Below are 55613 nucleotides of genomic sequence, written 5' to 3' on the forward strand. Positions count from 1 at the left end.
AAATCCGATCCCGCACTGGCAAAGTTTTGGGGGCTTAGCGGCTACCGCATGTATGCCGCAGATATGCTCTGGGCTGGCTTGGCGACGCACGTCATCGAAAGCCCCCAAGCATTCATCGATGATGTTATTGCCGTAGGCGTCGATGCCGCTGCAGAAAAGCACGCGATTAAACCGGAAGGTAAACCAGAGCTAGCAGAGCTCATTGATGACATAGATGAAGTCTTTGCCTTGGATACATGGGCCGAAATCAAGCAAGCGCTTCCGGCCCATACGCAGCTGGCAGAGGACTTTGCAAAACTTACTGAAAAGGCTAGCCCTTCATCTTTGGTTGCGGCTACTGAACTTTTCGCTGCGGAAGCCAAAGCGAAAGACGTCCGTGAGGCCCTGCGCATGGAGCTGGCTTTGGGCAAGCACATGTTGCGCCGGCCAGATTTTGTCGAAGGTGTGCGTGCGGTCCTAGTAGATAAAACTCATGATGCTGCGTTCCCCGCAGCGGGAGAGGCCGCCGAATTCCGCGAGGTTATCGCCAACGCCTAAATGCTGGCACGAATGCTTTACCAACTGGCGACGCCGCGGTTAGCGGCGTAAGCGGCACGGGCGCGTTCGGCGTCGCAGCCTGCAGGAAGGTCGACAGCCAGCACTGCCTCGGCAACCTCCAGAGTAGGGGCAGGTAACGTCAGCGTAGGCGAGCTCGCTAGGAGGATACCGGTCTTTTCACCCAGCGGTACGGTCAGCAAAGTCCATGCGCCGAGGATGGGCATCGCAATCTGCGGAAGAAAGGCGTCCTTCGCCCACTCCATTGGTAGGCAAGGCCGGACAAGATCTGGGACGCAGTTATCGCGCCCGAAGCGTTGCAAGTTGAAGGAAGCGCGTGCAGAATGCGTGCCCGCATAGTCCGGATCAGCCCACGCCCACGTGAACTCATCGGAGTCGACCGTTGCGATGAGATGAGCATCGACGGGCGTCGAACCGGTCGAGGTAGAAAGCATCGCGGTGGCCGTTGCGGCATCAAACTGCACGGCGGCATCAGGAAAGCGCGACTCCAGGTAGAACTGGTGCTCAACGGCGGTGAAATGGGCGTCGGCAAGCACGTGCTCTGGCAGTACACCCGAATGGGCCTTGCGGATGCCAACGATGCGCTGGCCACCCGGTGCATCCTTGGCGCTCAAATGCACGCTGGTGCCATCGCTGAGCGTGATTGTCTCCGCTGTGGCGCCGCCCTTGGCGTTACCCGGCGCGGAATCAGCTTCGAGCCGGCGCGCTTGCGCGAGGTTCAGCAAGGCCAAGCGCTCGTCGATGCCGCCGCTGAAACGCTCAAGTCCTAAGGAGATAGTGCTGGCCGTATCGTGCGGAAGACTGTTGAACGCAATGGCCACCACTGCCTCGTGATCGCCCTGCGGTACCCGGGCGACCGGGGCGTTGCCCACGAGGAAGCGCGCGATATTAAGCAGTGAGTACTCGAAAGGTTGCGGTTCGTGGAACTCCGCGATGGGCGCTTGACGCGCACCTTCCGCGCACCAGGTGAGAATGCCATCCTTGATGGTGGCAAGGCGCATGCCTGGAAAATCGCGTATTCCCTGCGCAGTGTTGAAGCGAACCTGGACCTTTTGGTCCAATTCGGTAGTCCCATCAGCGCTCGGGGAAGGCTGGAAGTTGAACTCCATCGCTTCAACCTCGCCCAGCTGCTTTGTAAATTCCGCATCGATACCTGCTTGCACGAAGGCACCGGCGGAGTAAATTTCTTCCAGATTTTTAGGCAGTGGCAACGGCGGCAATGGCATGGGGCGTGAAACTTCCTCAGCGTCGGTAGGGATTATCTATCGCTTCTTCATAAGCGGCAACGAGTGCCTTTGTGGATTCTAACCATGAATAGCGCTCTGCTTCGGTACGCGCGGCCTGACCCATGCGGGCGCGTCGCGCGGGATCTGTCAATAGACCAATCGCAGCTGCGGCCCATTCATCGTCAGAAGCATCGCGATCGATGAGGTGACCGGTTTCGCCCTCGTCGATGACGAAAGGGATGCCGCCGGCGTTTGTACCGATGACAGGCACTCCGGCAGCAAAGGATTCAAGGGCAACCAAGCCTAAAGTTTCCGTCGCTGAGGGGAAGAGGAAAACGTCACCGGAAGCGAATGCCTGCGCCAGCTTTTCGCCGGACAAATAACCGGTAAAGACAGTGACTTCAGGGTCGAAGGACTTCTTGAGCTGCTCCAGATAGGGGCCAGCGCCCACGATGGCCAAGCGTGCCGCGGGTACTTCCTGGCGCACGAGTTTTGTTACGTTGGCGAGCCGCTCCAGGTCCTTTTCTTTGGAAATGCGGCCGATATAGGTAAGAAGCGGGGCGTCGGGGTTGCCTGCGCTGAGGCGCTCACGCATGACTGGTGTGGATTTTTTCGGGTGATAGGTCTGAGTGTCTACGGCCTTGGGCCACAACTTCACGTTGTGCATCCCAATCGTGCGGGCCTTATCCACCATGGGGGCAGACGTGCACAGGTTCACCGCGGCCTGGTTGTGTAGGTAGGTGATCGCATGCTCTGTCAGCGGGCGTGTCCACCCGATGCCGAGAGCGTCAACATATTCCGGGACGTTGGTGTGAAAGCTTGCCACCAGCGGGACCGCATCGCGCCGGGCAGCGAAGACGCCTAGTGCGGCAGTCCAAATGGGGTTGACGGCATGAATTACGTCTGGGTCCCATTCGCGGATTTCCCTGAAGAATCCCCAAGTTGGAAGACCGAATTTGATCTCCGGGTAGACCGGTAAGGAAAGGCTGGGGATCGGGGAAACCTCAAAGCCTGCAAAACTTTTCGGAGGATTGCCCGGGGCGAAAATTTTGACTTCGTGCCCTAGAACAGCAAGCTGCTCTAGGGTCTTGGTCAGGCGGGTGACTACTCCGTCGATCTTCGGGAGAAAGACCTCGGTAACGATTGCGATGCGCACGGTTTAAAAGTGGGGTTAGTGAGCGGCCTTGTCGAGGAATTCCTCCGGAATTCCAACCTGTTGCTGCTTCGTCCACAGCGACTGCGCTGGAATCTTGGAGCGATCCACGCGGTCCGCGTAGCGCCTTGCTACCTCCTCGATCTCGTGGAGGAGCCCCTCGCTCAAGGTAGTTGGCTCAAGGCCAAGTTCCAAGAAGGTGTTGTTGGAAACGTGCAGCTCGTTTTCTGCCGATTCCTTGCGCGGGTTCGGCACCATGGCGAGCTTCGCACCGGAAAGCTCGGCGACGAGTTCTGCAAGGTCGCGCACGCGATGGGTTTCTGTCATCTGGTTGATGATCTTTACGCGTTCGCCCTTGGCCGGCGGATTCTCCAGAGCCAATTCGATGCAGCGGACCATGTCGCGGATGTGGATGAAAGCGCGGGTCTGGCCACCGGTGCCGTGGACAGTCAGCGGGTAACCGATACCTGCCTGGATGAGGAAGCGGTTGAGCACCGTGCCATAGTCGCCGTCGTAGTCGAAGCGGTTGATGAGGCGCTCGTCTTTAAGTGTTTGCTCGGTGTGAGTACCCCAGATGATGCCCTGGTGTAGGTCGGTGACGCGCAGCTCATCGTTCTTGACGTAGTAGGCAAAAAGGTGCTGATCCAGCACCTTGGTCATGTGGTAGACCGAGCCTGGGTTGGAAGGGTAGAGGATGGACTGCTCGATTGGCTCCTGGCCCTCCACCTTGACCTGTACGTCGAGGTAGCCTTCCGGGATTTCCATGCCCGCGGTGCCGTAGCCGTAGACGCCCATGGTGCCGAGGTGAGCCACGTGGATGTCGAGGCCGGATTCCACGATGGCGGCCAGCAGGTTATGGGTGGCGTTGATGTTGTTATCCACCGTGTAACGCTTGGTACGCGAATTCTTCATGGAATAAGGAGCAGCGCGCTGCTCAGCAAAGTGCACTACTGCATCCGGTTGTTCAGTTACCAGGAAGTCGAGCAAAGCGTCGTAGTCCTGAGCAACGTCCAAGTTGTGGAAAGCGATGGTCTTGCCGGAGACCTCATGCCATGCCGCGATGCGTTCCTCAATCGAGACGATGGGGGTTAACGAACTCGCGCCGAGTTCCTCGTCGATAGCGCGGCGTGAGAGATTATCCACGATGATGACGTCATGGCTCTGGTCGGACAAATAAAGGGATGCTGGCCATCCACAGAAACCGTCGCCGCCCAGAATCGCAATCTTCACTGTGAACACTCCAAACTTACTCGAGGGATGCATGCGAACATGCGCTGACAGGAAGGTCTATCTTTGCCCGGAGGAGCGAGGCCTGTGGGCGGAAAATACGACTTATACGACAGTACCCCGGTACCGGCAGGTGTCGCCGCCGGTCCGGGGGGAATTTTCAGTGAACTGCAGGAAAGCGCAGTGCTTGAGAAATCGATTAGGAAATCTTTTTCAGCGCTGCAAGGCATTCGCTGACGATTTGCTTCTTTTCTTCAATGCTCAAAGCATGGCCTTCCTTTTCTGCGGCATTGATTTCCATCAGGGCAAGGCGTGCGGCCGCGCCATGGGCAGTCAAAATGACGCGCATTTCTCTTTCGGAAAAGTCGGCCATTCGCGTGCTGAAGGACTTCAGGATGTCTTCGGCACAAGACTCGTAGCGTTGACGCTCTTCGGCAGTGTGGCTAAGCCCTTCGAGACTCTCGCCGATGGCCACCAAGGTAGCTATCGAATGCAGGTTTTCGTCCTCGGATTCCAGAATATCCGAGACTAGGTGCTCAAAGAACTCGTTGATGTCAGCCTCGGGATAGAGCTCGTCGATATTTTCCGAGAAGGACTCAAGGACGCTTGCGGTGAAAAACAAAAGCGCATCGGAAGCAGAGGTGAAGTAGTTGTGGAAGGTACGTGGGGAGACCCCGGCGACCTCCGCAATGCGCGCCACGGTGAGTTTTTCCGCTCCTTCAGCGAGCACCAGGCGTGCGGCAGAATCTGCGATGGCGTGGCGCGTGGCCCGTTTTTTTGCTTCCCGCAAGCTCGCCATTTTTATGCTCCTTTTCCGGTGGACTTTGCTTCTACCTTATCGCGCTGGAATTGTTGGAGTTCTTCACGCTGTGCGCTCAGGGCTTCTCCTTCTACATCGAGGTTGGGCAGAATCTTCTCCAGCCACTTCGGCATCCACCACGCCTTGTCATCGAGCAGGAACATGGTGGCCGGAATCAGCATCATGCGCACGACGAAGGCATCCATGAAGACGCCGACTGCCAGCGCGAAGCCCATGGTCTTAATGAAGGGGAGGTCGATGAGCATGAAGGCCGCGAACACGGAGATCATGATCAACGCCGCCGCGGTCACGGTGCGAGCGCCATGCTTGAATCCGTTGGAGGTGGCGTTGCCGGCCGTCTTGCCGTGGACAAATCCCTCACGCATGCGGGTAACCAGGAAGACCTGGTAGTCCATCGCCAAGCCAAAGGTCAGGCCGATGAGCATGATCGGCAGGAAGGAAAGAAGTGGCTGTGGGTCATCGATGATGCCGAACATGCCTTCCTGGAAGATAGCGACGGTGATGCCGAACGTGGCGGCCATTGATAGGCCGAAGCCGGCCGCGGCAATCAGCGGTACCCAGATGGAGCGGAATACCAATAGCAGCACCAGGAAGGCGAGGCCCAGGACGATGGCGATGTAGGGGACCAGGACGTCGGAAAGCTTCTGCGAAATGTCATCGAAGATTGGGGTAATGCCGGTGATGCCGTAGCTACCGCCGGTGTTTTCGCTGAACTCGCCCTGGTAATCACGCAGACGCTCCAAGGTCTGGGTGGTTTCCTCATCGGTCGCGCCGGTGGACGGGGTGATCATGATCTGCGCGGCATCTTGGGAGTCGGTGGTTGCCACGATCTGGGCATTGACGACGCCTTCGGTGTCATTGAATTCCTGCAGAATCTGCTGGAATGCAGGCAGGCGGTCTTGCTCGGCGACGTTCGCGACGTCGACGAAAGCGATCATCGGAGCATTGCGTCCCGGGCCGAATGCCTCCTCGGTCATCTCGTAGGCATCGCGCTGGGGGGTGCCTAGCTTGGAGGTGCCATCTGTCGGCATCGCAAGGCGCAAGTTGGCAGCCGGAAGTGCGAGGATGCCCAGCAGCACAACGCCGGCAACCAGGTGCAGGAATGGATGCGCACGCACGCGGCGTACCCACTTTAGGCCCATCGTTGGCTTTTCATCTTCTGGATCCGGAACCTTAGGGCCGGGAACGCGGCCTGCGAAGATCTTGGTGCCCAACAGGCCGAGGAGGGCCGGTAGGAAGGAAAGTGCTACGCAGACCGCGATGACCACGGTGGCTGCGGCTGCGATGGCCATGGTGGAAAGGAACGGAATGCCGATGATAGTCAGCGCGGTGAGGGCGATGACCACGGTGATGCCGGCGAAAATGACGGAGGAACCGGCAGTTCCCAGCGCCATGCCCATTGCATGCGCGCGGGTAGCCTTGTCCATCTTCTTAAGTTCTGCGGCCAGCTCCTTGGGGTTCAAGTCATTGAGACCAGAGGAGGTAATCAGCTCGTTGCGGAAGCGGGCCACGATGAACAGCGCGTAGTCGATGCCCACGGCCAGGCCGATCATGGAGGCCAGCATCGGCGTCATGTCGGAGACAGAGTCGGTGAAGACTGTGGCGAGCTGGACGCCCAGGATTCCCACGCCCACGCCGACGACGGCAGAGATGAGCGGCATACCTGCGGCCACGAAGGAACCGAAGGTGATGAGCAGGACGATGGCGGCAACGATGAGGCCGATGACCTCAGAGACCATGTTCATCTCGGTGGCGCCGTTGAAGGCATTGCCGCCGTACTTCACGGTGAGGTCACCGTCATCGTACTTCTTGAGAACGTCGGTGACCGCGGTCATCTCTTCGGCAGGGATCTCAGTGACGGACGCGGCATCGAAGTTGATGGAGATCGTACCGGTGCGCTTGTCCTCGCTGAGAGGGGAGAGTGCGGCAAGGTTGGAATCGATCTGCTCCTGCGGCATGCCCTGCGCGGCCATTTTCTCGGTCATCTGCTTCTGCATTCCCATGGAAGCCATGACCGGGTTGACGATTGCGTCGGGGTCCTTCAGCGCGTCGGTTCCTTGCAGCTCCTTGATCATGGAATCGACTTCGCCCATGACCGCCTTATCCGTGAGCTTTTTGCCCTCCGGAGCCTGCAGTGTGATGGTGGCGCTGGGGGCACTCATTGCATCTGTCTCCGTGCCGAAGCGCTCCATCATCTGCTCTTGGGTGACGGTGGAGTCCATGTCTGGCATGGAAAAAGTGGGGCTTGGAGACTTCGCGAAGGCACCAGCGAGGCCGCCCATCGCGACGAGCAGTGCCAGCCAGAACGCGAGGAACGGCCAGACTTTTCGATATGACCAGCTACCCAAACGGTAGAGGAATTTTGACATGTGCAGATCCTTTATGAAATTTGCAGTCTTTCAGAAACGTTGCATAGCTTAGGCAAGTTTGCATGGGGTGTGCAAATTGATGGTTGCTGGCGGTTAATCCTTTCGAAATTTGGGGCCGCCGCCGCGCACTGTAGACTTGCGCGCATGCTCCACGCCGTCATCTATGCTTTCGGAGACTCCGTCAACGCGCTGCTCATCGGCATCCTCGTTGCCATCGGAATCATCCTGCCACGCGGTAAATACCGCAAGGTGGCGCCGCTAATCGTGGCGGGGGATTGGCTCGGCGTGCTCGTGGCCTCCCTGGCCGTGCTCTTTATCTTCGTTGGAATCCGCGAACAGATCGTTGCCGCGCTGGAGTCGCCAATAACCGGCATCGTCCTCATCGCAGTAGGCGTGCTCATCGGTTTCGGCGCCTGGCGTTCCAAAGGCGAATCCAACCCGATGGTGGAAAAACTCCTCGTGCCGCTGCGCGAGCCCTCGCTCAAGACCGCAGCTATCGGTTTCGTCATGGGCGTGGTACAGTCGCTGACCTCCGTGCCCTTCTACGGCGGCCTTCTGCACCTCGCCGCCGGCGAGTTCTCCGACGCCACCCGCTACCTGGGCACTTTGTGGTACGCCACGCTGGCGCTCTCGCTGCCCACGCTGTGCGGATTCTTCATCGCCCTCGTGCGCGCGCAGCCGCACAGCGCCGCTGGCAAGCTTTTTACCGCAGCCCGCGAAAACTCCGCGCGCGTAGCCGAAATCAGCGGCTACGTCGTGGCAGTCTTCCTCGTCATCATGGGTGTGCTGAGTCTCTAGCGGCCCCTAGTCGTAGTAGACGTCCTCGAGGGAAACGGCGGCATCGGAAAGCGCCTGTGCCTTGGATAGATCAACGTAGCGTCCGGCGTGAGGGATAAAGGAATGCGATTGCTCGTCGCTGAGTCCGCGGCGAACCTTCGCCGGGATGCCGGCGGCGAGGGACTTCGCTGGGATCTCCTGTCCCTCCAGCACAACCGCGCCGGCAGCGATGAGTGAGCCAGGGCCCACCACCGAACGCGACAGCAGCGAGGCCTTCATTCCAACCAGCGTGCCAGCGCCCACGTGCGTGCCGTGCAGCATCGCCATGTGGCCAACCGTGACGTCATCCTCCAAAACGCACGCAACGTCGGCTTCCTCGTGGATGACGGAATTGTCCTGGATGTTGACGTGGGCGCCTAGGCGAATGGCGCCCACGTCCGCGCGCAGGACGCAGCCGTAGAAGACCGAGGAATCGGGGCCGATTTCGACGTCGCCAATGATGGTGGCGTTAGGAGCAATCCAGGCGCTGCGGTGAATGCGTGGGTACACACCGTTGAAAGGCAAGATGAGCATGATTAATTCTCCTCCACGATGATGGCAAGCGCGTCAGTTAATTCGAATTCGCCGGGGCCGGTGATAGCGGTGGTGATTTGTTCGCGCAGCCCCGGATCCAGAGGGATGGCCCAGCCCTTGCGCGGATCGTGCACGGGCAGTTCGCGCTTTGCGGAAACCTTAAAGTACACAGCGGCCTCCGCAGAACGCAGCGTTGCGGCCTCGCCCGACTCGGCGATTGTGCGGATGACCTCGGCGCCTACGGGGTCGGTGACCACGATGATGAGGGACTCGGCTGTGGATACGCTGAGCTTGGCGACGTCGACAAGCGGGGCGTTTCCATCCACCTGCGCCAGGCGTGGTGCGCTGGAGCCTAGCTTCGATGTGAGAGCGGAAAGCGCGTTGAAAAGACCCATGTGCAAAAGCATAGTTCTTCGGTGTTGCAGATGGACAAGCGTAAACTTGCGGCCATGATTGACGCCCTAGACACCGCGCTCGTCATCGAAGGTGGCGGCATGCGCAACTCCTACACCGCCCCTTGCATCGTCAAACTCATCCAGGAACAAGTGCAATTTGGCTGGGTTGGTGGTGTATCTGCAGGTGCTTCGCATACCGTGAATTACCTTTCCCAGGACGCCATCCGTGCCGAGGATTCCTTCGTGGATTTCGCCAACAACCCCAGCTTTGGCGGCGTGGGCTCGCTCATGCGCGGCCGCGGCTACTTCAACGCGGAATACATCTATGAGCGCTCTGCGGATAAGGACCTGCCGTTTAATTGGCAGGCGTACAAGGACAATCCTGCCATCATGAACCTGGCCGCCACCCGCGTGGATACGGGCGAGTCGGTGTACTGGTCTCAGAAGGATATTGAAAAACCGTCGGACTTGTTCGCGCGCGTGCGAGCGTCCTCGACGCTGCCGCTGATTATGCCGATGCGGGTTATCGACGGCGTGCCTTATGTGGACGGTGCGCTGGGTGAATCCGGCGGCATCACGATTGCGCAGGCAGAGCTCGCGGGTTTCAAGAAGTTCCTCTTCATCGGCTCTAAGCCTCGCGGCTACGTGCGGCCCAAGGCTGCGCGCCCGATGATGATTCGCCGCGTATTCCGGAAGAATCCAGCGGTGGCTGATGCCTTAATCACACGCCCGCCAAAGTACAACGCATCGAAGGACCGCTTGCTGGAGCTGGAGCGGGAGGGCCGGGCTTGCCTATTCTTCCCGGAGGATATGCAGGTTGCCTCGACTGAGCGCTCTGTGGCGAAGCTGCGCGCCAACTACGCGGCTGGGCGGGCCCAGACCTATGCGGAATGGCCAGGCTGGAAGGAGTTCTTGGAGGGCTAAAACGTCCACTTTTGTGGATAACAGGGGCAAGTTAGTTGACGCTACCAACGAGTTATCCACAGATTTGAAATTGCCTCTTGAGAGCGCTTGTGCTGCGCCCTTAGTGTGAGAGTCATGACGCTTCTTGCACAGTTTCTTCGCGCTCAGGCCCAAGGCACGGCACTACTTTCCGACGCCGCCGGCTTATCCGAACGCGAACTCCTTGAGCTCGGCGCTAGCGAGGTGCAAGCGCGGAGTTTGCGGGAATTGGCGCAGGTGTACTTCGGGGAGACGAAGTTCAAGAAAATGCAGCGGCGAGCGCGCTCTTCGCGGCACGGCTTGGCCACGCTGCAGCTTATTGAGAAGTACGCCCGAATGCTGCGCAATCAACGTGACGCGTGGCGGTTGCGGGAGGAGCTGTGCACGATGACCAGCTCGGATTCAGCATTGAGGCGGCGGGCGCGAAAGTTGGTGAAGGAGTTGTCCAAGCCGCGCGCGCCGCGGGAAGGAATCCGCCTGACACGGCGCAGGGGTAAGCCGTGGACGTTGGCGCTTACTGGGCCTTCGGACATCATTGCGCAGTTGCATGCGGCGATTGATCCGCAGCGTCCGGTGGAATCGGTCCGGGAGGCCTTCTTCAACGGGGTGGCCGAGCCCATCGCTTCGACCAATGTGATTGTGACGCTGGATGAGCTCGACCAAATCGTGGACGGCGGCGGGGAAGAGATCACGCTGCGGCTGACCAATGGCGCAACGATTAGAGGCGCTGACCTGGTACATAAGACGCTAAGCGAGCGTGGTTACGTCACGCTTGTGCATCCGCATGAAGGGCCGGTGAATCTGTACCGGACTTCGCGCTTTGCCAACGAAAAGCAGCGCCTAATGGCGGCGGCGGAGAATCCTACCTGCCCGTGGGGAGACTGCAACTATCCGGCGGACCTTGCGCAGATTCATCACCTTGAGGCGTGGCGCAACGGCGGCGAAACGAATATGCGCAACCTTTCTACCTGCTGTCCCTATCACAACGGTGTCAACGACGACTCGCCGCCGGGTTCTGCGCCGGACATGTGCCCGAGCCGAGGGAGGTTGGCACGAATTCACGGAAAGGTGCGGTGGCTGCCGCCGTGGGCACAGTAGCCGCGCAAGATATCTGAACGGAGTAGGCCGAGGGGTTTCTCGGCCCATTTTGCATGCTTTGTTTTAAATGCTTGCCACAGTGTTGCAGCCACGAGCACGATGGTGTTTCCCGCCTACCACGGAATCCAACCGAGAATGGTTAGCTCGCCTGAGGCTGCCCATGGCGAAGTAATTCGGTGGGGGATTAATCAGCGACGAGCGGTTCAATTGTCAGCTCTGGGTGTTCCTTCTCCACGAAGGCGAGCTTCCACTTGTCGCCGAAGAGAGCGATGAGTTCACCGTCGGTGCGGGTGAAAATTTCCACGCCACGCTGGCGGCCGAGCTCCGGCGCGGACTCGGCGTCGGTGCGGCGGGCGACGGAGTAGGGGATGGGCTCGGTGACCGTCTCCACGTTGTACTCGACCTCCATGCGGGCCTGCATGACCTCGAACTGCATGGGACCCACCGCAGCCATGACAGGTGCGGCGTCGCCACGGGTTTCGTTGCGCAGGATCTGGACGACGCCCTCGGCCGCCAGCTGGTCGAGTCCCTTACGGAACGCCTTGTAATCACCCAAAGACTTCGCGCGCAAAATGCGGAAGGCCTCCGGGGCGAACTGCGGCATCGGCTTGAACTGCACCTTCTTGCCAGAGTAGATGGTATCGCCAGGTGCCAGGGAACCGGCGTTGACGAGGCCCACGATGTCGCCCGGGTAGGCGGTGTCGATGGTGTCGCGCGTGCGGCCGAAGACAGTCAGCGCGTACTTCGTGGAGAAGCTGCGGCCGGATTGGGCGTGGGTGACCTGCATGCCGCGGTCGAACTCGCCGGAGACCACGCGCATGAATGCCAAGTTATCGCGGTGCTTGCGGTCCATGCCCGCCTGCACTTTGAAGATGACGCCGGAGAAGTCATCGGTGACCTCGCGGACCTCGTCGATGGCTGCGTTGGCGCCGCCGGACGCCTCGATTGCCTTCGGATCGGAATCGCGCGAGCGCGGGGCCGGGGCGATGGCGCAGAGGGTATCGAGAATCTGGTGCACGCCGAAGTTCAACATTGCGGAGGCAAAGATCAGCGGGGAAGTAACGCACTGCTCGAATAGCTCCTGGTCATGCAGCGCGCCGTCGGCAGCCAGTAGCTCTGCTTCCTCGACGGCGGTCTCCCAGGCATCACCTTCCTTGGCCTCAGCGCCGCTCGGATCGTAATGCTCCTCCGGTGCGATGGTCGAGCCACCCGCAGTACGGATGAAGTGGATGTAGTTATCCGCTTCGCCGTCTTCATTGATGTGCGCCAAGCCACGGAAGTCACCAGCGATGCCGACCGGCCAGTACAGCGGGGTGGGCTGTAGCTGAATCTCGTTGACGATCTCGTCCACGAGCTCCAGCGGCTCGCGGCCGACGCGGTCCCACTTGTTGATAACCGTAACAATCGGCAAACCGCGGGCCTTGCACACGCGGAAGAGCTTGAGGGTCTGTGGCTCCAGGCCCTTCGCGGCGTCGATAAGCATGACCGCGGCATCAACCGCAGTAAGAACGCGATAGGTATCCTCCGAGAAGTCCGCGTGGCCCGGGGTATCGACCAGGTTGATCATGTAAGGCTCACCCGTATGGCCCTCCGGGGCGTACTCGAACTGGAGGGCAGAAGAAGCCACGGAGATACCGCGGTCCTTTTCCATCTCCATCCAGTCAGAGACCGTGGCTTTACGGTTGCCCTTGCCGTGCACGGCACCTGCTTCATTAATGATGTGCGCATGCAACGCCAGCGCCTCCGTAAGGGTGGACTTACCGGCGTCCGGGTGGGCGATGACGGCAAATGTACGACGGCGGGTGGCTTCGGAGGCAATACTCATGCGCGTAAGTTTAGCGGTCTTGACCTAAAGTGCTGGAATCGCGCCGCAGCGACTAATTCCAGTCCACGCCAAGTTGCTCGCCCAAGTCATCGAAGATGCGGCGAGCAACGGTTGCCTTCTTGGCCATCGGTCGACGCATGCCCGGCTTGCGCTTGCTGTTGTAATACTGGCCAGACTCGAAGTGCATGCCCGGCGTGCCAGTGAGGTAATAAGCAAGGCTCTCGCCGCCGGCCTGGGCTTTTCCAAAGTACTTGGAGATGGCACCGGTGTAGAACTTGCTCGTGCGGGTTTGCGATGACCGCGCAAAGTTGGTTGCCAAGACGCCGGGGTGGAAGGCCACGGAAGTCATCCCATGATCGTGGAGATACTGCGTAAGCAAAATATCGCCCAGCTTGGCGTTGCCGTAGGCACGCTCTGCGGTGAACTTCTGGAAGGTATTTGGATCGCCCGGATCGAATGCAGACATCAAGAAATTAGCCACCGAAGCGGTTTGCACGATGGTGGCATCCGTTTTGCGCAGCTTCTCCCGCAGCAAGGAAGTCAGCAGGAAAGGCGCCACCACGTTAACCTGCCACGTGCGTTCAAATCCATCTGCCGTGGTGAAGGGGCCATCGAAGATCCCGCCTGCATTGTTTCCCAACGCGTGAATCTCCTCGAGCTCACCTAATTCTTCTGCCAAGCGGCGCACCTGGCCCAAAGACTCAAAGTCCGCCAGGTGGAAGGAAGCCCCCACGCTTTCTGCCACAGCCTTGGTCTTTTCGGGATTACGGCCAACCAGCACCAGGCGATCCTGCGGGCGTTGGGCGTGGAGCACGCGGGCTGCTGCAGCGCCGATGCCGTCAGAGGCACCAGTGATGACGATGGTTTGTGGGTCGTGGCTCATGAATTAAAGCTTAGGGGTTATGAGCTTTTTCTGGTGGGTTACTTGCGGGAATGAATCTCATTCTGCGCGAATTGAATGCCGCGGGAAACGATGAGCCCCACGGCGTCGGCAGCCGTGGCAATTGCGGCGTCGAAACCAGTACCGGAATCCACCGGCCCCAGGACATAATCCGGAATGGATGTGCCCTTCGGTGGGCGGGCAATACCGATGCGAATGCGAGGGTACTCGCGGGTTCCCAAGCGTTCGCTCAAGGACTTCAACCCGTTGTGGCCGTTTTCATTGCCGCCTACCTTGATGCGAATCTTATGCGCTGGCAAATCGAGCTCATCATGAATCACGATGATGCGCTCCGCTGGAATCTGTAATTCCTCTGCGAAGGGAGCGATCGGGTCACCAGACAAGTTCATAAAAGTTGCGCAACGGGCAACGACTACGGCAATATCGCCCACCATTACCTGCGCCGCGGACAATTTATGGCCCTTAACCGGCTGCAGGATATCTCCGGAATCGGCTAAAAGGTCATCGACTGCCATGTAGCCCACGTTGTGGCGCGTCGCGGCGTACTGCGCGCCGGGGTTGCCAAGGCCCACCACGAGCCATTGGCCAGAAAGGTCGGAAACTTCCAGCAGGGGAGCCTGCTTCTGGCGTGCTGTGTTCCGGTGAAGCCCCTCCTTCACCGTACTTGCTTTAGAACCCGCCGAAGAGCGAAGCTGCTGCAAAAATTCCTTGATGGTTGCGCCGAGGGAAGACATAAAACACACCTTAATGTGGGGAGTAAAGAATAGCTTGCGCGCATCCTTTGCATAGTCTGGGCGAGATGAGCACACTACTTGAAAGCTTAAAGACCAGAGTACTTCCCGCCCCCATGGCCGGGGGACCCACGACCCCGCGCAGCGTTCTGGCGGCATCGGCAGCCGGCTCCTTTGGTGCTTTGGCATTGGGCACTGCTTCCCTCGAAGCGGCGCGGGAACAGATTGTGGCCTGCGAGGGCGAGCATTTCGGGGTCAATCTTTTCTGCCCGCAGAAGCCGCTGGGTGAAGACTCGATGGCGGCGGTGCGCGCTATGGCGGAATCAGAAGGCGTGGAGGTTCCTAGCGTCGACTATTCCAACGGATGGGAGGACAAGCTCCAGCTAGCGCTAGATGGCGGCGCGGCGGTGCTGTGGTCCATGTTCGGTACCTTTAGTCCTGGCGAGATTGGCCGTATCCACGCTGCGGGAGCGGAGGCTTGGACCACGGTTACCTCGCCGGAAGAAGCTATCGCTGCTGCAAAAGCTGGGGTAGACGCGTTGTGTGTGCAGGGGCCTGAGGCCGGCGGGCACCGCGGGGTCTGGGATGCCGAAGCGGATCCGGATTGGCGCCCGCTGCCGGAGCTGGTGGCGGCAGTTTACGCCGCGCTTGGCGACGCCCCTCTTCCGCTGATTGTCGCAGGTGGGCTGCGTACATCCGAAGACGTTGCACAAGCCCTTTCATGGCCAGGCGTTGAAGCAGCCAGCTGTGGTTCGGCCTTCTTGCTGGCCGAGGAGGCTGGAACCAGCACCTTTAATCGCGAGCTTCTCGCAGGCGGCGGCAAGAGCGTATCCACTCGCGCGTTTTCCGGCCGCTTTGCCCGTGGGCTGGAAACTGAGTTCACTCGGGCCCACCCAAAAATGCCCCCGATGTACCCCTTCTTGAATCCGATCTTGAAACCACGCCGCCAAGAAAAGGATGCTGCAGTGGCCTATTGCCTGGTGGGGGAGCAGGTGGAGAAAATAAACGGGGGTAGTGTGGCGGAAATCCTGCGGTGTCTATGACAAAACGGGCAACACTAGGCGTTAATATTTACGGTTGAATGTTGGTTTACCCCCATGACGAGTAAAGGAAAAGAACACGTGACTGCGAACGCACAGGTTGGACACGCTGACTGGAACGAGCGCCTTGAGCTTGCTCAGGAAATGATCCCGCTGATCCACCAACTGCACCGCACCAACAACGTTGTTGCCACCATCTACGGCCGCAACTTGAATGGCGTAACGGACATCGACATCATGAAGGCGCACCGCTACGCACGCCGTATTGCAAAGCGCGAACTTTCCACCGCAGAGACCCTTCCTATCCTGAAGGAACTGTGCGACATGAACCTGGGCTCTGCCTCCATCGACCTGGGCCGCCTGGCTTCTGGCTACTCTGAGTCTGACGCCAACAACCTGCGCGACTACCTGGAGCAGGAACTCTGCGACCTGGTTGGCGCTGCTGTTGATAAGGAATGCACCGACGTTGTGCTCTACGGCTTTGGCCGCATCGGCCGACTGCTGGCCCGCATCCTGATCGCTCGTGAGGCTGCATACGGCGGCGTCCGTCTGCGTGCCATCGTTGCCCGCAAGAAGGGCGACGGCGATATCTTCAAGCGTGCCTCCTTGCTGCGCCGCGACTCCGTTCATGGTGCTTTCAACGGCACCATCGCTGTGGATGAAGAAAACGACGTTATCTGGGCAAACGGCACCAAGATTCAGATGATCTACGCCAACGACCCGGCTGATATCGACTACACCGCTTACGGCATCAACAATGCCATCCTGGTTGATAACACCGGCGTATGGCGTGACCGCGCTGGCCTGGAGCAGCACCTGCAGTCCAAGGGCATCGACCGCGTGCTGCTGACCGCACCGGGCAAGGGCGATCTGAAGAACATCGTCTACGGCATCAACGATGACACCATCGAGGATTCTGACAAGATTCTGTCTGCCGCATCCTGCACCACCAACGGCATCACCCCTGTTCTTAAGGTCATCAATGATCGTTACGGCGTTGTCCACGGCCACGTGGAGACCGCTCACTCCTTTACCAATGACCAGAACCTGATTGATAACTTCCACAAGGGTGACCGTCGTGGCCGCGCAGCTGGTCTCAACATGGTTCTCACCGAGACCGGTGCTGCGAAGGCAGTCTCCAAGGCTGTTCCGGAGTTTGAGGGCAAGCTGACCGGTAACGCTATCCGCGTTCCTACCCCGGACGTTTCCATGGCAGTGCTGAACCTGGAGCTGGAGAAGGAAGTCGAGCGCGACGAGGTCAACAACTTCCTGCGCAACGTTTCCCTGCACTCTGACCTGCGCCAGCAGATTTCTTACATTGCTTCTCCGGAGGTTGTCTCCTCTGACTTCGTCGGCTCCACCCACGCCGGCATTGTCGACGGCCTGGCAACCATCGCTTCCGGCAAGCACCTGGTTCTCTATGTCTGGTACGACAACGAGTTCGGCTACTCCAACCAGGTAATTCGCATCGTCGAGGACATCGCAGGCGCACGTCCTCGCGTATTCCCGGCTCGCGTTGAGGCACACGAGCTCTAAGCCTTTTCGCGCAGATTAAGCGCTACCCACCCCTGGGGCCACATTTTCGGTGTGGCTCCAGGGGTCTTTGTTTAGGCAGGCATGGGATCGGGTTGTAGTGCTAGGGCGCACGTACCCCTGAGTGGGTTGTTCGACTACGTGTATCCACGGCTGAGTTTTAGGATGTTTCGATGTGAAATCTAAACCCAGGCATTCGCAACCACACCGTGCCCAAAGCGCTGAAATAGCTGAAAATGCTGGTAGCAATCAATCTCCTGCGTCTCGGTGGATAAACGCCGGGCAATGGCTGATCGGTACGCCTTGGGGAAGGCTTGTCATTATTATTGCGTTGTGCGCGGCGCTGGCACCATCAGTATTACGAGGTTTTCACCTCCGGTATTACATCGATCTTGATGTCTACGCTGCAGGCGGTCGCGCGGTGCTGACAGGCCAGTCGCTCTACGACGACGGCTTCGATGTGCGTGGGGCGCATTTGCCTTTTACATATCCGCCGTTGGCCGCAATGCTTTTTGCCCCGTTGTCGCTTCTGCCGCACTCGGTCGCAGCGGTTATCATGCTCGCAGTATCAACCGCGGCGCTCTGGTGGTGCATTCACCGTATCGTGGACATGCTGGGGCTTGCTGAGTATCTCGGTGGCAGCAAAGGGTGGCTGAGCACCGGGCTGCTTGCGTTGGCCTTGGTGACAGAACCCGTGCGGCAGACCCTCATGTTTGGCCAGATCAACATCGTGCTGATGTTTCTCGTGCTCGCCGATGTCTTTGGTCGCCGCAGTCTCCGTGGGTGGGGCGTGGGACTTGCGGCGGCCATCAAGCTTACTCCTGCGGTCTTTGGCCTGTATTTCCTTATCACCCGGCAATTTAAGGCTGCGGCGATGTCCGTAGCGACCGGAATTGCAGCGACGCTGTTGGCGGCACTCGTCTTGCCGGCTGACTCCCGCGAATACTGGACGCAAACCTTGGGCGATCCGACCCGGATCGGTGGAATCGATTTCGTGGGCAATCAATCCCTCCGCGGCGTCGTTGAGCGCGCCCTCGGGCCAGGGGAGGGCCACGGCCTGTGGGTAGGCGCGTCGCTGGTGGCCTTCTGCGTCATCGCGGTGACCATGTGGCGACACCGCGGTGACATGGTGGCGCTGCTGGGACTCAACTCCCTCGTGGCGCTTCTGATCTCCCCGGTGAGCTGGTCACACCACTGGGTCTGGCTGCCGGTGCTGCTACTCCCGCAGCTCGTGCGCTGGGCCCGCGGTGGGGTGCCGGGCGCTACACTCGTGTCGATTGCGACGATGCTGCTTACCTTCATTGGGCCGCACTGGTTCGTTGATGGTTTGGATACCACGCAGTGGTGGGCAGCGATATGCGCAGCAGACTTCGTCCTCATCGCAGTGGCATACCTCGTGCTTGCCGTGCGCGCCCCGCGGCCGCGGGTTAATTCTTAGCGGGCGGGGCGGCAAGGCTCAGCAGTTGGTGGGATGACTACTTGTCTGACTTGTGCTTCCCGGTCTTCTTTTTCTTCTTGCCCTTGTGCTTTTTGCCTTCGGACTTGTGTGCAGCAACCTTGTCGCGCTCAAGTTCGGCGGCCACATCGGGGACGTAGGCGAACTCATCGCGCGGCGGGCGCTGGTATTCCTCGCCGCTTTCAGCCGGGCGCTCCGGAATCTCCGGAACCACCTGCTCGACGTGCTGATACGGAACCGTCTTTAGGATGTGGTTGATGACGTTGATACGAGAGCGTTTTTTGTCTTCAGATTCAACGGTGTACCACGGAGCGTTCGGGGTATCGGTGTGGACGAACATCTCGTCCTTTGCACGGGAGTAGTCCTCCCAGCGGGTGATGGACTGCAGATCCATGGGAGAGAGCTTCCAGCGACGCAGCGGATCGTTGCGGCGGGACTTAAAGCGCGCGATCTGCTCCTCGTCAGAGACGGAGAACCAATACTTCAGCAGAATAATGCCGTCTTCAACGAGCATGTTTTCGAGCTGGGGCGCCTGGTGCAAGAAGCGGACGTATTCCTGTTGGGAGCAAAAGCCCATGACTCGCTCGACGCCGGCGCGGTTATACCAGGAGCGGTCAAAAATGACTATTTCGCCCGCGGTCGGAAGCTTTTCGATGTAGCGCTGGAAGTACCACTGGCCGGCCTCACGGTCGTTGGGCTTAGGCAGAGCTTCGATGCGGCAGGTGCGGGGGTTGAGGTACTGGGTGATGCGCTTGATAGCAGAGCCCTTACCTGCAGCGTCGCGACCTTCCATGATAATGACGATGCGGGCACCGGTTTCTACAACCCACTGCTGCATCTCGACGAGTTCGGCCTGCAGGCGCTTGAGTTCTTCCTCGTAAGCTTCCTTATCGAGCTTGGCAGGGGCGGTTTTGGATTTCTTGCTCATGGATTTAATTTTAGCCCGCTATCTGCGAAGATAGGTAATAAATCCAGGGCAATTATGCACAATTAACCACACGTGCACTCCGGCCCGCAGCCAGAAGGCGCTTCGCCGTAGTGCGTGGTGTTTTCGATAGCGCCCAAGCCTTCGACCTCAATGCGGACGGTTTGGCCGTCCTGAATAAAGGCCTGTGGCTGACGCGCAAATCCCACGCCCTCGGGCGTGCCGGTCACGATGACATCGCCGGGGTTAAGCGGGTACAGCTTTGAGCAGAACGCGATGAGCTCCGCGACGGAGAAAATCAGGTCATCGGTGTTATCCGCTTGGCGCACCTCGCCATCAACGGTGGTGGTAATGCGCGCGTTGCCGCCAGGCGCCCACTCATCAGAAGTGGTTAGCCATGGACCGAATCCAGCAGTGCGGTAGAAAGATTTGCCGGCATGGAATTGAGTGGTACGCCGCTGGAAATCCCGCAGCGTGTAGTCATTCATCACGGCGTAGCCTGCGGCGTGTTCGAGCGCGTCTGCCATCGCAACATTGTGCGCACGAGAGCCGATAACCACGGCGAGTTCGCCCTCATAGTCGAGCTTGCTCGTGGCCCAGTCGGGGACATAGATATCGTCGTAGGGGCCGGTGAGCGCCTCCGGAAACTTAACGAACAAGGTAGGCTGCTCAGGCAGTTCACGCCCCATCTCACGCGCATGTTTGGCGTAATTGACGCCCACGCAGATAATCTTCGACGGCGTCGGGATGACGGGCGCTAAGTCCTGCTCGCGAAAAGCAATCGGCTCGCCAGAAAGTTGCGCGGACTTGCACCAATCCTCGGCCTGCAGGAGCTGGCCGACGTCGTCAAAGTCGAGCTCCACGCCCACGCCGGGGCCGTCGATGCGGATCGCAGTGGTGCCAAACTGAGTTCGCAAGGTGGCAAGTTTCATGTCGGAAATTTTACGCGGAGTTGCAGGCAGCTTGGCGCACAAGCCAGGGAGAAGTTTTAAGGCATGCGAATCTGGCCCGTGGGCGGGCTAGACAACTTGCTTCGCGAGCTAAGTAGCGTGTTCTGAGAAATTGCTCAGCTCTTCGTCGAGGTAGTTGCGTTCTTCTTCCAACCAATCTGGCAGCGGCGAGTTAAGCGGCGGCGGAGATTTATCCGTCCAAGGTGGGATGTACCAGCCGCTGGGCGGAACCCAATAGACTGTGCCATGCCGCTCTAGCCATCCGCGTCCACCGGCGGTCTCGTCGTCATTGACGGCATTGTGATACTGGCAGGCCATGGTGAGGTTTTCCGCGGATGTTTCGCCGCCATGGCGCCAGGCCTTTAGATGGTGGACTTGGCAATCGTTCGCGCCCTTTTTGCAGCCGAGCCAGGCACAGCGCGGGTTTTCCGCAGTAGCCATAAGCCGCTGCTTGGTGGAGGCAAAACGCGAGACGCGGTGCAGGTTCACAGGCCCATGCACAGGATGCATGAGTACGTGGAAGCCGTGATCAAGGATGTTCCGGGTAGCCAGTTCAGTCGAGGAGATGAGCGCGCCATTGCTCAATTGGAACCAGACTTCGTGGCCTTCCAAGGCCCGCGCGTAGTTTTCCATTTTTGTCACCAACATGACAGAAATTGCTGGCTGACTAGGGTTTCCTTCGCCGAACCAGCGTTGCTTTAGCCCTGCGAGTGCAGATTCAGCGCTGCTGCAGTCAAGGCTGTCGCGCATATCGGTGAGGTCGGCGGAGGGGCCGCAAATAGTCAGGGTAGCTTGGCCATCGGGATGCTGGGCCAGGCGTATTCCAGGCTTGCGTTCGCGGCGAGGTGAGCGCGCAGCAACCAACTCGCGGGCCTTCTTCTCGACGTCTCTCGTATCACCGGCCGTGGCCAAAGCCGTATGGCGCACGCGCCACCGTTCGGCCTCCGTGCGCAACTTGCGGGCCTGCTTTTCCACGGCAAGGAGTGTAGTAAGGGAGTGAGCACGCCCGCGTTCCATGGTTTCGCGACGCAAGCGCTGAAAAGAGTTACCGGGCGCGAAGGGCTCAGCGAGGGCTGCAAGGTCTATTGCCAGAGCATCGGGCACCCCGAGACTAGCGATTTCACTCGCTGTCTTGCCCACGGCTTCTTCGACAATATCCATGCCCCGACTTAACGTGCTGGCCAGTTCCCCCAAAACTGTCATAGCCCAGACCCTAAAGCAGCTTATGCCACGCCGCAACTGGAGCGGCGTCGGCAAGCGCAGCTAACTCGCGGACGCGATGCGGGTGATTTCTTGCGCTGCGTCTGCGCAGATGATGGGGATGTCCGCTTGCTCTTTCTTTGCCCACGGTTTAAGCACGAAGCTTGCGGGATCCATTCGACCAGGTGGGCGTCCGATGCCTATGGAAAGCCGCTGATAATCCTTGGTACCCAGAGACTTGGTGGTGGAGCGCAGGCCATTGTGCCCGTGGTCGCCACCACCGACGCGGTGCTTGACGACGCCGAATTCCAGCTCCAGCGCATCATGGACCACGATGAGGTTTGTAGGGGATAGCGAAAAGTACTGGAGGAGTGCCTTGATAGGGCCACCAGAGAGGTTCATGAAAGAACGCGGCTTGGCAAGGAATAACTTGGTCGAGCCAAAGCGAACTTCGGCAACTTCGGTGTTGGTCTTCTTATGCACTGAAAAGCTGGTGAAGTTGTCGTTAGCTAATTCATCGACAACATCGAAACCGATGTTGTGGCGGGTTCCGGCATATTTGGGGCCCGGGTTGCCCAGGCCGACGACGAGATAATCAGTCACTAAGCCATTGTCTCATGCCGGTGCGAAAGAGCGGCTCTTGGCGTGAAAACGGGCAAACGCCCGCGCCAGCCACGATGGCCAGTGCGGGCGAATGCGCGTAAAAGAGCGAGAAACTCTGAATTACTCTGCGGATTCTTCCTCTGCGGATTCAGCGCCAGCCTCAGCGCCGCCTTCCTCAGCAGCCTCAGCGGCTGCCTCGAGCTCTTCGTCAACCTCAGGCAGGGAGATGGAAGCGATGACGGTCTCTGCATCTGCAACCAGGGTGGTGTTTTCTGGCAGGGTGATGTCGCCAGCGGTGACGACAGCGCCGTCCTCGAGGCCCTCGATGGAAACGGAGATCTCCTCTGGGATGTTCAGAACGTCTGCCTCAACGAGGAGGACGTCAGCATCCTGAACGGACATGGTGCCCGGTGCGCTCTCGCCCTCGAGAACAACCGGAACCTCAACCTCAACCTTCTCGCCGCGCTTGATGGAAAGCAGGTCGACGTGGTCGATGTCCAGGGTCAGAACGTTCTGGTCAACGTGCTTGACCATGACGAGGTGCTGCTCACCCTCGAGCTCGAGTTCGAAAACAGCGTTGACGCCGTGTGAGCGAACCAGTGCGGTCAGCTCGAGACGGTCAACAGCGAAGTGCAGAACGTCAACGCCGTGGCCGTAGACAACGCCTGGGACCTTGCCTGCAACGCGCAGGCGGCGAGCGAAGCCCTTGCCGAACTCGTTACGTACTTCTGCCTTCAATACTGGGCGGGTGTTTGCCATAGTAAAACTCCTAGTGTCAAAGATTGGTGCGGCGAGACTTTAGCGAGTTCGAAAACGGCGAAAGCCTGCCGATGGTCGTCTTGGTCGAGTCATCGCAGGCTTAAAACGTGTGAAATAACTTCTAATCGCGTCGATAACGGCTTTCCAATTCTGGGCAGCCCTCGCCGAGACAGCGAGAATCCTAACACGCAGCGCCGAGAGCAGGCAAGTTACTTCTGCTCTTCTTCGCCGACAACTCCCCAGCATTCGTCAACTTCGTAGTCCTCGGCCGAAAAGTCATTGGAATCATCGGCCTCGCTAAGCGCGCTGCCTGCCACCTTAGCGAGGCTATCGACGCTATTCCACCAGCTCTTCATGGAGATAAGCTCATGCAGGCTGTCCAATTGTGCAGGCGGAATTACCTTAAGATGTAACAAGCAGAACAACAACACAAGGAACCTCCACCTGGATCAATTCAGGTGGAGGTTCCTTGTGTTCTGTTTAGGAGAGTAGCTTGTATCCGCTCTTGTCTTTGAATTCCCCTGAGGCGATCATAATGAGATCCACGATGGTTCCCACTAAGAAGAGTCCTCCTGTGAAGAGCCAGAGCAGACCAGTTCCGATCTTTCCCACATATATGCGGTGAAGACCAGCCACAAGGAAGAGACCAAGGACGCACAGCACAGCTGCGACACCTTTGCTGTATTTGCTTTCCCCGGAGAAATAGTTCGCATTGTAGGTCATATCATTATGTCCTTTCATTGTGGTGCGGTATCCGTTGCCAACGTGCAAGTCGTAGCACAGGTTCATGATGGCTGCATCTTATGTGGCGTCTAGCGCAAGGCAGGGAAAACCCAAGGAAAGTGCCTCGTCAAGCCTCCGAGTAAATATTAGTCAAGTTCATTTCTGTTTTTGGGGGGAAATGAAAAGACCGCCCAGCCGTGTGCTGGACGGTCCTTTTACGTGCTGCTTTTTAAGCGCTTAGTTTGACTCGAAGAGCGTGGTTACGGAGCCGTTTTCGAAAATCTCGTGGATGGTACGAGCCAGCAGCGGAGCAATCGAAAGAACGGTCAGGTTGGACCAGCCCTCGGTGGACTGCGGAAGGGTATCGGTGGTGATGACTTCCTCAGCGCCGCACTCGGACAGGCGCTCACGTGCCGGATCGGAGAAGACGCCGTGGGTACAAGCGATGACGACGGACTTCGCGCCTGCTTCCTTCAGCACACGAACTGCGCCAGCGATGGTTCCGCCGGTATCGATCATGTCATCCAGAAGGATGCAGTCCTTGCCCTCGACCTCACCGACAACGCGGTTGGAGACGGTCTCGTTTGCAACCTCGGTGGAACGAGTCTTGTGAACGAAGGACAGTGGGGCGTCGCCTAGCTCATGTGCCCATTTCTCAGCGACCTTGACGCGGCCAGCATCCGGGGAGACCACTGCGAGGTTGTCCAAGGGATACTTGGACTTGATGTAGTCAACCAGAATCGGCATTGCGTGCATGTGATCGACCGGGCCGTCGAAGAAGCCCTGGATCTGGTCAGTGTGCAGGTCAACAGAAACGATGCGGTCAGCGCCAGCAGCCTGTAGTAGATCTGCAACCAGGCGAGCGGAGATCGGCTCGCGGCCGCGGTGCTTCTTATCCTGACGTGCGTATGGGTAGAACGGCAGGATAGCGGTGATGCGCTTGGCAGAGCCGCGCTTGAGCGCATCGATCATGATGAGCTGCTCCATCAGCCACTTGTTCAGCGGCTGGCTGTGGGACTGCATAACGAAGCAGTCAGCACCACGGACAGACTCTTCGAAGCGGATGAAGATCTCACCGTTTGCAAAGTCACGAGCGGTGGTTGGAACGAGGTCCGTCTTCAGTTCCTTGGCAACAGCTTCAGCCAATTCTGGGTGTGCACGCCCAGAAAAGAGCTTCATATTCTTGCTGCTGCCGGTTACCTTGCCAGTCATGGGCGGTAATTCCCCTTACTTGTTGTTGTCCTGTGCGCGGGCGGCAGCTTCTGCTGCCGGAGTGCCCGGACGCTTCTTTTGAACCCAGCCTTCGATGTTGCGCTGCTTGCCACCGGAGACCACGAGTGCTCCCGCAGGAACATCTTCCTTGATAACTGTACCCGCCCCGGAATAAGCGCCGTCACCGACATTGACTGGTGCGATAAACATCGTGTCAGATCCGGTGCGCACATGGCTGCCGATTACGGTGTGATGCTTGTTAACACCGTCGTAGTTGACGAATACGGAAGAAGCGCCGATGTTGGATTCCTCGCCCACGGTGGCGTCGCCGATGTAGGTCAGGTGCGGCACCTTGGAACCGCGCCCGATCTGGGCATTCTTTGCCTCGACGAAGCCGCCGAGCTTGCCGCCTTCGCCGAGCTCGGTCTTCGGGCGGATGAAGGTAAACGGGCCGACATTGGCGTTAGCGCCAATCACAGACTCGGAACCGTGGGTGCGGATGACCTTGGCGCCCTCGCCGACCTGCATATCGGTCAGGGTGGTGTCCGGGCCGATTTCCGTGCCATCAGCGATGTGAGTCTTGCCCCACAGCTGGGTGCCCGGGTGGATGAGAACGTCGCAGCCAATGGTGACGTCAACGCCAATCCAGGTGGTGGCAGGGTCGACGATGGTGGCACCGCCGCGCATGGCGGCTTCCACCGTGCGGCGGTTGAGCTCGCGTCCAGCTGCGGCGAGCTGGACGCGGTCATTGACGCCTGCCAGCTCGCCGGCGTCGGCAGCAATGTGCGCGCCGACGTTGTGGCCTGCGGTGCGGGCGATCTCCAAAACGTCAGTGATGTAGAGCTCGCCCTGGGCGTTGTTGGAATCGAGCTTGGTTAGGGCGTCGCGCAGAATTGCGCCGTCGAAAGCGAATACGCCGGAGTTGACCTCGTTGATGGAAAGCTGCTCGCTTGCTGCATCCTTCTGCTCAACGATGGCTTCGACATTGCCGTCTGCGCCGCGGACGATGCGGCCATAACCGGTTGGGTCAGCAAGCTGCATCGACAGAACTGTCACGGCGTTGCCGGCGGTAACGTGGGCGTCGAAAAGCCCGCGGATGGTCTCAGTGCGAAGAAGGGGGACGTCACCGTTGGTGACGATGACGGTGCCATCGAAGTCGGGGAGTGGCTCGAGACCGCACTGCACTGCGTGGCCGGTGCCGTTTTGTTCTTCCTGCACTGCCTGGGAGACCTCGGTTCCCAGTTCTGCGGCGATGGCCTCAATGGCAGGAGAGACCTGCTCGCGCTGGTGGCCGACGACGGCGACGAGGGGCTCCGGGTGCATACCAGCCGCAGCATGCAGCGCGTGCCCGATGAGCGGGCGGCCGCCGATTTCGTGCAAAGTCTTTTGCTTTGCGGATTTCATTCGGGTGCCAGCGCCCGCTGCTAGAACAACAATGGCGCACTTAGTTGTATCAGCCACGAGTTTCTTCGTTCTCCTGTCGTCGAGTCTTATTTAGGGAGTAATGTCCCACATCTTAACGCCCCACGTAATTATTGGGGGATAAAGCGCACCCCAGTTCGGCGCTGGTTTGCTACGAACTAGGCAGAGACCTCACGCAGCATCCTGGCGCGCCAAGCTCCGATGAAGCCGAGTGCAGCCAAGAAAAGCAGGGCAGCGGTAGGCCCGGCAAGGGAAATGACTGCGGAGATTGCGCCTACAACAAGCAAGATTGCGCCCATCATCGTGTTGGCCGCACCGACATAAAAGGTGCGTTTATCGCCACCTGCCATGTCCACGATGTAAGTCTTACGCGCGACGCGGATGCCCGTGTGCGCGAGGTTGACCAAAAAGAACCCCAGCGGCAAAGCCCAAGCACAAACCCAGGTTGGCGCCCAATGAGCACAAGCGACCACGAGCATTAGGGTCAGCGATGCCGCAACCGACGCCCACGACATCACCAATCGGGAAGAGCGATCCGACCAGATGCCGGAAATTTTTCCACCCACCAGGTTGGCAAGGCCAGAAGCAAGCACGAAGCCCGCGAGTCCGCTGAGCACCGTGGTGCCGCTTTGATGGGAAAGCGTGACGATGAAGGTGGTTGATAGCGCAGTCACTAGCAAAAGGGCGCGCACGTTAACAAAGCGGCGGAAATCTTCGTCGGAGGTATATAGCTTCCAGGTATCGCTCCACCAGTGAGGGCCCTCGGATGCATTCTTTTTGGCGGCCGCGGTTTCTGCTTCATCCGGAACGGGCTCATCGATGGAGGAGAATATCGCTGCCGCAACGAACCAACTCAGCGCACCACCACCGAGAACTGCGGCAAGCCCCAGCGGCGGAAGCTGGCCCAAGAACGCGAGCACAAGGCCAACGAGTAGGGTTACCGCGCCCGATGCTTGAGCAGCAAGCCCCGTCACCTCACCGCGGCTGCCTTTAGAAATGGTCCGGCCTTGGACGTCTTTTCCCGTCAGCGAGCACAAAGCGCGGAAAACAGAAAGCACGGCAAGCGCAGCGATGGTTATCGTGCCGAGAACCCAACCTTCAAATACCGCTGCGGCACCTGCAATCACGAGGGCGCTAATGCCTTGAACGACCGAGCCCCACACCCATAGCTTCTTGCGGGTCGGACGGGAAGTTACCCACGGGGTCAGTGCGGCCTGCGGGAGCATGGAGCCAGACTCTCGGATAGGCACCAGTAGTGCGGTAAAAAAGTGCGGGACGCCCAGCTGTGCAAAGAGCCAGGGCAGGACGGTCTTTCCGGAGACTAATTGGTCACCGATGCCTTGTAGGGCGTTTGAGGATGCGAAAAGGCGGGCGGGACGAGCTTCTTGGTCTGGGATCGGCATAAATCAAGCGTATGTGATAAATACCTGAATTGGCCGAAATAGGTTTGGCTTAGTAGCCAACTAAAATACTCTGGTATTTATGGGTTTTACGCGTCGTGTCTTTTTCAAAGGTGCTCTGTTTACTGCTTCTGCCGCTGCGGCGGGTGCGGCCATCACGGCTTGTGCCAATACGAAAAATAAGGATCAGCCGGCCCCGGGGGGCTATGACGCGGCGCCGCGGCCCCTTCCTATTCCGCCACTTTTAGAAGGTGAGATGGATGGCGGTACAAGGGTCTTCAAGCTCACCGCCCAAGACGGCCATTCGGAGGTTATCTCGGGCAATAACAACACCCGCACTTGGGGATTCAACGGCGCCTTCTTAGGGCCCACGCTGCGGGCGCACAAAGGTGAAAAGGTCCGCGCGGAAATCACCAATAACCTGGTCGAAATGACCACCGTGCACTGGCATGGAATGAAGCTTCCGGCCTATTCCGATGGTGGACCACACTCGCCGATTGAGGTGGGCAAGACCTGGAAGCCACAGTGGGAGATTTCCCAACCCGCCGCCACCGTCTGGTATCACCCGCACCCGCACATGGCCACGGCAACCCATGCATACCGCGGACTTGCTGGCATGTTTATCTTGGACGACGACGTATCGGATAAGCTCGACATTCCTTCTGAGTACGGCGTGGATGACATTCCGGTGGTCATTATGGATGCGAAGTTCACTGAGGACGGCCAGTTTGATCACCAGGTTGACGGCACTCTCGGTCTCATGGGCACTACTCCTGTGGTTAACGGCATCACGAATGCAGCTTTCACCGCCACCACGCGCCGGGTTCGACTCCGTTTGCTCAACGGCGCTTCGATGCGTTTCTACACGCTGGCCCTGGATAACGGGACGCCGTTTAACGTCATCGCTACTGACTCCGGGCTTCTCGACGCCCCCGTTGAGGTCGACGAACTCCTCATCGGGCCAGGCGAGCGCATCGAGGTCCTCGTGGACTTGGAGCCCGGCAAGGACGTGGTGTTGCAGTCGGTGCCGCGCAAGGACAACTTCAGCATCCCCGAAGATGAGTACTCTGCGGACTTTGGCTTCAAGGACAGCTTTGACATCCTGCATATCACCGCGCCGGGGGAGGATGCGCCTGCAGCGCCAGCTCTGCCGCAAACCTTGGATCCCGCGGCTGCCGACGTCCCGTCTGCCGAGGGGCTGACTGAGCGCGAGTTCGTGCTCAATACCTTCATGATTAACGGTGAGTCCATGGACATGGCCCGCGTGGACACCGTGATCGAGGAAGACAAGCCTGAGGTATGGACTGTGACCAACGAAAATAGCGATTGGCCGCACAACTTTCACATCCATAATTCGCGTTTCAAGGTCTTGTCTTATGACTATGGCGATGGCAAGGACATCGCGGTTCCGACGATGGGCTGGAAGGACATCGTCAATCTTCCGCCCAAGGCAACTGCCAAGCTGCTCGTGGAGTTGGGCTACTTCCCGGATAAGACCATTCCGTACATGTACCACTGTCACATGCTCCTGCACGAGGACAAGGGCATGATGGGCCAGATGGTTGTGGTGAACAAGGGCGAAAAACCTGACGTGCGCGTCAAGCCGGCGGCGCTTGTATTCGAGAAGTCTGCTGGGGCGTCGCATAGCGCACATGCTGGGCAAGTCGTGGACTCATCCCGTAGCCCGTACGCGACCCCGTCTGCGACTTCCTAGGCTTTTCGAGGTCTCAAAATAAAAGAACTCCTGCTCCTTCGAAATGTGAAGTGAGCAGGAGTTTTCTTGGCTTCCCCACCAGGACTCGAACCTAGAATGACGGTACCAAAAACCGTAGTGTTGCCGATTACACCATGGGGAATAACCGCGCGCTCAAGGCGTGCGTTGCTAATAGTACCTGACGCATATGCCTTAATTACAAATGCCACCCACTAAGCTTGATCGCATGGTTCGACAGAGGATGACTGGACGCGAACGTCGCGAGCAATTGATCGTGATTGGCCGAGCGGCATTTGCCGAGCTGGGCTTCGACAGGGCCAGCGTGGAGGAGATTGCGGCGCGGGCTGGCGTGTCCAAGCCCGTGGTCTATGAGCACTTCGGGGGAAAAGAAGGCCTCTACGCGGTCATCGTGGACCGCGAGATGCTCGCCCTGGAGAAGGTGATCACGCATTCGCTTAGCGAAGGAACCTGGCGCGAGCGCATCGAGAAAGCCACTGTCGCACTTTTAAACTACGTGGAGCAAGAAACCGATGGATTCCTAATCCTCGTACGTGACTCCAAGCCCGGCGACGAACGCTCTTATTCCACTTTGCTTAATTCCTCCGTGGGGCAGGTTTCCTATATCCTGGGCGCCGCCTTCGAGCGCCGCGGCCTCGACGCGAAACTGGCAGGACTTTATGCCCAAGCGCTAGTCGGCATGGTCTCGATGACCGCCCAATGGTGGCTGGATACCCGCCAGCCGGCAAAGGAAGTGGTGGCTGCGCACATCGTAAACTTGTGCTGGAATGGGCTGTCTGGAATGGAAGCTAAGCCAAAACTGAGAGGAACTAACTAAGTGGCAACGCCGATGCTCGCCGGACTACTCAAGGTCGCGGCTTCCGACCCGAAACTCAAAGGGCTTGCCACCCAGGTAGGCGAGCCACACCTGCACATCACCGGCATCGACCAAGCGCGCCCCTGGGCTATCGGCACTCTGGCGAATCAGGCGCCCGTTCTCGTCGTTACCGCCACCGGCCGTGAGGCCGAGGACCTCACCGCGGAGTTAACCGCGATGATGGGGGACAAGGTTGCCCAGTTCCCGGCCTGGGAAACCCTTCCACACGAACGCCTTTCGCCCGGCGCGGATATCGTGGGCCGCCGCGCGCAGGTGCTGCACCGCATTGCAGAAGGCAAGCTGCGCGTCGTCGTCACGGCAGCGCGTGGATATAGCCAACCGATCTTGAAAAACGTGGAAGGCCGCAGTCCGATCAGCCTGGCCGAGGACATGGAAATCGAGCTCGAGGCCATCGTCTCCCAGCTGGAGTTTCGTGCCTACAAGCACGTGGACATGGTGGCCAAGCGCGGCGAGTATGCCGTTCGCGGCGGCATCTTGGACGTCTTTCCCACGACGCTCGATTACCCGGTGCGTGTGGAATTCTGGGGCGATGAAATTACCGATATCAGGCAATTTTCCGTCGCTGATCAGCGCGCGATTCCAGAGATTGAGGTCGGCGCGGTGGACATCTTCCCGGCGCGTGAGCTTCCGATTACTGACGACGTCGCCAAGCGTGCCCAAGACCTTGCCCTGCAGCACCCGGGCAATGCTGCCCTCGTGGAGCTTTTGACCAAGGTCGGTGAGCATATTCCGGCCGACGGCATGGAGGCGCTGCTGGCGGTGCTTAGCGACGCCCCGCTGGTCACCCTTCCCGAATTCATGCCTGAGGGTACCCACGTGCTGCTGGTCGCGCCGGAAAAGATTCGCACCCGTATTGCGGATCTAGAGTCCACGGACGCGGAATTCTTGGCTGCCGGTTGGGAAGCCGCTGCCATGGGGGCGGATGGTCCTTTGACCGCTGAAGGCCTGGACACCGAGGCCGCTAGCTACCGTTCCTACGAGTCTTTGGAAGCGACGTGCGCTAACGCGAGTTTGCCGCTGTGGACCTTTGCTCCTCCTGGAATGTTCATGGCGGATGAGGCGCAGACCCTGCCGCTGGAATACGAGCCCGGCCCGACGCCGCGTGGTGACATTAAGGAAATCGACGCCATGATGGCGCAGCTGCTCGCGCATACCCGCGACGGCGGCCGTGCGGCGTTTATCGCGCCGGCTCAGGGTGCCATCAAGCGCATGGTGGAACGCTTTGCCGAGAAGGGGATTCGCACCAAGGTCGCGACTCCTGGCTGGGAGCCGACGCCTGGCGAGGTCACTTTGTATCAGGCGCTTTCACATGCGGGCTTGGTATTCCCGAAAGCCCGCAGCGCCGGCGGCTCGCAGAAAGAACAGCTCCCGTTGGTTGTCATTACGGAGACCGACCTGACGGGTAACCGCGTGGGCGACATCGCTGGCGCTAAGCGACGCCCAGCTAAGCGCCGCAACCGCGTCGATCCGCTGGCGCTCAAACAGGGCGACTACGTGGTGCATGAAACCCACGGCATCGGCCGCTTCCTCAAGATGGCCGAGCGCACGATTCAGTCGGGTGATGAAACCTCCCGACGTGAGTACATCGTGCTGGAGTACGCCTCCTCGAAGCGCGGTCAGCCGGCCGATCAGCTCTGGGTCCCGATGGACTCGCTGGATCTGCTCTCCAAGTACACCGGCGGCGAGAAGCCGACGCTGTCCAAGATGGGCGGCTCGGACTGGAAGAACACCAAGAAGAAAGCCCGCGCCGCAGTCCGCGAAATCGCGGGCGAGCTGGTGGAGCTTTATGCCAAGCGCCAAGCCGCGCCGGGACACCAGTTTGCGCCGGATAACCCGTGGCAGGCGGAGATGGAAGATAACTTCCCGTACGTCGAGACTGAAGATCAGATGATGGCCATCGACTCTGTGAAGCAGGATATGGAATCCAGCGTGCCGATGGACCGCGTCGTCGTCGGCGATGTGGGCTATGGCAAGACCGAGGTAGCGGTGCGCGCAGCCTTCAAGGCAGTGCAGGACGGAATGCAGGTGGCGGTTCTGGTGCCGACCACCTTGCTGGCGCAACAGCATGCCGATACCTTCCGCGAGCGCATGACCGGTTTCCCGGTCAATATTCAGGTGCTTTCGCGCTTTACTTCTACCAAGGAAGCCAAGGAGATTGTCTCCGGCTTGGCAGACGGTTCCGTCGATATCGTCATCGGAACGCATCGCCTGCTGCAAACAGGTGTGCATTGGAAGAACCTAGGGCTAATCGTTGTAGACGAGGAGCAGCGCTTTGGCGTGGAGCATAAGGAACATATCAAGGCGCTTAAAGCCTCCGTTGACGTGCTGACGATGTCTGCGACCCCAATTCCGCGCACCCTCGAGATGTCCATGGCGGGCATCCGCGAGATGTCTACCATCCTGACCCCGCCGGAAGACCGCCATCCGGTCCTGACTTACGTGGGTGCTTACGAGGACAAGCAGATTGCTGCGGCGATCCGCCGCGAGCTGCTGCGAGACGGCCAGACCTTCTTCATCCACAACAAGGTCTCTGACATTGAAAAGAAAGCCCGCGAGCTCCGCGATCTCGTGCCGGAGGCGCGCATCGTCGTGGCGCACGGCCAGATGAATGAGGAAGCCCTCGAACGGACGGTGCAGGGCTTCTGGGACCGCGAGTACGACGTCCTGGTTTGTACCACGATCGTGGAAACCGGCCTGGACATCGCTAATGCTAATACGCTCATCGTGGAAAACGCGCACCACATGGGCCTGTCTCAGCTCCACCAGCTGCGCGGGCGCGTGGGTCGTTCCCGTGAGCGCGGCTATGCCTACTTCCTGTACCCGAAGGGCGCCACGCTGACCGAGACCTCCTATGACCGCCTGGCTACCATCGCCCAGAACAATGATCTGGGCGCCGGCATGGCCGTGGCGATGAAGGACTTGGAGATGCGCGGTGCCGGCAACGTCTTGGGCGCGCAGCAGTCCGGTCATATCGCGGGTGTCGGCTTCGACCTATACGTCCGCTTGGTCGGGGAGGCAGTGGAGACCTTCAAGGCCCTTGCCCGTGGCGAGGTTCCGAAGGCCACCGACGAGGGACCGAAGGAGATCCGCATCGACCTGCCAGTCGACGCCCACATCCCTGAGGATTACATCAACTCCGAGCGCCTGCGCCTGGAGGTCTACCGCAAGCTCGCGGCCTCGAAGGACAATAACGATCTGCAGCTGGCAGTGGAAGAGATGGAGGACCGCTACGGCCCACTGCCGGAGCCAGTTACCCGTTTGCTGGCCGTCGCTCGACTGCGTCACCAGGCGCGCCGGGCAGGCGTGGGCGATATTGCGGTGCAGGGAACCCGCATTAAGGTCCACCCAGTGGATTTGGCGGATTCGAAGCAGGTGCGTTTGAAGCGCCTTTACCCGGGCTCCAATTACCGCGCCGCGGCGAAGGCTATTCAGCTGGGGTTCCCCAAGGCGGGCCGCAACGTCACCTCCCCGAAGTTGCGGGATATCGAGCTGCTGCAGTGGATGGCGGATTTCTTTTCCGCCATGTTCGAACTGGACAAGATCGATGTCACCGGCGCAAAGGTCGGCGGGAAGAATGTGATCTCTGTAAGCCAGTAAGACCCTATTTCACCTGCAGAGCACTGTCCTAGCAGAAAAGTACTCCCTACGGGCCCAGCGTGAAGCCGAGCCGGTAGGGAGTCTTTATCTATGCAGTTATCCTTAAAGAGAGAGCTTGCCGCTTGCTAGTCCCCACAGAGCGGCGATTGCGCCGATGAAGACGATGGCCACGACACACCACTCGAAGGAGTTGAAGACTCGCTCCTTCTTGTACAGGCGCGTTCCCACGTAAGGGATAAGACCTGGAATAACAGCGAGCGCACCGAGCAAGACATAAACCAGGTCGGCGGCGTAGATAAGCCACAGCGAGTAAACGAATGCGATGGCGCCAATGACGATGTGACGGCGGTTTTCCCGCTTCGAGATTTCCGGGCCCGAAAGATCGAACTTCACACCTGCGTGCGGGTGCGAAAGGCCCGTGCCGCGGATACCCAGTAAAAGTAGGTAGAGCGAGGTGAAGATATAAGGCAGTAGGTACATGATGGTGGCCAGCTGCACCATGGCGTTATATGAAGTCTCATTGAAGAAGAAGACGATGATGAAGACCTGGATAACAGAGGTGGAGATAAGCTGCGCTACCCATGGGGCGCCGGCCACGTTGATGGTGCCGATCTTGCGAGGCAGCAGGCCGTCGGTAGCCATCATTACGATGGGCTCAGCACACAGCATCTGCCAAGACACGTAAGCGCCGAGCACCGAAAGGCAGAGACCTATGGAGATAAAAGCCGCGCCCCATGGGCCTACGACAGCTTCTAATACGGAAGCCATGGAGTTATCCGGCAATGCTGCCAGTTCAGCTTGGGAGAGCACTCCGAATGACAAGGTGGAGACCGAAACCAAAAGCGCCAGCACGGAGAAGAAACCGATGACGGTGGCACGGCCGACGTCCTTGCGGGAGCGGGCCTGCTTGGAGTAGACGGAGGCGCCCTCCACACCGATGAATACCCACACGGTGTAGAGCATGATGCCCTGAATCTGCTCAGAGACGGTTGAGCCGGAGTCCTTGCCCCAGAAATCAAAGGTGAACTTGTCCCAGCTAAAGCCGAGGAACACGATGAAGACTACGAAAGCCAAGATAGGGACGATCTTGGCAATCGAGGTCACCATGTTCATCACAGCGGCCTGCTTAATGCCGCGCGCCAAAACTGCAAAAATGGCCCAGGACATTACCGACACTGCGATGGCGGAGGCCCAGCGATGATCGGCGTCGAAAAGCGGCACATAGTGGCCCGCGGTGTTAAAGAAGAGCGTGGCATACCCCACCTGCGCGATTACGGAGCCAATCCAGTAGCCCCAGCCTGCGGTAAAGCCGATGAAATCACCCAGGCCCGCGCGGGCGTAGGAATACACGCCGGAGTCGAGGTGCGGCTTGCGGTGCGCCAAGTACTGGAACACGAACGCGACAGAGAGCATGCCCACGCCGGCGATGAGCCAACCGATGAGCATTGCGCCGGGACCTGCAACCGAGGCGATGTTTTGAGGAAGCGAGAATATTCCACTGCCCACGGTGGAGCCGATAATCAAGGCGACGAGAGTCCACAGAGTCACCGTGTGATTACCCGATGACTCGGCGTTCGCCGGGGAGGAAGTAGTGGAGGTCATGCGACTAAAATACCCCGCAAAAGCCACGGAGCGAAGTCAGCATTTAAAACCTGATTACTAAACTGCCCTATACTTTGTGGCCATGACTGTTCTGTTGCTCGATGAACGCTGGCCCACGCTGATTCCGATGGAGGCACATGGGGCGCTTTTGGGCCCTGTTAGCTTCACCGGTGAGGTTCCAGTGCGCGTGCGATGGAACTTTAGCGATCTCCTAAAAGGAGAGGACCCATTGGGCGTTGGCCTGCTGGTTTCCACTGATGCGCACGAGCCGGAAGTCGTTGCAAGGCTGGAAGCTGGCGAGCGTCTCATCGAAGCAGAGTCGCGCAAAGATCCGATGTTTCAAGCGCGTACTGCAATGGCCCAGGCGGTGCGGATTGGCGAGTGGGAGCGTGCCCAAACTCACGAAAGTTTGTTGCCTTTTCTCGCCGAAGAATCCGCAGAATTTGCCGAATCGGTGCGCTCCCAGGCCGGCGATGAGCATATGCGCGGCGAGCTTGGCGACGTCCTGCTACAAGTTCTCTTCCACGCCGAGCTAGCCTCGCGGCGCGGAGCATTCACGCTTGACGACGTCGCGGATTCCTTCGTGGCGAAGCTGCGCTCCCGTGCGCCCTATCTCTTTGATGGAACGAATGAGCTTGTTGCGATTGAGCGGCAGGAGCAGCTGTGGGCAGAAGGAAAGGCCCGCGAAAAGTCGCAGGCCTTGGACTAGCCGGAAATTCTTCTGGAGTTCTTTAGAGCTTCGGTAGGTTCAGCATGGAAGAGAGCATCGGAGCGTAATCCGAGATCTTGGAGGACAAGCCAGTACCGCCAGTGAGGATGTTGTCCTGCTTGACGATGCCGCAGGCTAGTGCGCGGTCTGCGGTTAGCCCGGAGTACTTCACGGCAGCGATGGTCAGCGGGGAGACCTGTGCGTTCGCGTTGCCGCCAAGGTTCTGCAGGTTGTGAGCGAGCTGGTTGCGGGTGGTGTTCTCGTTAAAGAGCACGCCCTCGGTGTTTTGATCGATGACAGTCAACGTGGTGCGAACGGTGCCGCAGTCGGCGCCGCTAATGAGCTGCGTGGCGACATTGTTAAGGTCGCCCAAGAAGCTGAGGTCTTGAGCCTGTGCGGCAGCTGGGGCGGCGAGGGAAAGGCTAAGCGCTGCGACGGCGGTAGCGGCGTAACGGCGAAGGGACATAGAAAGGCTCCTTTTTAAGGTGTGCGGTGCAGGGACAGGCGTGAAACCTGACCTTGTTACTGTAGCGCAAAATGTTAAAGATGGTGCAGTAGTGAAAGGCCTGACATAACTTCTTGTTGCTTACTGTTAAATTTCTGGAAGGGAAGCGGGGGCCGTAGTGTCAGTTCGGGAAGTGGCTAGGGGAGTCATTATGATTGGCATTCATGACTAAGCGGCTGCGGAAACTCGGGGGCTGCGGCCTGGCCGCAGTCCTCGCTGTCGTCGTTGTGGTTTCTCTCGTGGGCTGGGTGCTTTCTGCCCTAGGCAAGCCTGCAACCTTGAAACCGCTGCGGCCCGTTCCGCAGGCGATGCCGCCGATTGCTGGCATGGAAGTTCCTAACATTGACGTTCATTCGGAAGGGCGCACCGCGGACAAGCTTTCTTATTGGTCCTCCCAGTTGGAATCGCAGACAGGAATCTCCGGCCAGGCGCTACGTGCTTATGGCAACGCCGAGCTCATCGCCCGCGATGCGTGGCCTGAATGCAACCTGCGATGGAATACTCTGGCCGGTCTGGGTTGGGTAGAAACCCGCCATGGCACCTACAACGGCAATTGGCTGCGCCCCTCCAAGCTGGATGAAAATGGGTACCCAGATCCGCCGATTATCGGCATTGCTCTCGACGGCTCGAACGGTACCGCTCATACCCCGGACACGGATGATGGCCAAATCGATGGCGACGCTGAGTTTGATCGCGCCGTCGGGCCGTTGCAGTTCATTCCTTCCTCGTGGTCCCACGTGGGCCGCGATGCCAACGGTGATGGAGTAGCAGATCCCAATCAGATCGATGATGCCGCCCTCGGCGCGGCGGCCTTGCTTTGCTTCGGCGGGCGCAACATGGACAAGTCTGAAGACTGGGAGGCTGGCATCCTCAATTACAACCAGTCCAGGGACTATCTGGAACGCGTTGCCGCTGCTGCCAACTCATATTCGATTCCGCAGCCTGCTTCTTCTTAGAAAAGCCAACTTTTTAGGCAAGTATGTGACATAGTGCCCGACACCGTCCGAAGTTTTCTGGAACAATTGTCTTCAGGTGATTTGGGGCAAGGAACCCGAATCTCATATCAAATCAATTTGGCTCAATAGGAGTGAAAGCAGCATGGCTGACATCATCCACGTATTTGCTCGAGAGATTCTTGATTCTCGCGGTAACCCGACCGTCGAGGCCGAGGTTTTCCTTGATGACGGAGCACGCGGCGTAGCCGGCGTCCCTTCCGGTGCTTCCACCGGTGTGCACGAGGCTCATGAGCTTCGCGATGGTGGTGACCGCTACCTGGGCAAGGGCGTTCTCAAGGCCGTTGAAAACATCAATGAGGAAATCGTCGATGAGATCGCCGGCTTCGAGGCAGACGATCAGCGCCTGCTCGACCAGGCGCTTATCGCGCTCGATGGAACCGAAAACAAGTCCCGCCTTGGTGCAAACGCAATCCTCGGTGTTTCCATCGCTACCGCGAAGGCCGCTGCAGAGTCCGCTGGCCTGCCGCTCTACCGCTACATCGGCGGCCCGAACGCACACGTCCTGCCGGTTCCGATGATGAACATCGTCAACGGCGGCGCACACGCTGACTCCGGTGTTGACGTACAGGAGTTCATGATTGCTCCTATCGGCGCCGAGTCCTTCGCTGAGGCACTGCGCATGGGTGCTGAGGTTTACCACTCCCTGAAGTCCGTTATTAAGTCCAAGGGCCTATCCACCGGCCTGGGCGACGAGGGCGGCTTCGCTCCAGAGGCTGAGTCCACCAAGGCTGCACTCGATCTTATCGTCGAGGCAATCAAGAAGGCTGGCTTCGAGCCAGGCAAGGATATCGCCCTGGCTCTTGACGTTGCTTCCTCTGAGTTCTTCAAGGATGGCAAGTACCACTTCGAAGGCGGCGAGCACACCGCCGAGGAGATGGCCAAGGTCTACGAGGAACTCATCTCGGAATACCCAATCGTCTCCATCGAGGATCCGCTGCAGGAAGATGACTGGGAGGGCTACACCAAGCTCACCGAGACCATCGGTGACAAGGTTCAGATTGTTGGCGACGACTTCTTCGTCACCAACCCGGCACGCCTGGCCGAGGGTATCGAGAAGAAGGCTGCTAACGCACTGCTCGTTAAGGTCAACCAGATCGGCACCTTGACCGAGACCTTCGACGCAGTCGAGCTCGCGCACCGCAACGGCTACCGCACCATGATGTCCCACCGCTCCGGCGAGACCGAGGACACCACCATCGCTGACCTCGCAGTTGCTCTGAACTGTGGCCAGATCAAGACCGGCGCCCCGGCTCGTTCCGAGCGCGTTGCTAAGTACAACCAGCTGCTGCGCATCGAGCAGGAGTTGGGCTCCGGTGCAGTCTACGCAGGCCGCTCCGCGTTCCCGCGTTTCCAGGGCTAAACCCCTCGCGCTGGTTTTAGTTAGGTCGCCTCTTCAAGGTCCCTCGCTACCTACCCTTGGTTTTCAAACGTAGGTGGCGGGGGCTTTGAGAAGGCGGCCTTTTAATTTGTGAGAATTTACTTCATTCACACGCGCGTCACCCGTTTCAATAAGCTCGCGCCGCTAGGATAGAAACCCTATGGCACGCGAGAACCACACTTCGAAGAAATCCCGGACCACCGTCCCCGTGGTCTCGCGCGCTGCTACCCAGCGAGAGGCTGCAGCCAAAACCAAGAAAACACAGAAGGCACGCGGCGAACGCATGGGCCGTATGGACATTGTTGGTCTCAGCGTCATCCTCGTGGTGGTCCTCATCGTGTTGCTGACCATCGCCGTGCCGCTGCGTAATTACTACCACGTACGCTCTGAAACTGCGCGCCTGCAACATTCCATCGCTGCTAAGCAGGCCCAAAAAGAAGAGCTTCTCAACGAGATCGATAAATACAAGTCGGAGGATTACCTCGAGCAGGAAGCGCGCCGCCGCTTCGGCGTCATCGCGGAGGGCGAGACCGCTTATCGCATCATGGATCGCCGAATGAATCCGGACAGCACGGTCACCACGAACAAGCTTGACGACGTCGATGAGCGTCCGTGGTACGAAATCCTGTGGGGCTCCATCGCAGAAGATGAAGACGTCAGCGCCACGGGCTCGACCAACGCAAACCCGGGCAGCCTGCCGGTAACCCCGGCGTCGCCAAGCGCGGGCCCTGAAAACCCGCCAGCTGCCCAGTAACGCGTACCGTAATTAGCCCGGCTAAAAGCCTTTATGAAGGCGCGGTGAATCCTATGCACCGCAAATGCGCTGCGGCATGAGACAATAGCTGCCATGACCGTCAATGATGCAGACCTAGAAATCGTTAAAGAGCAACTCGGCCGCGCGCCCCGCGGAGTGCTCGACATCGCTTACCGCACTCCAGATGGCCAGCCGGCTGTGGTGAAGACGGCGCCGAAGCTACCGGATGGAACTCCATTTCCTACGTTGTACTATCTGACCGACCCACGTCTTACCGCTGAGGCTTCCCGCCTTGAGGTTGCGCACGTGATGAAGTGGATGGAGGCCCGCCTAGCTGAAGATAAAGAGCTGGCAGAAGATTACGAGCGTGCCCATGAGTACTTCTTGGAGAAGCGCAACGCTATTGAAGACCTAGGTACCACTTTCTCAGGTGGGGGTATGCCAGATCGCGTGAAGTGCCTGCACGTGCTGATTGCTTATGCGCTGGCTGAAGGACCACAGCATTTCCGTCTAGGCACCGAAGCGGTGGCGATGGCTGCGGACCATGGTCGCTTGCGCGGTACCGCAATTCCGGAGGACTGGCCGAGCGTCAACGACCTGGGCATTGATCTGAGCCAGTTCGATTTCTCTAACGCTGAATAGTATTTCCAGGTAAGGCTGAGACCAAGAAGGCAGGTATTACATGACTCGCGTCGCTGCGGTGGATTGCGGCACCAACTCGATTCGTCTGCTCATTAGTGAAGTACAAGCTGACGGCAAGATTCGCGATATCGTCCGCACCATGGAAATCGTGCGTCTGGGGCAGGGCGTAGATGCCACGGGCGAGTTTGCACCAGAGGCCCTTGAGCGCACCCGCGTGGCGCTGGAGGGCTACGTAAAGCAGATGAAGTTTGAGAAGGTTCAGCGCGTACGCATGGTGGCAACGTCTGCTACCCGCGATGCGAAGAACCAGGACGAGTTCTTCGAAATGACGGCGCAGCTGCTGGGCCAGATCGAATCCGGTGCCAAGGCTGAGGTCATCACCGGTGAAGAAGAAGCTCTGCTGTCCTTCAAGGGGGCAGTGGCGGACCTGCGTTCTGAGCGCGGGCCATACTGCGTTATCGACTTAGGCGGCGGCTCGACGGAATTCGTCGTCGGAACTATCGACGGTGACATTCTCGGCGCGCATTCCGCGCAGATGGGCTGCGTGCGCCTGACAGAGCGCATCATGCGCACAGATCCTCCAACGGATTCTGAGATCGAAATCGCGGAAGACTACGTGGAAGAGCGCATGCAGGAAGTTGAAAAGATTGTGCCGATTTCCTCGGCCAAGACTTTCGTTGGCTGCGCGGGTACCTTCACCACGCTGTCTGCTTTGGCACAAGGCCTGGAAAGCTATGACCCCGATGCAATCCATGGCTCCGAGCTGCGTTTTGATGCGCTGCGAGTGCTCACGCGCCAGCTGATGGGGAAGCCTTCGGCCACCCGTGCGCTCAATCCAGTCATCCACCCAGGCCGCGCTGACGTAATCGGCGGTGGCTCGGTGGCTGTCGAGGGCATCATCAAGATGATTGAGCGCAACAGCGACGCCTCTTCATTCTTTATCAGCGAGAAGGATATCCTCGACGGAATCGTCGCGGGCATCGCCGCTGACCTCTAGCGATTCGCATTGAAGCCACCCCATTGCGCAGCAGTGCTGACGGGGTGGCTTAAAATAGAACCGCACCAAGCCCCCATAGCCCAATCGGCAGAGGCAGTTGACTTAAAATCAATTCAGTCTGGGTTCGAGTCCCAGTGGGGGCACCGTGTGAAGTCTCGAGGCAGCATTCCTTTTGGATGGTGGTTTGAGGCTTTTATTTATGCCTTGGTCATGGGCTTGCGGCAGCTGCAGGCACACGCTCAAGGGCCGCTGACGGCACATACCCAGACGGTAAAACTAGATGGCAAACTCCATTCCTCAGCTGTCAGCGACGTTTTACAGCTGTCACAGCTCATAATAAGCGGAATTGCTATCTAGAAACCCAGAAAGAACGCGAAAAGCCCAGCCTTGAAAGGCCGAGCCTAAAGCTAGGGTTCACTCAAACCCGTGACGGTATGGACACTACTGCAGTGCGATGAATTCCTTGCCTGCGAGCATGTCCGGGCGAACTGCGAGAACGCCCTGGTCTGCCGTGTCAGCCGGAACAGCGAATGCAAGATCGCCGGTAGCGGTGCCACCTTGGTACAGGGGGCTGGTGTTGTCGAAGCGGTTTTCCAAAACAGCCATGGTGTCGAATGTGTTGACGGTGCGGTCATCTGCGGACTCGCCATCCGCATTGTTGGAGACAGTGGTGTCGCCGCCGGTTGCCTCATTGATGCTGGAGCCAATCGCTGCGATGAACATGATTACCGCGATGATGCCGAGTGTTGCGGCCTTTGGGAGCCTCGGCAGGCGTCGCCGCGCTTTGCGCTGGGTACGCCATCTGAGGGCTGTTCTGGGATCCAGTGTTTTCTGGACCAGTGGCGGGAGTAGTCATTGCAAGACTCCTTTGGAGAGAAGGGTGAGAAAGAAAACCAAGGTCTCAAGTCCTTGAGTGAACCCGAATGAGACCGCGAGAAACGGTCGCGATTAGTTGCCAAGAACAATTGAAAACGTTGGCGTCACGAAAGAGGAGTAGTGGCCAAAAATATATGGCGCATCATCTACTTTTGAGAAGATTTCGCGTATCGCCTGGTTCGAAATTTCGATGGTCAGCCGCGGCATTGCTGGACTCGTTTATAGGCTTTTTGCTGTCTGACTGTCACCACCGGGACAAGTGTGCCGCTATGGAAACGAAATTGCGGTGGGTGAACTAGTTTTCTCGGAAAATGTCATGTAACCGCTATTAGAGTTAGACGAGGCGGTTACGTGACCTTTTATGGGGATAGCTCCGCCGATTCACAAATTATTGGTCCTTTCAAAAGCAAGGAAGAAAATGGAGACCGCTCCTATTACTGAGTGGACTTTCTTTGAAGAAGTCCCAATTCCAAACGATGTTACGGAATTGCTGATTGCGGGTGAACAGCCGCATGCTGCGTATAAGACTTTCCGCGACTCTGCGATTTTTACCTCAAAGCGCCTTATTATCCGCGATGCGCAGGGGTTGACCGGCAAGAAGGTAGAAATCTACTCAATTCCTTACTCCGCTATCAACATGTGGTCCACTGAAAATGCGGGAAGAATTGATTTCAATGCGGAAGTCGAGCTGTGGACGCGAGCGGGGCATCTCAAGATTAAGTTGGGCAAGAAGATTGATGTCCGACGTATCGATAATCTAATTGCGCATTGCGTTCTAAATAGCTCGCATTAAGCGGAGGAGCTCAAATTCCACCGCATCTGGAGAGATACCGCTGGGTACCGACAGCTGATTTTTGAATAGTTCAGCGAAAGGCTTTGCTTCGGGAACTTAATTCGAATCAAAAGCGTTGAACTTAGTGAAATCTTCAAATAATTCTCCAGCCCATCAGTTAGTTGATGCTGTTAGGCTGGGCCCGTTGCCCCCAGCGACTAATCCAGTGAAAGGAATCGGGAACTTAATGCGTTCTAGCAATCCGGTAATGAACACCTTGACTAAGAGTCAGGGTTCGACCTCGCAGTACGGCGGAAACAATCCGTATGCTGCCGACCAAAACGTAAACCCGTTTGATCAGCAGGGCCGTGGCCAGTCTGCCGAGCGTCCGATGACTGTTGACGACGTCGTTACGAAGACGGGCATCACGCTTGCTGTGCTGATCGTCATGGCCGTCGTCAACTTCTTCATCGGTGTTCAGGTGAGCTACGGTCTTTCGCTGATTCTGACCATCGTGGGCGGCATCGGCAGCTTCGTCGTAACCCTAATCGCAGCTTTCAGTAAGAAGTTTGGCTCTGCACCTCTGACCATCTCCTACGCGGTTCTCGACGGACTGTTCGTCGGCGGTTTCTCGCTGCTTTTCGCTGGTGTCAATGTTGCTGGCTCCGATGGCATGGCTCTGATCGGTCAGGCAATCATGGGTACCGTTGGCGTCTTTATCGGCATGCTCGTTGTTTATAAGACCGGCGCGGTTAAGGTCACTCCGAAGTTCAACAAGATTATGTTTGGTCTGATTGCAGGTGTGGCTGTTCTGGCACTGGGCAACTTCCTGACCGCAATCTTCTTCGACTTCAATCCGCTGCGCGATGGTGGCGTTATCTCCATTATCTTCTCCCTGGTCTGCATTGTCTTGGCTGCAATGTCCTTCTTGACGGACTTTGACCATGCAGATCGTCTGATCCGCATGGGTGCACCGAGCAAGACCGCTTGGGGTGTAGCCCTTGGCCTGACCGTGACCTTGGTCTGGCTCTACACCGAGATTCTGCGCCTGCTGTCCTACATCCAGAACCGCTAACGACGTTCTGGATTAAACAGCTTTACTTAGCCCCCAGCCTCCAAGGTGAGTCCTTGACGGCTGGGGGTTCTTTTATGCGCAACTGGAGGCTTAAGTTTGATAACTCACACTTTTGTAATTCGGGTGTAGAAATGGGGGAATCAATAAATGGTTGAGAGTTTATGGTTCTTCCAACTCTTTTACAGCCTTTTCATATGATTTGAGCAGGAAATATTTTCCCATTGTGAGGTTTAGGCAAGGCATCTTTATGCCGTAGAAGACGCCCCGAAGTTGACCCAATTCACATCTTGGCGCGACAGGTCGCGCAGATTCGTGCATCCTATTTGCGGGAGGCAGCCAGCGGCTAGCAGCCATAACAGCGGCCTCCGGCTCGTCATTGAAGTCTGATGAAGGGTAGTCATGAAGCAGCAGGGGATTGTTGTAGCGCTGATTGTCAGCATGGGGGTGCTGACGGCCTGCGCTATTGACCTTGCTCCATGGAGCGCGAAGGAAAACCAGCCAGATTCCGTTCAGGAGGCTGGGGATACCGTCGGCACAAGTATGGAAAAGGCGGCAGAAGACGCCGACAATCCGGGGGATGCTGTGGAGGCTACCGGGGATGGGGGCTTCAAGGATTCCAATGACACGAGCGACAGCGGTGATGCTGGTGCGGATTCCAGCATCACCGCAGAGTGGGAGGGGAACGGCGTTCTGCCACCATTCGGCAATTTCGATCGCACCGACCCAGATTTCGATCTATTTGATCCTTGCCTTGAAATTCCTCAGCAGAAACTCGAGGATGTGGGACTAGGGAAAAGAACCGCACGGACACTTAGGTTTACGGACATGACTAGCTGCAGTTTCCGGGGGCAGAGCGTATCCGGCAGTGAAGCCATGATTTCGTTGTCTTCGAGTTCGTCTTCGTACGACGAGGTTGAAGTTCCTCTAGGGCAATCGGAAATCTATCGTGGTCGTGAATTGCCCGTTATCGCATTTGAAAACGAGTTCGGTAGTGATCTCTATTGCACCGTCAATGTCAACACGGTCAGGGGGATGGTTAGCATCAGTTTTGGGGACACCAAATTGCAAGAAGACAATAGGGAAAATTGTAGACAAGCAGAATTAGTGCTTAAGAAACTTATCGATTAGCTCTGAACTAGGGGGACCAGTGCAAATTTCGATTGACGGCTTAATTACGACACAATATCGAATAGATGAACTATCTCGGCAAATGCGGCGGGCTGCGGAATCCGCGAAATCACCTATCGATGGAAGCTTCTCCAGCGTCAATGGGGTAGGTGATGTGGGGGCGATTCATCAGCGAGTGATTGCTACAGATCCTGGCTCAGCCAGTAACTCGCTTCGTAGCTTCAACGAACAAGTTCAGTGGTTGGCTAAGACGCTTATGGCTGAAGCTCACGGCTTTGAATCTCAAGACTTGGCTAATAGTCGTGGTTTGGACATCGCCGATGCAGGCGGCTCGGTAGCGGGTGAGGCGATGCCGGTGATGAATCAGCCTGACCCGGGCTATAGCCCTTTTGGCTTCGTGATGCCGGTGGTCAATGTTGGTTCTGACTTGTTGGGGCTGGCGATGGACTTGTTGAATACCAAGATCTGGAGTGTTTCGGAGACGAACTCGCGGTGGCGGACGTTGTCTACTGAAGTTGCGGCGATTGTGGACGGATTGAATGAGGCGGCTTCTTCGCTGGAATCCGAAAATGATAGTGAAGCAACCGCGCGGGCAGCACAAAAGATCCGGACTGTGGCGGAATCGGGTAGTCACTTCATTGCTAATGCTGAGGTGATGAGCCAGAAACTTTTCGGCTTCCAAGCCAATCTGATGGCGTCGCAGCCAAAGGCGATGGGCTTGGCCATGTCCGCGATGGCGATTCCTGATCCAGCAGCACGCAAGGCTGCCGAGCAGGCAGGCCTGGCATTTATGCAAAGCGCACTCCAAACCCAAGTGGTCGCCGCGATGCCGTTCCAGCATCCACTGATGACCACGATGCCGCCTTCAGGCGGTGGTGACGTGAGCACCAACTTCGGCGGAGTAAGCGGGAGCGGGCAGCGTTATAGCACCGCCAACGTAGCGTGGCCGAAGCATATCGCTGAAGCGATCTCACGGGGAGAATTGGGGCCGGGTTCTTTTGGAATCGTAAATGGCAAGGTAGAAGGCCTTGAGGGCTTAGGCATGAGCGATGCCGCCATCCAGCAATTCAATAATGACTTGGTCACCAATGGTCGGAATACACTTGCGGAACTAGGCGCGGGAGGCTTCAACCCGATCGCTGCCGGTGATGTCGGCACTAGGGGAGCAAGTGTCAATCTTGCTCCTGTTGCGCCAGGAGGTGCGGGCGCCGGTATGGGCATGGGCCCTGGTGTAGGAGCGGGTGCTCTTGGCGGGGCGCCATCGCTGGCTTCCGGTAGCGGTGCGACCTTAAGCCCAGCGACTATGACCGCAGGTGCGGGAGCTACCGGTGGTCTTGGTTCTGGTGCAGGTACTGGTCCGATGATGGGAGCCCTTGGCGGCGCACCGGCTCTTGCAGGTAGTGCTTCAGCGAAGGGGCAAAGCCTGGGTCGTGGACAAGGGCTGGGCCTTGGAGTATCTAACGCCGGCGGCCATGGAGCGGGACGTCTTGGCGCTGTTGGACCAGGCGGAGCTTTTAGCGCCGGTGGAGTTGGCGGCACGGGAGGCATTGGCGGCGCCGGGCTGGCAGGCTCGGCAGGGTCAACCGCGGCGCCGAGTGTACGCACAGGCGCATTGGGTGCTGGTGGAGTAGGCGGTCCGGGTATTACTGCAGGTACCGCCGCAGTGGGCGTTAATTCGGCCCGGGGTGCGGGCAATACACGCGGCGCGATGGGTGGCCGAATGATGCCGTTGATGGCAGGCGCCGGCCGGAGCGGCGGGCAAGATCGGCGTATCAAATCGGTGACCAGCAAAGTCGAACGCGATCCCAACCGTCGTGATCTGCTCGGTGAGCCACCGGCAGCGTTGCCGGGTGTCATTGGTGCCTGGGCCCGCGAAGAAAGTTAAGTCGATTGTCGAAGAATGAGTAAAGCGCCCAGGTGGAATGCCTGGACGCTTTACTGCTAGTGATTGCTAGCTGCTGCTTGGTGCGCAGCATCAGCCGCGATGTTTACTGAGCCGGAACTACCTGGGTCTCAACAACTACGTTCGGGTCGCCAGCGGCAGGAGCCTCGGAGCTGGCGGCCTCAGCACCAGTAGCCTCAGCACCGGTTGCTTCTGCGCCGGTAGCCTCAGCCTCAGGAGCCTGGGTAGCGGAAGCCTCGGACTGGGAGCCGGACTCAGCTGGCTTTGGAGCCTTGCCGGTGTAGGTGGAGGCGTTATCGATCTTCTCGCTGGTGGAATCCTGCTGGTTCGGTGGGTGGCAAGCTGCCAGGGACAGGCCTGCAGCGAAAACCAAACCAGCAGTTGCGAAGCGGGAGAACTTCTTCATGGGTGCTCTTTCTCCAGAATGAATTGAAATAAAAGAAAAGAAAATTAGGACTCGCGCGGAGTTGCGGCCTTAGCTGAATCATACGGCGCTGCGGATTCCACCGTGACCGAAATGGTCTTGCCATTTGGTGCGGTGTACTCGCGGGTCTCACCCTCCTGAGCGCCAATCAGTGCAGCGCCCAGCGGGGACTGCTCAGAGTAGGTCTCCAGGTCCTTGTTATCGGAAGCGGCAGCGCGGGTACCGATAAGGAAGGTTTCCTTATCTTCCTTGTCGCCGTTGTAGTAAACGTGAACAACGGAGCCGACGGTTGCAACGCCCTCCTGAACGGCAGTGCGCTCAGTGGTGGAGTTAGCCAGAACCTCAGAGATTTGCTTGATGCGGGCCTCTTCCTGGTCCTGCATCTCGCGGGCTGCGTCGTAGCCTGCGTTCTCCTTCAGGTCACCCTCTTCGCGGCGCTCGTTAATCTCGGCAGCAACGACCGGGCGGTGGTCGATGAGAGCCTGCAGCTCAGCTTCAAGCTTGGCCTTGGTCTCCGGGGTGATGTATTGCTTCTGCTGCTCAGCCATAGTGCAACCTTCCGTAAAGCGGGGGTGAAGAAATGAAAATTATATGGATAAGGTCAGCTCCAAAACTGCGATTTGCAGCCGCGACCTGTCCTAAGCGCTACAAATCCTAGCACATGCGCTGCGTCTGCCACGGCGTCGACTAGCGCGTAAGGCTCCGCGCTTAAGGGGTGAATTCGCAGGCGATTTGCGGGGCGGGCGGCTATCGCCGAGATATCGAGCAAGAAGAAGACGGTGCTCACCTTGATCAACCTAGATAGAAAACGGGCACCGACCCGATGATGAAGGTCGCTGAGCTGACGACGTCGCCAATAGTGTGACACTTGCACCTGAGTGGCTATGTGATTGGGTAGAACCTAGCGTTATAGATCGATAAAGCTATTTAGTTGCTGGACTGCTCAACGTAGTCAGGGTGTTCCATATCCAAGTAGGAAGGAATATTTCCCGAGCAACCATAAACGCCACCGGCTACTGCGCGGTGATTAGTGGGGACGTCGACAGCAATGCGCTGGGTTTTCGGGCCGCCGGCCGGGACCGCGAACTCACGGCGTCCGACCTCTGCCTTGGAGTAATCGAAGGCCTGCACGATGCAGTATGCGTCTTCATCGATGTGGTTGCGGGTGACATCCGCCCACACACGGGTGGAATCGTCGGAAAGAACTTCGTGGGTGACGTAGGAGATGTCCGCGTTGACCTTCTCCTGCTTCTGGAAGTACTGCACGCCATAGATAATCGCGGCAATAAACATGGCGGCGAAGACCAAAACGATGGCTTTGTTTGTAATGCTCGAGGTATTATTCGCAGAGCTGTCTGCCGTGGGGCGGGCACCGTAGCGAGCACCTGAACGAGGGGTACCGGCGGAAGTCATGAATCTTAGTCTAACCAACAGTCAAGATTTTCAAACTATCCACTAGGATGGACCTCTGTTCCGAAATTCAGCGCTAGAGGAGATGAACCCTACTATGAGCGACAAGCGCCTACTAGCCATTCACGCGCACCCAGATGACGAATCTTCCAAGGGCGCTGCAACCACTGCGAAATATGCGGCTGAAGGTGCCGAGGTTCTGGTGCTGACCTGTACCGGCGGCGAGCGCGGTGACGTCATCAACCCAGCGATGGATAAGCCGGGTGTGAAAGAAAACATGGGCGAGATTCGCCGCGAAGAGATGGCGAAGGCCGCCGCAGCCTTGGGCGTAGAGCACCGCTGGCTGGGGCATGTCGATTCCGGCCTGCCAGGCGGTGATCCATTCGATCCGGATCTAAAAAATCTGCTGCCGGAAGGTTGCTTCGCACTTATTCCAGACGATGAAGTAGCGCAAGAGTTCGTGAAAACCATTCGTGAGTTCCGTCCCCAGGTCATCGTCACTTATGACGAGATTGGCGGCTATCCGCATCCAGACCACCTGATGGTCCATCGAGCTTCCATCATCGCCTGGGAAAAGGCCGGAGATCCTTCCTACCACCCAGAACTGGGCGAACCTTATACGCCGCAAAAGCTCTATTACTCGCATGGCTTTGTCTACCAGCGCATGAAGCTCTTCCATGATCTTTTGGAAGAAGAGGGAAAGACCAGCCCCTATGGCCCGATGCTGGCACGCTGGGATACGGCCTTTGGGGACATCATGGCGCGCGTTACCACGCAGGTAGAGTGTGCGGACTACTTCCAAAATCGCGAGGATGCCCTGCGCGCGCATGCCACCCAGATTGATCCGGCAGGAGCATTCTTGGCGACGAGCGTCGATGTACAGCAGCGCCTATGGCCCACTGAGGAGTTCGAGCTCGCGCAGACCCGCGTTGCTACTGAGCTGCCGGAGTCGGATTTATTTGCAGGAATTGCCGAAGTAGGGGAGTCTTAGAAGCATGAGCGCATTTGATTCGCTGATTCTTGCAGCAGGTGACGTCCACGCACAAGTTAACTACCTAGCCCAGGGTGCCCAGGAAGGCCCGATGGGGCCTGAGTTTGGCAAGGCCTCGCCAATTGGCCTTCTCATCTTGGCGTTGATGGGTGCAGCCGTCTTGTTTGCGGGGTGGAATTTCCACCGTCGTTACTCGCGCTTTCGTCGTCGCACCATGTTCGCCCAAGACCACGGCATCGACCCTTTCGATGACCAGGCTGTCGACGCTGCGATGAAGGAAGCAGGCATCTTCGACCAGAGCAAGCGCTCCTTCTTGTAGGTCAATTGCGGCCTGTCCCTCGTCTTGGATTGTGTTTTAAGGACTAACCGTGAACTTCCTCAGCCAGTTGCTTTATCCCCTGTATGAGGCTCGCCTCACGCGCGCTATCAAGGGAACCCCGCAGCCCCGGCACGTTGCCATCATGGCGGACGGAAACCGCCGCTGGGCGCGGGAGGCTGGATTCACTGATATCAGCCACGGTCACCGCCAAGGTGCGAAGAAGATCAGCGAGATGATCTCATGGTGCAAAGACACCGATATTGAGGTCGTCACCATTTATCTTTTGTCCACGGAGAACTTGAAGCGCAGCACCCAAGAGGTGCAGCTTCTCTTCGACATCATCTCGGACGTTGTCACCCATCTTTCCAAGGGCGACTTGGACTGTCAGATTCGCTTGGTGGGCCATCTGGATCTCCTACCGGCTAAGGTCACCGAGCGCATGCGCCTTGCAGCGCAGGCAACTGAGAGTAATAAGGGCGTCATCGTTAACATCGCCGTCGGCTATGGCGGGCGTCAGGAAATCGTCGACGCGGTGCAAAACCTTATCCGTGACGAGGCCGGGAAAGGCCATAGTGCGGAGGAAATCGCGGGTAATGTTACCGCCGAGGCCATCACGAGCCACCTGTATACCAAGGGCCTTCCGGACCCAGATCTTGTCATCCGTACCTCTGGTGAGCAGCGTCTTTCCGGCTTCTTGCTGTGGCAGGCGGCGTATTCCGAAATCTGGTTCACCGATACCTATTGGCCGGCTTTCCGCCGCGTGGATTTCCTGCGCGCGCTGCGGGATTACTCCCAGCGTTCGCGTCGCTTCGGCAAATAGGGCCTCATCTGCGCGCCTAGAAACCCCCGTTTACTAGAGCTTGCGCATGCGTACCTTTTCCACCAAGTGGTGGGAACCCTTGCGCAAAACCAGGGAAGCGCGCGGCTTGGTGGGCAAAATGTTTTCCACCAAGTTGGGCAGGTTGATGGACTGCCAAATCTCGCGAGCCTGCGCGCGGGCCTCCGTATCGTTCATCTCTGCATAGGCAGCAAAGTGCGCGCCCGGCTCACGGAAAGCGGTATGCCGCAGTTGCAGGAAGCGCTCGATGTACCAATGCTCAATGTCATCGACGCGCGCATCGACGTAGACCGAGAAGTCGAAAAGGTCAGAGACCATTAGGGTAGGCCCAGTCTGGAGGACGTTTAGGCCCTCTAGGATAAGGATGTCGGGCCTTTGCACCACCTGATGTTTGTCAGGCAGGATGTCGTAGGAAATATGCGAATAGACCGGCGCTTTGACTTCCGCTTTGCCTGATTTCACGTCGGTGACAAAACGCATGAGCTTGCGCCGGTCGTAGGATTCCGGAAAACCTTTGCGCTGCATCAATCCGCGCTCATGGAGCACCTTTGCCGGATACAAGAATCCGTCAGTGGTCACTAGATCTACTTTTGGGTGGGTCTCCCAGCGCTGCAGAAGCAGCTGTAGAACGCGGGCAGTGGTGGACTTACCTACCGCAACGGAGCCTGCGACACCGATGACGAAGGGCACGTGGTTTGCGCTGTTTCCCAGGAATTCCTCCGTAGCAGCCGTGAGCTCCTGGCGGGCTGCTACCTGCAGATGGATAAGACGCGATAATGGCAAGTAAACGTCAGCGACCTCGTCTAGGTCGATGCGATCACCGATACCACGAAGCGCCTCGACTTCTGCAGCGGTGAGAACCTGGGGCATCGACAAGCGCCTTTGGCGCCAGGTTTCACGGTCGAAGTCAAGGTATGGACTGGAATCGGTTGCGCGCGCCATGGCCACATTGTCGCACCTTATTTCTTCCTGGCGAAAACCTTGGGGGATGAAATGGTACTTTCGTCCCCCGCGTGGGGGCGTGGCAGTTAATATGTAGGGCAGGTTTGAAACGACCAGTTAAGCAACCGAGAAGGGAATCAACGCTTCCATGACTGCCAATAATTCCGCAGACGTGCGCTATCAGGAGATGCGCGAGCTGGATCCGGACGTATTCAACGCCATCAACGGCGAAATCGCCCGTCAGCGCGAGACTCTCGAGATGATCGCCTCTGAGAACTTTGTTCCGCGTGCCGTTCTGCAGGCACAGGGCTCCGTTCTGACCAACAAGTACGCAGAGGGCTACCCGGGTCGTCGTTACTACGGTGGTTGCGAGCACGTTGATGTCATCGAAGATCTGGCACGTGAGCGTGCCAAGAGCCTCTTCGGTGCTGACTTCGCCAACGTGCAGCCACACTCCGGCGCTCAGGCTAACGCTGCGGTACTGTCCAGCCTCGCCGAGCCGGGCGATAAAATTCTGGGCCTGTCCCTGGCACACGGCGGCCACCTCACCCACGGCATGAAGCTGAACTTCTCCGGCAAGCTTTACGACGTCGCAGCTTACGAGGTCGACCCAGAGACCATGCGTATCGACATGGATAAGCTGCGTGAGCAGGCTATCAAGGAGCAGCCGAAGGTCATCATCGCCGGTTGGTCCGCGTACCCACGTACTCTCGACTTCGCTGCTTTCCGCTCCATCGCGGATGAGGTCGGCGCAAAGCTGTGGGTCGATATGGCTCACTTTGCAGGTCTGGTTGCTGCTGGTCTGCATCCCTCTCCGGTACCGCACGCTGACGTCGTTTCCACCACGGTTCACAAGACCCTGGGCGGCCCACGCTCCGGCCTCATCCTGGCGAAGCAGGACTACGCTAAGAAGCTCAACTCCAGCGTCTTCCCAGGTCAGCAGGGCGGCCCTCTGATGCACGTCATCGCTGCAAAGGCAATCGCTTTGAAGATTGCAGCTTCGGAGGAGTTCAAGAACCGTCAGGAGCGCACCCTCGAGGGCGCACGCATCCTTGCTGAGCGCCTGACCGCATCCGATGCCAAGGCAGCCGGCGTTGACGTGCTGACCGGCGGCACCGATGTCCACCTGGTTCTGGCAGACCTGCGCAACTCTGAGCTCGATGGCCAGCAGGCTGAGGATCTGCTGCACGAGGTTGGCATCACCGTCAACCGCAACGCTGTGCCGAACGATCCACGCCCACCGATGGTCACCTCCGGCCTGCGTATCGGAACCCCTGCGCTGGCCACCCGTGGCCTCGATGCAGCAGCCTTTGAAGAGGTCGCTGACATCATCGGTACCGCACTCGCACAGGGCAAGAACACTGATGTTGAGTCCCTGCGCGGTCGCGTTTCCAAGATCGCTGAGCAGTACCCGCTCTACGACGGTCTTGAGGATTGGAAGATGGTTTAAGACAGCCAAGCGCTACCCCGCGCATCTGCTGCCTATAAAATTCCGGTTATGAACCTGCTGATCGTAGATAACCACGATTCTTTTACCTTCAACCTCGTGGACTACGTTCGGCGGGTAACCGGGTGTGAGCCCACGGTTGTCCCGAATGACATCCCGTGGGCTCGCATTGATCTGGCGCTTTACGACGCCGCTATCATCTCGCCGGGGCCTGGTAGCCCGGCCAATCCGGCCGACTTGGGAATTAGTGCCAATGTGCTGCGTGAATTCACCGGCCCAATCCTCGGCGTGTGCCTTGGCATGCAAGCTATGGTGCACCTTGCAGGTGGGGAAGTGGGCCTGGCTTCCGCCCCGGCACACGGTATTGTTACTGAAGTAGACCACGATGGCTCTGGGCTCTTCGAAGGCCTTGCCAGCCCACATCGCGTGGTGCGTTACCACTCGCTGGTGGCCCACCGTGTTCCCGAATGCTTCGATGTGACCGCCACCTGCGCCGACACTTTTGGCACGACGCTCACAATGGCCATCGCACACCGCACAAAACCCCAGTGGGGCGTGCAATTCCACCCGGAGTCACTGCTTACTGATTCTGGCCCGCAGCTCATCGAGAATTTCCTCGGCCTTGCCAGACGCTATTATGCACGCCAGTATTTCTGCGTACGCACTGTGGATAAAGAAGTCTCACTTGAAGATGCAGCTCGTGCGCTGACCGGAAATGCCTTTTGGCTCGACTTTGGCCGCTTTAGCATTCTTGGCGATGACTCTGGTCACAGGGCCCGACATCTCAGCTATAACTGTCAGCCGGGCAAAGACTTCTTCGAAGTGGCTAAACGCGAGTATGAACGCCACGTTCTCCCCGCGCGCGTTGGCGCTCCGATTCCTGGTTGCGACTTCGCCCTAGGGTGGGTGGGCTACCTCGGCTATGAAGTCGGCGTCGAAAAGCAGCGCTTCGCCCAGTCCCAAAGGCATAGGTCACCGGGGCCAGATGCAGAGTTTATTTTCTGCGACCGGGCGATAGTGGTGGACCATGAACAGCGCAGAACTCACCTCTTAAGCTTCGCCGACGACAGCAAGTGGCAGCTTAAGCTCGCCACGGATTCGGTACCGCAAGCTCCCTGGCAAAGCCCTGGCCGGCTGGTCCACGGCGAACAAGAATATCTAGAACGTATCGCTGCCGCTCAGGACTATATGGTGCGCGGCGAGTCCTATGAGGTGTGTCTGACCAATCGCATTGAGTTGGAACCTGTGCCAAATCCCTTGGAGACCTTCCTCCAACTGCGCGCGGCTAATCCGAGCAAGCGCACCGGCTTCCTGGGGTTTGCCGGCAACGCGCTGCTATCGACGTCGCCGGAGCAATTCTTAAGCATTGACGCATGGCGAAACGTTTCCTCGACGCCAATTAAAGGAACGAGCCCGCGCGATACGGACCCAGAAATAGATGCGGCGAATGCGCGTAGTCTCCGGGGAGAAAAGACCACATCGGAACTGCTCATGGTGGTGGACATGGTCCGCCACGACATAGCCCGCGCCTGCGACGATGTGCGGGTGCCCCATGGTTTTCAGGTGCACTCTTATTCCACGGTGCATCAACTCATGTGTGAGGTAACCGGGCGCCTGAAGCAGCAGTCTAGCCCCATAGATGCGATTGAGGCCGCGTTTCCCGGCGGTTCCATGACCGGTGCGCCGAAAGAACGCACGATGCAGATAATTGACGAGCTTGAGGACACCTGGCGCGGCGTCTACTCTGGCGCCTTTGGCTACCTTTCGCTGACCGGTACGGCGGATTTTTCCATGGTGATTCGCTCAGTGGTCAGCAACGAACGCGGCGCTTATTACGGTGTGGGCGGGGCAGTGCTGGCTGTAA

At 58.3% G+C, this 55613-nt stretch carries 52 protein-coding genes and 2 tRNA genes (1 of these 54 cut by a window edge); 26 read left to right on the forward strand and 28 right to left on the reverse strand.

The window, feature by feature from the left end; genetic code table 11:
• Nucleotides 1-537, forward strand: a 537-nt coding sequence (locus HMPREF2935_RS08345; protein WP_210400738.1) for an enoyl-CoA hydratase/isomerase family protein, incomplete at its 5' end; no start/stop codon positions are given.
• A 17-nt stretch (nt 538-554) separates the two neighbouring features.
• On the opposite strand, the gene HMPREF2935_RS08350 is transcribed toward HMPREF2935_RS08345, so the two are convergent.
• The 5 genes from HMPREF2935_RS08350 to HMPREF2935_RS08370 form a co-directional block, all read right to left on the reverse strand.
• On the reverse strand, nt 555-1781 hold the full coding sequence (locus tag HMPREF2935_RS08350; RefSeq protein WP_070455987.1) for a DUF6882 domain-containing protein: 1227 nt from the start codon (nt 1779-1781) through the stop codon (nt 555-557).
• 16 nt (nt 1782-1797) lie between these two features.
• Entirely contained in the window at nt 1798-2937 is a 1140-nt protein-coding gene (locus HMPREF2935_RS08355) for a glycosyltransferase family 4 protein (RefSeq protein ID WP_061921375.1), read from the reverse strand.
• Nucleotides 2938-2952: 15 nt separating this feature from the next.
• A complete protein-coding gene (locus tag HMPREF2935_RS08360) occupies nt 2953-4164 on the reverse strand; it encodes an NAD-dependent epimerase/dehydratase family protein (RefSeq protein ID WP_061921377.1) in 1212 nt (403 codons plus the stop codon).
• 196 nt (nt 4165-4360) lie between these two features.
• A complete protein-coding gene (locus tag HMPREF2935_RS08365) occupies nt 4361-4960 on the reverse strand; it encodes a TetR/AcrR family transcriptional regulator (protein ID WP_061921380.1) in 600 nt (199 codons plus the stop codon).
• 2 nt (nt 4961-4962) lie between these two features.
• Complete coding sequence (locus HMPREF2935_RS08370) at nt 4963-7350, reverse strand: MMPL family transporter (RefSeq protein ID WP_070732788.1); 2388 nt, start codon at nt 7348-7350, stop codon at nt 4963-4965.
• Nucleotides 7351-7494: 144 nt separating this feature from the next.
• Between HMPREF2935_RS08370 and HMPREF2935_RS08375 the strand changes: the two genes are divergently transcribed.
• Nucleotides 7495-8148 (forward strand): membrane protein, encoded by a 654-nt coding sequence (locus HMPREF2935_RS08375; protein WP_046646379.1) that lies wholly within the window; start codon nt 7495-7497, stop codon nt 8146-8148.
• Nucleotides 8149-8154: 6 nt separating this feature from the next.
• Here the strand turns inward: HMPREF2935_RS08375 and HMPREF2935_RS08380 are convergent, their stop codons facing one another.
• Entirely contained in the window at nt 8155-8700 is a 546-nt protein-coding gene (locus tag HMPREF2935_RS08380; protein WP_070732790.1) for a gamma carbonic anhydrase family protein, read from the reverse strand.
• Between the two features lie 2 nt (nt 8701-8702).
• On the reverse strand, nt 8703-9095 hold the full coding sequence (locus HMPREF2935_RS08385) for a hypothetical protein (RefSeq protein WP_070732979.1): 393 nt from the start codon (nt 9093-9095) through the stop codon (nt 8703-8705).
• Between the two features lie 54 nt (nt 9096-9149).
• Here HMPREF2935_RS08385 and HMPREF2935_RS08390 point away from each other — a divergent pair, with 54 nt between their 5' ends.
• Both HMPREF2935_RS08390 and HMPREF2935_RS08395 read left to right on the forward strand, forming a co-directional pair.
• Nucleotides 9150-10019 carry a patatin-like phospholipase family protein gene (locus tag HMPREF2935_RS08390; protein WP_070732981.1) on the forward strand — a complete coding sequence of 290 codons (870 nt, stop codon included), beginning with the start codon at nt 9150-9152 and terminating at the stop codon, nt 10017-10019.
• A gap of 114 nt (nt 10020-10133) precedes the next feature.
• Nucleotides 10134-11135, forward strand: coding sequence for an HNH endonuclease signature motif containing protein (locus HMPREF2935_RS08395; RefSeq protein ID WP_070732792.1), 1002 nt, complete (start codon nt 10134-10136; stop codon nt 11133-11135).
• Between the two features lie 184 nt (nt 11136-11319).
• Here the strand turns inward: HMPREF2935_RS08395 and HMPREF2935_RS08400 are convergent, their stop codons facing one another.
• Genes HMPREF2935_RS08400 through pth (HMPREF2935_RS08410) form a run of 3 tightly spaced genes read right to left on the reverse strand, consistent with a single transcriptional unit; the run spans nt 11320 to nt 14595 of the window.
• Nucleotides 11320-12960: a peptide chain release factor 3 gene (locus HMPREF2935_RS08400; RefSeq protein ID WP_070732794.1), complete on the reverse strand. Its 1641-nt coding sequence runs from the start codon at nt 12958-12960 to the stop codon at nt 11320-11322.
• 52 nt (nt 12961-13012) lie between these two features.
• Nucleotides 13013-13843, reverse strand: coding sequence for an SDR family NAD(P)-dependent oxidoreductase (locus HMPREF2935_RS08405; RefSeq protein ID WP_070732797.1), 831 nt, complete (start codon nt 13841-13843; stop codon nt 13013-13015).
• A gap of 38 nt (nt 13844-13881) precedes the next feature.
• Complete coding sequence (gene pth, locus HMPREF2935_RS08410) at nt 13882-14595, reverse strand: aminoacyl-tRNA hydrolase (protein ID WP_082778574.1); 714 nt, start codon at nt 14593-14595, stop codon at nt 13882-13884.
• 65 nt (nt 14596-14660) lie between these two features.
• Here pth (HMPREF2935_RS08410) and HMPREF2935_RS08415 point away from each other — a divergent pair, with 65 nt between their 5' ends.
• From HMPREF2935_RS08415 to HMPREF2935_RS08425, 3 genes are all read left to right on the forward strand, one after another.
• On the forward strand, nt 14661-15635 hold the full coding sequence (locus HMPREF2935_RS08415) for a nitronate monooxygenase (protein ID WP_070732983.1): 975 nt from the start codon (nt 14661-14663) through the stop codon (nt 15633-15635).
• Nucleotides 15636-15689: 54 nt separating this feature from the next.
• Nucleotides 15690-17168, forward strand: a complete 1479-nt coding sequence (locus HMPREF2935_RS08420) for a glyceraldehyde-3-phosphate dehydrogenase (RefSeq protein ID WP_167599039.1) — start codon at nt 15690-15692, stop codon at nt 17166-17168.
• A 418-nt stretch (nt 17169-17586) separates the two neighbouring features.
• Nucleotides 17587-18603: a glycosyltransferase 87 family protein gene (locus tag HMPREF2935_RS08425; RefSeq protein ID WP_083313211.1), complete on the forward strand. Its 1017-nt coding sequence runs from the start codon at nt 17587-17589 to the stop codon at nt 18601-18603.
• A 37-nt stretch (nt 18604-18640) separates the two neighbouring features.
• Here HMPREF2935_RS08425 and ppk2 read toward each other — a convergent pair whose 3' ends face one another.
• The 10 genes from ppk2 to HMPREF2935_RS08475 form a co-directional block, all read right to left on the reverse strand.
• Complete coding sequence (ppk2, locus tag HMPREF2935_RS08430; protein ID WP_061921420.1) at nt 18641-19549, reverse strand: polyphosphate kinase 2; 909 nt, start codon at nt 19547-19549, stop codon at nt 18641-18643.
• Between the two features lie 62 nt (nt 19550-19611).
• The gene (locus HMPREF2935_RS08435; RefSeq protein ID WP_062035547.1) at nt 19612-20478 is read right to left on the reverse strand and encodes a fumarylacetoacetate hydrolase family protein; all 867 of its coding nucleotides are present in this window, start codon (nt 20476-20478) and stop codon (nt 19612-19614) included.
• A 108-nt stretch (nt 20479-20586) separates the two neighbouring features.
• Nucleotides 20587-21657 carry an HNH endonuclease signature motif containing protein gene (locus HMPREF2935_RS08440; protein WP_061921423.1) on the reverse strand — a complete coding sequence of 357 codons (1071 nt, stop codon included), beginning with the start codon at nt 21655-21657 and terminating at the stop codon, nt 20587-20589.
• Between the two features lie 102 nt (nt 21658-21759).
• Nucleotides 21760-22299, reverse strand: coding sequence for an aminoacyl-tRNA hydrolase (gene pth, locus HMPREF2935_RS08445; protein WP_061921426.1), 540 nt, complete (start codon nt 22297-22299; stop codon nt 21760-21762).
• Between the two features lie 120 nt (nt 22300-22419).
• A complete protein-coding gene (locus HMPREF2935_RS08450) occupies nt 22420-23058 on the reverse strand; it encodes a 50S ribosomal protein L25/general stress protein Ctc (RefSeq protein ID WP_061921429.1) in 639 nt (212 codons plus the stop codon).
• 209 nt (nt 23059-23267) lie between these two features.
• A complete protein-coding gene (locus HMPREF2935_RS13255; protein ID WP_160330555.1) occupies nt 23268-23414 on the reverse strand; it encodes a hypothetical protein in 147 nt (48 codons plus the stop codon).
• A 124-nt stretch (nt 23415-23538) separates the two neighbouring features.
• Nucleotides 23539-23781: a TM2 domain-containing protein gene (locus HMPREF2935_RS08460; RefSeq protein ID WP_061921517.1), complete on the reverse strand. Its 243-nt coding sequence runs from the start codon at nt 23779-23781 to the stop codon at nt 23539-23541.
• Between the two features lie 237 nt (nt 23782-24018).
• Entirely contained in the window at nt 24019-24993 is a 975-nt protein-coding gene (locus tag HMPREF2935_RS08465; protein ID WP_061921434.1) for a ribose-phosphate diphosphokinase, read from the reverse strand.
• A 15-nt stretch (nt 24994-25008) separates the two neighbouring features.
• On the reverse strand, nt 25009-26454 hold the full coding sequence (glmU, locus tag HMPREF2935_RS08470) for a bifunctional UDP-N-acetylglucosamine diphosphorylase/glucosamine-1-phosphate N-acetyltransferase GlmU (protein WP_070732799.1): 1446 nt from the start codon (nt 26452-26454) through the stop codon (nt 25009-25011).
• Between the two features lie 119 nt (nt 26455-26573).
• Nucleotides 26574-27818, reverse strand: a complete 1245-nt coding sequence (locus HMPREF2935_RS08475; RefSeq protein WP_061921440.1) for an MFS transporter — start codon at nt 27816-27818, stop codon at nt 26574-26576.
• A gap of 79 nt (nt 27819-27897) precedes the next feature.
• Here HMPREF2935_RS08475 and HMPREF2935_RS08480 point away from each other — a divergent pair, with 79 nt between their 5' ends.
• Entirely contained in the window at nt 27898-29529 is a 1632-nt protein-coding gene (locus tag HMPREF2935_RS08480) for a multicopper oxidase family protein (protein ID WP_070732801.1), read from the forward strand.
• 67 nt (nt 29530-29596) lie between these two features.
• On the opposite strand, the gene HMPREF2935_RS08485 is transcribed toward HMPREF2935_RS08480, so the two are convergent.
• A tRNA-Gln gene (locus HMPREF2935_RS08485) sits at nt 29597-29671 on the reverse strand.
• 84 nt (nt 29672-29755) lie between these two features.
• On the opposite strand from HMPREF2935_RS08485, the gene HMPREF2935_RS08490 reads away from it, so the two are divergent.
• Both HMPREF2935_RS08490 and mfd read left to right on the forward strand, forming a co-directional pair.
• Nucleotides 29756-30364: a TetR/AcrR family transcriptional regulator gene (locus tag HMPREF2935_RS08490; protein ID WP_061921571.1), complete on the forward strand. Its 609-nt coding sequence runs from the start codon at nt 29756-29758 to the stop codon at nt 30362-30364.
• A gap of 12 nt (nt 30365-30376) precedes the next feature.
• Nucleotides 30377-34021, forward strand: a complete 3645-nt coding sequence (mfd, locus tag HMPREF2935_RS08495; protein WP_070732987.1) for a transcription-repair coupling factor — start codon at nt 30377-30379, stop codon at nt 34019-34021.
• Between the two features lie 102 nt (nt 34022-34123).
• Here the strand turns inward: mfd and HMPREF2935_RS08500 are convergent, their stop codons facing one another.
• Nucleotides 34124-35623, reverse strand: a complete 1500-nt coding sequence (locus HMPREF2935_RS08500) for an amino acid permease (RefSeq protein WP_062041434.1) — start codon at nt 35621-35623, stop codon at nt 34124-34126.
• Nucleotides 35624-35705: 82 nt separating this feature from the next.
• On the opposite strand from HMPREF2935_RS08500, the gene HMPREF2935_RS08505 reads away from it, so the two are divergent.
• Nucleotides 35706-36332, forward strand: coding sequence for a MazG nucleotide pyrophosphohydrolase domain-containing protein (locus tag HMPREF2935_RS08505; RefSeq protein ID WP_062041431.1), 627 nt, complete (start codon nt 35706-35708; stop codon nt 36330-36332).
• Nucleotides 36333-36354: 22 nt separating this feature from the next.
• Here the strand turns inward: HMPREF2935_RS08505 and HMPREF2935_RS08510 are convergent, their stop codons facing one another.
• Complete coding sequence (locus HMPREF2935_RS08510; protein WP_061921545.1) at nt 36355-36798, reverse strand: hypothetical protein; 444 nt, start codon at nt 36796-36798, stop codon at nt 36355-36357.
• Nucleotides 36799-37001: 203 nt separating this feature from the next.
• Here HMPREF2935_RS08510 and HMPREF2935_RS08515 point away from each other — a divergent pair, with 203 nt between their 5' ends.
• The 6 genes from HMPREF2935_RS08515 (at nt 37002) to HMPREF2935_RS08540 (ending at nt 41767) form a co-directional block, all read left to right on the forward strand.
• Nucleotides 37002-37793 carry a lysozyme family protein gene (locus HMPREF2935_RS08515; protein WP_062035534.1) on the forward strand — a complete coding sequence of 264 codons (792 nt, stop codon included), beginning with the start codon at nt 37002-37004 and terminating at the stop codon, nt 37791-37793.
• Between the two features lie 142 nt (nt 37794-37935).
• Nucleotides 37936-39213 (forward strand): phosphopyruvate hydratase, encoded by a 1278-nt coding sequence (gene eno / locus HMPREF2935_RS08520; RefSeq protein ID WP_061921551.1) that lies wholly within the window; start codon nt 37936-37938, stop codon nt 39211-39213.
• Nucleotides 39214-39391: 178 nt separating this feature from the next.
• Nucleotides 39392-39985, forward strand: coding sequence for a septum formation initiator family protein (locus tag HMPREF2935_RS08525; RefSeq protein WP_062041428.1), 594 nt, complete (start codon nt 39392-39394; stop codon nt 39983-39985).
• Nucleotides 39986-40078: 93 nt separating this feature from the next.
• The gene (locus tag HMPREF2935_RS08530; protein WP_062035532.1) at nt 40079-40627 is read left to right on the forward strand and encodes a DUF501 domain-containing protein; all 549 of its coding nucleotides are present in this window, start codon (nt 40079-40081) and stop codon (nt 40625-40627) included.
• A gap of 40 nt (nt 40628-40667) precedes the next feature.
• Entirely contained in the window at nt 40668-41624 is a 957-nt protein-coding gene (locus tag HMPREF2935_RS08535; protein WP_062035531.1) for a Ppx/GppA phosphatase family protein, read from the forward strand.
• Between the two features lie 69 nt (nt 41625-41693).
• Nucleotides 41694-41767, forward strand: a tRNA-Leu gene (locus tag HMPREF2935_RS08540).
• A 298-nt stretch (nt 41768-42065) separates the two neighbouring features.
• Here HMPREF2935_RS08540 and HMPREF2935_RS08545 read toward each other — a convergent pair.
• Entirely contained in the window at nt 42066-42347 is a 282-nt protein-coding gene (locus tag HMPREF2935_RS08545) for a hypothetical protein (RefSeq protein ID WP_061921560.1), read from the reverse strand.
• A gap of 571 nt (nt 42348-42918) precedes the next feature.
• On the opposite strand from HMPREF2935_RS08545, the gene HMPREF2935_RS08550 reads away from it, so the two are divergent.
• The 4 genes from HMPREF2935_RS08550 (at nt 42919) to HMPREF2935_RS08565 (ending at nt 47360) form a co-directional block, all read left to right on the forward strand.
• A complete protein-coding gene (locus HMPREF2935_RS08550) occupies nt 42919-43293 on the forward strand; it encodes a PH domain-containing protein (protein WP_061921563.1) in 375 nt (124 codons plus the stop codon).
• Between the two features lie 226 nt (nt 43294-43519).
• Complete coding sequence (locus HMPREF2935_RS08555) at nt 43520-44347, forward strand: Bax inhibitor-1/YccA family protein (RefSeq protein WP_061921565.1); 828 nt, start codon at nt 43520-43522, stop codon at nt 44345-44347.
• Nucleotides 44348-44746: 399 nt separating this feature from the next.
• On the forward strand, nt 44747-45475 hold the full coding sequence (locus HMPREF2935_RS08560; RefSeq protein WP_070732803.1) for a DUF3558 family protein: 729 nt from the start codon (nt 44747-44749) through the stop codon (nt 45473-45475).
• A gap of 256 nt (nt 45476-45731) precedes the next feature.
• Nucleotides 45732-47360, forward strand: a complete 1629-nt coding sequence (locus HMPREF2935_RS08565; protein ID WP_246817814.1) for a hypothetical protein — start codon at nt 45732-45734, stop codon at nt 47358-47360.
• A 103-nt stretch (nt 47361-47463) separates the two neighbouring features.
• Here HMPREF2935_RS08565 and HMPREF2935_RS08570 read toward each other — a convergent pair whose 3' ends face one another.
• From HMPREF2935_RS08570 to HMPREF2935_RS08580, 3 genes are all read right to left on the reverse strand, one after another.
• Nucleotides 47464-47784 (reverse strand): hypothetical protein, encoded by a 321-nt coding sequence (locus HMPREF2935_RS08570; protein ID WP_061921577.1) that lies wholly within the window; start codon nt 47782-47784, stop codon nt 47464-47466.
• Between the two features lie 44 nt (nt 47785-47828).
• Nucleotides 47829-48350 (reverse strand): transcription elongation factor GreA, encoded by a 522-nt coding sequence (greA, locus tag HMPREF2935_RS08575; protein WP_061921580.1) that lies wholly within the window; start codon nt 48348-48350, stop codon nt 47829-47831.
• Nucleotides 48351-48729: 379 nt separating this feature from the next.
• Nucleotides 48730-49215: a DUF4307 domain-containing protein gene (locus HMPREF2935_RS08580; protein ID WP_062035526.1), complete on the reverse strand. Its 486-nt coding sequence runs from the start codon at nt 49213-49215 to the stop codon at nt 48730-48732.
• Nucleotides 49216-49309: 94 nt separating this feature from the next.
• On the opposite strand from HMPREF2935_RS08580, the gene mca reads away from it, so the two are divergent.
• Genes mca through HMPREF2935_RS08595 form a run of 3 tightly spaced genes read left to right on the forward strand, consistent with a single transcriptional unit; the run spans nt 49310 to nt 51342 of the window.
• A complete protein-coding gene (gene mca, locus HMPREF2935_RS08585) occupies nt 49310-50203 on the forward strand; it encodes a mycothiol conjugate amidase Mca (RefSeq protein ID WP_062041415.1) in 894 nt (297 codons plus the stop codon).
• Between the two features lie 4 nt (nt 50204-50207).
• Nucleotides 50208-50522 (forward strand): hypothetical protein, encoded by a 315-nt coding sequence (locus HMPREF2935_RS08590; protein WP_061921590.1) that lies wholly within the window; start codon nt 50208-50210, stop codon nt 50520-50522.
• Nucleotides 50523-50571: 49 nt separating this feature from the next.
• On the forward strand, nt 50572-51342 hold the full coding sequence (locus HMPREF2935_RS08595; RefSeq protein ID WP_070732805.1) for an isoprenyl transferase: 771 nt from the start codon (nt 50572-50574) through the stop codon (nt 51340-51342).
• A gap of 33 nt (nt 51343-51375) precedes the next feature.
• Here HMPREF2935_RS08595 and coaA read toward each other — a convergent pair whose 3' ends face one another.
• Nucleotides 51376-52302 carry a type I pantothenate kinase gene (coaA, locus tag HMPREF2935_RS08600; RefSeq protein ID WP_070732991.1) on the reverse strand — a complete coding sequence of 309 codons (927 nt, stop codon included), beginning with the start codon at nt 52300-52302 and terminating at the stop codon, nt 51376-51378.
• Between the two features lie 148 nt (nt 52303-52450).
• On the opposite strand from coaA, the gene glyA reads away from it, so the two are divergent.
• Together glyA and HMPREF2935_RS08610 are read left to right on the forward strand one after the other, a co-directional pair.
• Entirely contained in the window at nt 52451-53752 is a 1302-nt protein-coding gene (gene glyA, locus HMPREF2935_RS08605; protein WP_070732807.1) for a serine hydroxymethyltransferase, read from the forward strand.
• A 48-nt stretch (nt 53753-53800) separates the two neighbouring features.
• Nucleotides 53801-55613: the 5' portion of a chorismate-binding protein gene (locus tag HMPREF2935_RS08610; protein ID WP_070732809.1), read on the forward strand. Its footprint extends 140 nt past the window's final position; only the first 1813 of its 1953 coding nucleotides appear in the window; its start codon is at nt 53801-53803; its stop codon lies beyond the right edge, outside the window.

Origin of the sequence: Corynebacterium sp. HMSC076D02 (genome assembly GCF_001813815.1) — a bacterium.
GTDB classification, from domain to species: domain Bacteria; phylum Actinomycetota; class Actinomycetes; order Mycobacteriales; family Mycobacteriaceae; genus Corynebacterium; species Corynebacterium simulans.

Excerpts from the sequence above, each read along its gene's own strand:
- HMPREF2935_RS08350 (WP_070455987.1), bottom strand. The coding sequence starts at position 1,781 with ATGCCATTGCCGCCGTTGCCACTGCCTAAAAATCTGGAAGAAATTTAC.
- HMPREF2935_RS08365 (WP_061921380.1), bottom strand. The coding sequence starts at position 4,960 with ATGGCGAGCTTGCGGGAAGCAAAAAAACGGGCCACGCGCCACGCCATC.
- HMPREF2935_RS08370 (WP_070732788.1), bottom strand. The coding sequence starts at position 7,350 with ATGTCAAAATTCCTCTACCGTTTGGGTAGCTGGTCATATCGAAAAGTC.
- HMPREF2935_RS08375 (WP_046646379.1), top strand. The coding sequence starts at position 7,495 with ATGCTCCACGCCGTCATCTATGCTTTCGGAGACTCCGTCAACGCGCTG.
- HMPREF2935_RS08380 (WP_070732790.1), bottom strand. The coding sequence starts at position 8,700 with ATGCTCATCTTGCCTTTCAACGGTGTGTACCCACGCATTCACCGCAGC.
- HMPREF2935_RS08385 (WP_070732979.1), bottom strand. The coding sequence starts at position 9,095 with ATGGGTCTTTTCAACGCGCTTTCCGCTCTCACATCGAAGCTAGGCTCC.
- HMPREF2935_RS08390 (WP_070732981.1), top strand. The coding sequence starts at position 9,150 with ATGATTGACGCCCTAGACACCGCGCTCGTCATCGAAGGTGGCGGCATG.
- HMPREF2935_RS08395 (WP_070732792.1), top strand. The coding sequence starts at position 10,134 with ATGACGCTTCTTGCACAGTTTCTTCGCGCTCAGGCCCAAGGCACGGCA.
- HMPREF2935_RS08400 (WP_070732794.1), bottom strand. The coding sequence starts at position 12,960 with ATGAGTATTGCCTCCGAAGCCACCCGCCGTCGTACATTTGCCGTCATC.
- HMPREF2935_RS08405 (WP_070732797.1), bottom strand. The coding sequence starts at position 13,843 with ATGAGCCACGACCCACAAACCATCGTCATCACTGGTGCCTCTGACGGC.
- pth (WP_082778574.1), bottom strand. The coding sequence starts at position 14,595 with ATGTCTTCCCTCGGCGCAACCATCAAGGAATTTTTGCAGCAGCTTCGC.
- HMPREF2935_RS08415 (WP_070732983.1), top strand. The coding sequence starts at position 14,661 with ATGAGCACACTACTTGAAAGCTTAAAGACCAGAGTACTTCCCGCCCCC.
- HMPREF2935_RS08420 (WP_167599039.1), top strand. The coding sequence starts at position 15,690 with ATGACGAGTAAAGGAAAAGAACACGTGACTGCGAACGCACAGGTTGGA.
- ppk2 (WP_061921420.1), bottom strand. The coding sequence starts at position 19,549 with ATGAGCAAGAAATCCAAAACCGCCCCTGCCAAGCTCGATAAGGAAGCT.
- HMPREF2935_RS08435 (WP_062035547.1), bottom strand. The coding sequence starts at position 20,478 with ATGAAACTTGCCACCTTGCGAACTCAGTTTGGCACCACTGCGATCCGC.
- HMPREF2935_RS08440 (WP_061921423.1), bottom strand. The coding sequence starts at position 21,657 with ATGGATATTGTCGAAGAAGCCGTGGGCAAGACAGCGAGTGAAATCGCT.
- HMPREF2935_RS08450 (WP_061921429.1), bottom strand. The coding sequence starts at position 23,058 with ATGGCAAACACCCGCCCAGTATTGAAGGCAGAAGTACGTAACGAGTTC.
- HMPREF2935_RS13255 (WP_160330555.1), bottom strand. The coding sequence starts at position 23,414 with ATGAAGAGCTGGTGGAATAGCGTCGATAGCCTCGCTAAGGTGGCAGGC.
- HMPREF2935_RS08460 (WP_061921517.1), bottom strand. The coding sequence starts at position 23,781 with ATGACCTACAATGCGAACTATTTCTCCGGGGAAAGCAAATACAGCAAA.
- HMPREF2935_RS08465 (WP_061921434.1), bottom strand. The coding sequence starts at position 24,993 with ATGACTGGCAAGGTAACCGGCAGCAGCAAGAATATGAAGCTCTTTTCT.
- HMPREF2935_RS08475 (WP_061921440.1), bottom strand. The coding sequence starts at position 27,818 with ATGCCGATCCCAGACCAAGAAGCTCGTCCCGCCCGCCTTTTCGCATCC.
- HMPREF2935_RS08480 (WP_070732801.1), top strand. The coding sequence starts at position 27,898 with ATGGGTTTTACGCGTCGTGTCTTTTTCAAAGGTGCTCTGTTTACTGCT.
- HMPREF2935_RS08490 (WP_061921571.1), top strand. The coding sequence starts at position 29,756 with ATGGTTCGACAGAGGATGACTGGACGCGAACGTCGCGAGCAATTGATC.
- mfd (WP_070732987.1), top strand. The coding sequence starts at position 30,377 with ATGCTCGCCGGACTACTCAAGGTCGCGGCTTCCGACCCGAAACTCAAA.
- HMPREF2935_RS08500 (WP_062041434.1), bottom strand. The coding sequence starts at position 35,623 with ATGACCTCCACTACTTCCTCCCCGGCGAACGCCGAGTCATCGGGTAAT.
- HMPREF2935_RS08505 (WP_062041431.1), top strand. The coding sequence starts at position 35,706 with ATGACTGTTCTGTTGCTCGATGAACGCTGGCCCACGCTGATTCCGATG.
- HMPREF2935_RS08510 (WP_061921545.1), bottom strand. The coding sequence starts at position 36,798 with ATGTCCCTTCGCCGTTACGCCGCTACCGCCGTCGCAGCGCTTAGCCTT.
- HMPREF2935_RS08515 (WP_062035534.1), top strand. The coding sequence starts at position 37,002 with ATGACTAAGCGGCTGCGGAAACTCGGGGGCTGCGGCCTGGCCGCAGTC.
- eno (WP_061921551.1), top strand. The coding sequence starts at position 37,936 with ATGGCTGACATCATCCACGTATTTGCTCGAGAGATTCTTGATTCTCGC.
- HMPREF2935_RS08525 (WP_062041428.1), top strand. The coding sequence starts at position 39,392 with ATGGCACGCGAGAACCACACTTCGAAGAAATCCCGGACCACCGTCCCC.
- HMPREF2935_RS08530 (WP_062035532.1), top strand. The coding sequence starts at position 40,079 with ATGACCGTCAATGATGCAGACCTAGAAATCGTTAAAGAGCAACTCGGC.
- HMPREF2935_RS08535 (WP_062035531.1), top strand. The coding sequence starts at position 40,668 with ATGACTCGCGTCGCTGCGGTGGATTGCGGCACCAACTCGATTCGTCTG.
- HMPREF2935_RS08545 (WP_061921560.1), bottom strand. The coding sequence starts at position 42,347 with ATGTTCATCGCAGCGATTGGCTCCAGCATCAATGAGGCAACCGGCGGC.
- HMPREF2935_RS08550 (WP_061921563.1), top strand. The coding sequence starts at position 42,919 with ATGGAGACCGCTCCTATTACTGAGTGGACTTTCTTTGAAGAAGTCCCA.
- HMPREF2935_RS08555 (WP_061921565.1), top strand. The coding sequence starts at position 43,520 with ATGCGTTCTAGCAATCCGGTAATGAACACCTTGACTAAGAGTCAGGGT.
- HMPREF2935_RS08560 (WP_070732803.1), top strand. The coding sequence starts at position 44,747 with ATGAAGCAGCAGGGGATTGTTGTAGCGCTGATTGTCAGCATGGGGGTG.
- HMPREF2935_RS08565 (WP_246817814.1), top strand. The coding sequence starts at position 45,732 with ATGGCTGAAGCTCACGGCTTTGAATCTCAAGACTTGGCTAATAGTCGT.
- HMPREF2935_RS08570 (WP_061921577.1), bottom strand. The coding sequence starts at position 47,784 with ATGAAGAAGTTCTCCCGCTTCGCAACTGCTGGTTTGGTTTTCGCTGCA.
- greA (WP_061921580.1), bottom strand. The coding sequence starts at position 48,350 with ATGGCTGAGCAGCAGAAGCAATACATCACCCCGGAGACCAAGGCCAAG.
- HMPREF2935_RS08580 (WP_062035526.1), bottom strand. The coding sequence starts at position 49,215 with ATGACTTCCGCCGGTACCCCTCGTTCAGGTGCTCGCTACGGTGCCCGC.
- mca (WP_062041415.1), top strand. The coding sequence starts at position 49,310 with ATGAGCGACAAGCGCCTACTAGCCATTCACGCGCACCCAGATGACGAA.
- HMPREF2935_RS08590 (WP_061921590.1), top strand. The coding sequence starts at position 50,208 with ATGAGCGCATTTGATTCGCTGATTCTTGCAGCAGGTGACGTCCACGCA.
- coaA (WP_070732991.1), bottom strand. The coding sequence starts at position 52,302 with ATGGCGCGCGCAACCGATTCCAGTCCATACCTTGACTTCGACCGTGAA.
- glyA (WP_070732807.1), top strand. The coding sequence starts at position 52,451 with ATGACTGCCAATAATTCCGCAGACGTGCGCTATCAGGAGATGCGCGAG.